The organism is Wolbachia endosymbiont (group A) of Myopa testacea (assembly GCF_964027115.1).
Lineage (GTDB): Bacteria > Pseudomonadota > Alphaproteobacteria > Rickettsiales > Anaplasmataceae > Wolbachia.
Genome location: NZ_OZ034729.1, coordinates 1,210,035 through 1,255,779 on the forward strand (window position 1 = coordinate 1,210,035; position 45,745 = coordinate 1,255,779).

Genomic DNA, 45,745 nt, shown 5'->3' on the forward strand with positions numbered 1-45,745 from the left:
TCCAGCATATGCTACCAATTGCCTGGCATTTCTAAAAGCTTTTATGTCAGGAACTTCAGCTAAGATAGCTATTGCTGATTCCTCTCCTATGCCTGAAATAGTTAATAGAAGTTGAAAATTTTCCAACAACTCTTTGTGTTGCTTTAATAGTTCACGTATGGAGTTTTTTATTGTTTCTATTTTTTGAGCTATATTCATTGCAAGGTCTTCCCAAGCATTTGTAACTTCTTTAGGCAGTCTCTCTTTTTTTTCTAAGTGGTTATTTACTAATGTCAATTCATCTTTTAACGCAGCCGAGCAAGGATAAAGATGTTTTAATTTTTTTAACTCCGGAGAAGGTGGTGTCCAACGAGTTGGTTCCTGTCTTTGGCAGTAATCAGCAATAATTTCCGCATCGGTCTGATCATTCTTTTGTCGTACAAGCTTACTTATTGCATAAGATCTTATGCAATAAGGATTTACAACACTTACAAAATGTCCAGCATTGTGTAGAAATTTAGCCAGAGCTTCACTATAACAACCAGTAGCTTCCATACAAGCTTTCACTTGCTCTACGTTATGTTTTTGTAGAAAGCTCTGCAGACCTTGAAACTCATTATCATCGTTCTTAAAGCTTCTTTTCCTAGTTTCATGTTTTCCTTTTTTACTTATAAATGAGAGAAAAACATCAAAGCGATCTTTTGATACATCTATTCCCAGAAAGTTGTTGATCATATATAACCCCATACGTTACCATTAAAAATGAAAAGTAAGGCTATTCTTGCGGATACAGAATTAGAACCATTTAGGTCTTTCTATGATACCGTACAGCCTATACCTTTGAGAAGGGAGCTCTTATCTACTTGACAGATTTTATATCTAAGCCCTATGACAGAGTGCTTCCCTTCTCCATCTAATGCTTAAGCTTAAAACATTAGATGCTTTTTACAAGATACAAGCCTCTTTCTTGTCATCCCAGTGCCCAGACTACTTGGATCCAGAAAACTTAACTTTAAATAAGTGGCTGCATAATGAAGACTAGATTCCAGCGTCACGCGCTGGAATGACACCATTTTCGGTCTCTTAAGTTGCTTTAGCTACAAACATTAAGAAATTTACTAAATAAAAAAAAAGGTAAAAGAAACCCCGTTGGTGGTTGGCTATTTACTATGTACTAAAATATCGGCGTTTTTTTATTCTAAAACGCTTGATTAAGAGCGATTTAGCTGCTTTTAACTTGCAACTAACCTAAATTATAAACGTTAAGAAATTTACTGAGCGGAAAAAAAGGCAAAGAAACCCCGTAGTAGCTAGCATTCAAATTCTCCTTTGTTAATTTGACGTTTTTTGCTGTCTTAAACGCTTTGTAAGCGCGTTTCGGCTTTTATAGGTAAAAACCCAGAAATTTTTAAAGACATGCGATGCACGTAGTGCGAAAAATTAAACATGAGACGCCAAATACCCTAAGTTTTTTGTCATTAACCTGCACAGATTGCGAAGATAAATAAATAACTTCAGTTTCATGATAAGAGGGCTGGCGGAGTTTGTAAAGTAATTTTTCGTAGCTCTCATGACTTAAAAAGCTGGATTCCAGCTTCACGCGCTGAAATGACAGATTAATGTTACCTTATCTAGATAGAGAAAAAAAAATCTTAATACTTAACACATTTTTCATAGTACTCACCGTATGATTGATAAATAAAATAATGAATAGATTTACATAATGTTTGGAGGCTACCAATGGTCAACGACAAGATTACTTTGAACTTTGAGATAGAAAAAGGCGAACCTATAGATCGATACTACTTTTCTGCACGTATGAGGCTTACAGATGAAAGCAAAAATCTTTTGCGTGAGAAGCTTGGCAGTACAATTCAATTCGATAACCTAGATGATCACTTCAATCTTAACCATGAGAATTTTTATATCTACTACAATAAATATAGTGAGCACAATGGTAGAAGTGAGCTATACGTTAGGGATGATAACGGTAGATATTTAACTTCCAATCTTCCACTTAATCACTATGGATTCTCAATGGAACTATCATCTGATGGGGCGTCAATAGCAGATTATGGCTTTTATCCTCTTTATGCAATCTATAACCCAAATCACTATGATAAGGCAAAAGAAAAAGTATTTGATGATCACGGTGAATTGTCACCAATTGCATCAAATATGTTAGATAATTTTTTAAGCAACACAAATAGCTTAACCACACAAGAGATGTTTTTACAGTTGCAAAATGGAGCTACTGAAAAAGAGGAGAAATTGATAAGAGAGAAAAGACAAGCAGAAGAAGAATTAGATCAAAAGAATGAGAAATTAAAGGAGTTCATAGAAAAAGGTGAAATTACCTTGTTTAAAGTGGTAAAAGGTAATGACGTAGGTAACGGGCGTTCAAAAGTAGTTTTACAGTTTACTGCAGAAGGTAAGGGGACAAATGAAATTACCCTTGATTCCGAAAAATTCTATATAGCAGATTATGAAGATAGTGAATTCTTGCATTATGTTAGCTCTGATTATGACATGCTACTTGATTATGAAAATTTATTTTTCGCGCTCAATCAAAGCTTCTACTCAGACTTTGAAAGTGGGTTTTATTCAGCAGACAGCACTGATCCCTATAATTACGCTAAATATTCAAAGGAACCATATTTGAGTGGTGATCAGCTATCTGAAAAATTATCTCATGGGTTGGAGAAAGATAGTAACCAGATAGATGCAGAAGTTATGTTTAGTGATCAACCTATGAACGAAGAAGTTACAGTGAAAAGTGAAGTCAAATCTAGAAAGAAAAGGGCAGTTGAAGAAGATAATGCAGAAGATACTATAGGAAACATAAATGAAACAAATGAGGTAACCGGTGCGACGCGTTTGCACTCCGCTTCTTTATCAGGGAATTTGAATGAAGTTATCGAACTTGTAGAACATAGCGCAAATATTGACGCGAAAGATAAAGCCGGACAAACACCGCTACATCATGCTATTAAATTAGGAAATACAGAAATAGCAAAATATCTTATCGATCAAGGTGCAAATCTCAATTCTCAAGATATTTATTACGAAGGAACTGATTACTCTTGTTTTAAGACACCTTTGCACTATGCCATAAAATCGGGAAACATGGAAATAGTTGAATACTTAGTGGAACATAGTGCAAATCCTAATATTCCAGATGCTCACAATCTCAGGCCGCTCGACTATGCTATAAAGAACACAGCTTTAGTAAAATATCTTGTGGACAATGGTGCAGATATTAATATACGTAATCCGATATTCCATTTTGTTAAGCTAGGTGAACTGGATATGGTAGAATATTTAGCTCAACATGGTGCAGATCTTAATGTCAAAAACACCTCTGCTCAAACACTACTACATTATGCTATTGAACTAGAACATATAGAGATAGCTAAATACTTAATAGATCACAATGTAGATATTAATACTCGAGATATTAGTTCTGGTAAATCTCCATTACATTTTGCTATGAGTATAAAAAACATGGAAGTGGCTAAATATCTAATAAAGCATGGTGCAGATGTTAATGTTAAAGATAGTTACGGTTTAGCACCTTTACACTTTGCTGTTAATTTAGGAAACCAAGAGATATTAGAATATTTAATAAAGAATAATGCAAATATTGATATTCGAGATAGTGAAGGCTGGACACCACTTATTCATGCAGTAAGGCATGGACAATTGGACAAAGTAAAGTACCTGATAAAGAATGGAGCTGATGTTGATATTCGTGGTAATGAAGGATGGACGCTATTTGAGCATGCTGAACAATGGATAAATGATAGAAGAATATTAAAAAATGTAATATATAATGATAGAAGATATGCTGATGATGATCCTTCTCATCAAAAATGCTTAAAAGATGCTCCAAGTTGGGAAAAGACTGGAAAAGATATGCTTGATTACCTTAAGGGAGTTACAAAAAATACTATACAGGAAGAAGAATCTAACTATATAGATCAAATGCAAGCGGATGATAGCAGCAGTTATGTTGAAGATCAACCAGCTTTGCAAAGCAATCGTGATGATTATGCTGATACGAAAAAAGCTCTGCAGGAGAAATTGCATGGAGATGAAATACGCAAGCAAAGTAATGAGAAAGCTCAAAAAGATATGGAAACAAGAAAAGTCACTGTGGAAACTGACAGTAGCAATAATAAAATTGAAAAACAAGCAAAACCAATAGAAGACGAACAAGAAACTGTTATGGCAAGTGTGATAGAAAATATGGATAAAAATTCTGATAGTGAAGCAGAAGATTCTAACAGTATTGCAAATGCACAACATCCCTTAAAAATAAGGACAGGAAGTCCTCTTGAAGTGGGAAAGTATGAGGTGGAGCTGCAAGTGACATATGATGATATAAAGAATTTTTATGATACCGTACGTGGTAAATATCATGCTGGTGATGGATATAACTACGAGCAAGTAATGGTTTTATATAATGAAATTGTTAGGCCAGCATCGCAGCATTATGATAAACCATTTACCCTGCCTAAGGCATACATAACAGATGGTCATCTATTTGTTCAAAATAAAGATTTTGGAACTTTGGATGATTTTAATGAGATGTTCTATAAAAGTGATGAGTTAATGTGATGTAAAAAGCAAGATTCAATTTGGTGAACGAGAGTTAACTGACAGAGGAGATTGACGCGTATGCCTTTATCTTTAAGATTGTTTATCAAGTATAGACATCAGCTCGTCCCATTCTCTTTTACCAATATTACTTTCTTCTCTAGTAACGTTTTCCCCTTTAATTAATTTGCGAATTATTTCTAGACCAGTTCTTGAAATACAAGCTGATTCTAGGCAATATTCAACAAAGGCATTGTAGGCCAATGGGACCCATTTTTTTATTATATCCAGCATAACTTCTGCATAAACTCTGATTTCATATTGGGCATGCTTATCAGCTCTAAGCTTCAAAAAATGAAGGAGGTTATGCAGATCTATTTTCCAATAAAATTGCGTGTAGTAATTAAGCGTTAGGTTAGTTCGGGCAATTTCTCTTGCAAGCCCCTGCTCAATAATTTTTTCATAATGAGAATATACTAAATTAGAGTCGTTTGTTAGAGAATCTATTATTTCCTTTGAGGTATCCGGATCAAAAGCTTCACCGCTACCTTGTTTATTATTATCAGATTGTTTTGCAATCTGTTCTGGTTTTGGTATATAAAATTCATTGTCAAGTATTGAATATCTTGCCGAATATTCATTCACATTTGCAGTTCTATGCCTTATCCATTGCCTTGCAACAAAAATTGGAAGTTTCACGTGAAACTTAATTTCACACATTTCAAATGGAGTTGTATGATGATGTCTCATTAAATACTTTATAAGTGCTTCATCCTGACTTATCTGTTTTGTTCCCTTGCCATAAGAAACACGAGCAGCTTGAACTATAGCGCTATCAGAGCCCATATAATCCACTACTCGAATAAATCCATGGTCTAATACCTTATGTTCTTCATATAAGATTTCATCTATTTCTTTTACTGTAGTTCGTTTAGTTGCTTCATTCATAAAATATCCTCAAGATGAAATGGAAATATCAGCTCCACATGAATTGAGTTTTTCGTGCATTGCTTCATATCCTCTCCATAAATGATGCGAATTATTTATTGTAGTTTCTCCACCAGCTACCAAAGAAGCAAGTACCAAAGCTGCTGTTGACCTTAAGTCAGTGGCACACAGATTAGCTCCAGATAAGCTTTTTATTCCACTTATAGTAGCTTTGCTTTTCTCGATGCTGATATTAGCGCCTAACTTTCTCAATTCATCTGCATGTGCAAATCTGTTTTCAAAAATGTTCTCTTCAATTACTGATATCCCATCAGCGATGCACATTGCAGACATCAGTTGTGGTTGCATATCACTGGGAAAGTTGGGGTATGGATCTGTTGCAATGTTAGCAGACCTAATAGAGCAATTTTTTCTGGAAATCATAACCCCCTCATTATATAGTTCAACATTAGCCCCTATAGCCTTCAATTCATTCACAATACATCTTATATCAAATAGACTTATTCCTTCTAACTCCAACTTACCACCGGTTATTATAGCAGCTAGTGCATAGGTGCCTGCTTCTATGCGATCTGGTATTATTTTATGAACACATCTATTTAATTCTTCAACTCCTGTTATTGTGATCCTTGTATCACTAATCTCAATATTAGCACCCATTTTCTTTAGGAACTCTATTAAATCAAGAACTTCCGGCTCCGTTGCAGCATTCTTTATTATTGTCACTCCTTCTGCAAGTGTTGCTGCCATTATTACATTTTCTGTTGCACCAACGCTTATTTTCTCAAGTATAACTTCTTTTCCTTGTAGCTTTCCTTTCACTGTTGCAATTATATTACAGCCTTCAACTTCAATTTTAGCTCCCATTTCTTCTAATGCTTTGATATGCATATCAACGGGACGCTTTCCGATATTGCATCCACCAGGAAAGACTGTTGTGATTTTACCAAATCTACTGAGAATTGGACCTAGCATTAAAAGAGATGCTCGCAGCTTACTTGCAGTTTCGTGTGACATTACGTGATTGTTGATATTACTGCAATCAATTTCCAAAGTATGATTTGCTTTATAATCTTTATTGCGTGTAAAATTCACTTTCGCTCCAAGACTCTCAAGCAGCTTAGACATTAGATGCACATCAATTAAATCAGGTACATTATGCAAAATTACCGAGAAGCTACTCAATAGACTTGCTGCCATTATTGGTAAAACAGCATTTTTTGAGCCATTAATCTTGATTTTTCCGACCAGAGGTTTATGGTTACTACTTACTAATATTTTGTGCATTTAATTAAGCTAGATCTTACCAAATAAGTATAGTAAATCGACAGTAAAAGGCAAATTACAGATAATATAGCTATCACAGATCATAATGTTCGTACATTTTAGCTATTTAGCAGCAAAATTGATTACACTTGTCCAAAGATGAGCGATGCATTAGTGCCACCAAAACCAAACGAATTAGAAAGTGCATATTGAATTTTATGCTCCTGAGCTTTAAACGGTACAAAATTTAAATCACATCCTTCTGAAGGTTTATGTAAATTTAAGGTTGGCGGAATAATTCCATTATTCAACGCAAGAATACTGAATATTGCTTCAATGCTCCCTGCAGCACCAAGTAAATGTCCTATAGAAGATTTAGTTGAAGAAACAGGTATTTTATAAACGTAGTCACCAAATAACTGTTTCATTGCTATTACTTCAATTTTATCTCCAAGTGGCGTTGAAGTTCCATGTGCATTGATATATCCTACTTGATTTGGATTAATTTGCGCACTTTTTAAGGCAAGCTGCATTGCCTTAAATGCGCCTCTTCCTTCTGGATGTGGTGCTGTAATGTGGTGCGCATCTCCTGTGAGTCCGTACCCAACCAGTTCAGCATGTATTTTTGCCCCCCTTTTTTCTGCATGTTCGTATTCCTCCAGCACCAATATACCTGCTCCTTCACCCATAACAAAACCATCGCGTTCTGCATCCCATGGCCTTGAAGCTTCTTCCGGTTTATCATTGAATTTAGTTGATAATGCCTTCATAGACGCAAAACCTGCAATTCCAACTCTACACAGTGCACTTTCTGCTCCACCTGCAATCATAATATCCGCTTCACCAAGTTTTATAGTTCTTGCTGAATTTATGATTGCATGCGCACCTGTTGCACATGCGGTTACTGCTGAATCGTTTGGACCTGTAAATTCGTATTTAATAGAAATATGGCCAGATATCAAATTTATTAGACTTGCAGGGACAAAAAATGGACTGACACGTCTGGGCCCTTTTTCCTGCATGGTAATAACATTTTCCTGAATTGACGGAAGACCACCTATACCAGAGCCAATAGTTACGCCAACACGTTCTCTATCTACTTTTGAATCTTCCAAAGATGAATCTTCCACAGCTTGAATCGCTGCTGCAATGCCGTAATGAATAAAACGATCCGTTCTTTTTAGATCTTTTTCAAAAATATAACCTACAGGATTAAAGTAATTCTCAATGTTATCGGATTGCACAGGCACCTGCCCTGCAACCTTGCAAGCAAGATCAGAAGAGTCAAATCTATCTGTATTGATTGCTTTTATGCCAGACTCGCCTTTTATCAGCCTTGACCAAGTGTTGTCAACATCTGCCGCTAGTGGAGTGATTAAACCAACACCAGTGACTACTACTCTTCTGCTCATTTAACACTAACTATTAGCCTTTTTTACTATTAATGTACTCAACTATTTGCTCCATAGTTTCCATTTTTTGTGCGTCTTCATCTGGAATTTCTATTTCGAACTCTTCTTCTGCTGCCATGATGATTTCAACTGCATCTAAACTGTCTGCACCATGCTCCGAAAGCTTTGAAGAGCTGTTGAATTTCTCTACATCCTTACTAATGTGCTCTAGTATAATCTTTTTCACTTTCTCTTCTATGTCTTCTCTAGTGCTCTTTGCTAGTTCGCTATTCACATTTCTTACCAAAAAAATAACCTATTCTTTGATGTTATAAAAAATTTTTATGTTTGCAATATCTTTTATAACTGGTAAACTACAGCAAAGTTTTCTACTGCCCTAGCTGGCTAGCGTTACGTGCTAAACAATTAACAATTCAAAAATGCTAGACGAAACAACAAAGAATTTGCTTATTGTAGAAGTAAATAAACTTTTACCAGAAAATAGCGAGAATAAGCTTATATCAGCTATGCGTTATATACTCCTTGCTCCTGCAAAATATATACGCTCCTTTTTAGTCGTAGCTTCATCGCGAGTGTTTAACGCGGAAGCTAAAAAAGTAATATCAGTTGCTGCAGCAATTGAATTTGTTCATGCTTACTCTCTAATTCACGATGATTTACCGTGCATGGACAACAGTGATACTCGCAGAAGCCAGCTAAGCTGCCATAAAAAATTTGATGAAGCAACAGCAGTGCTTGCCGGAGATGCACTACTTACTCTGGCTTTTGAGGTATTATCTTCGTTAAATGAGAAATGCTGTGAAATCATGAAAGTTCTTTCTCAGGCAATAGGAATTAGGGGAATGGTAGGAGGACAGATTTTAGATATTGGTACAGATTTTAACAAAATAAAAGAAATTCATTTGATGAAAACCGCAAAACTATTTGCAGCTTCATGTGAAATAGGTGCTATAATAGGGAATGCTACAGATAAGCAACGTAAAGCGTTATATAACTACGGGATAAACCTAGGGCTTATCTTTCAAGCTAAGGATGATATTGAAGATTACGAACAAGATAAAACAAATAATCTAATGTCTGTACTTGGTAAAAGTGAAGTAGAGGACTATATAGACGCCCTCTTTAAACAAGGCTTGGATAATTTGAGTGCGCTTTCAGGGGATACTAATTATTTATATGATTTATTGAATCAAGTAAAGAAAGATGGTTAGAAAAATTATATTACAAATGCTTATTTCCATAGTAATGATTCTCACTTTAACCTCTGCTTTTATGTTTACTATTGTCTATATAAACAAAGGTAAACCGGGAAAAAAGGACAAGCTTTATGAGATAAGTGCCACGCATGGTGGTTTGATAGAGACAATAGCACATTATCTAGTGAAGCCAATACTTGAATCAGCACTCGACCGCTATATTGAAAAGCATGGGCTAACAGAATATTTAGAAGAAATGACTCAGCAAAAGGAAGAAGATTCGATAAATTTTTATGAAATTACTGAAGGCAGCGGCAGCAAGGCTTTCTGTGGCATGGAAGTCCTATTGCAAATATATAAAATTTCTAATAATAACTCAGCAACACTCCCTAGCAAAGTTTCTGATGTTACTTTGAAAATAGGTCAAGATGACCTAAAAGAAGTGGGTTTAGGGGTGATAGGTATGAAAGAAGGCGGAGAGCGTGTAGTTACTATTGCCAATGATAACAAAATGAATTTTAATTCTTATTACGTTAAACTGATCGAAGTAAAGGATAAATATCCCGACTCAGTGAATAATCTGATGGTTTTTAATGACTTAATTAATAAGACTGGAAAACAAGTAAGGTGCGGTGATGAGATATCAGTTAAATATAGCGTAAAGGAGCATAATGGGGAATATATAGTCAAAGATCAAACAGTGCAATTTAGGGTTGGCGATAAAAAAATACCACTTGCTATAGAGCTTGGAGTTGTGGGAATGAGAGCTGGTAATAAAAGAACTATTCTTTCTCCGCCTGACCTTTTGACTATTACTGACGATATGTTAATAAAAGAAATAGATTATGATGAAGAAAATATCTCAATAATTGACTTAAGCTTAGATATTAAGCAAGAGGTCGCAGCACACCATTCTACTGTTGAAAAACAGCCTAAAGAATATAGCTGAAATTTTAGGTTTACTGGCTGACCTTCTGAACACTCTCTATACTACTTAAAGTAGGCTTTTTGTTTTTCCTAAAGTATAAACTTAGATAAATCAAGCTGCTTCGAAATTGACTCAAGTTTATCTTTTACATACTTGCTGTCTATAATGAATTTTTCGCTATTTTTCTCAGAAGCAATGAAACTTATTTCATCTAAAAGCTTCTCCATGATAGTGTGAAGCCTTCTTGCGCCTATATTTTCCACTTGCCTATTAACTGTAAACGCTATTTCAGCTATGGTTTTTATACCATCATCAGTGAACTCAAGCGTCACATTTTCTGTTTTCATTAAAGCTATGTACTGCTTTAATAAACTAGATTCTGGTTCCTTTAATATTCTTATTAAATCCTCTTGAGTAAGTGCCTTAAGTTCTACCCTGATCGGTAATCTGCCCTGTAATTCCGGTAAGAGGTCAGATGGTTTAGACTGATGAAAAGCACCAGATGCAATAAATAATATATAGTCTGTTTTTACATGGCCATACTTAGTTGTAACAGTTGTTCCTTCAAGCAGTGGTAACAGATCGCGTTGCACTCCTTCTCTGTTTACTTCACCTTTTACTTCTGTACGCGCTGCAATTTTGTCTATTTCATCCAAAAATACTATACCGTCATTACTAACAAGATCAATGGCTTCTTTGATTATCTTATCTTCATCCATTAGCCTTTCACTTTCTTCATTAATTAATATTTCACGCGCTTCTTTTACCTTCACCGTAATAGTTTTTGTTTTTTTGCTCCCATTAAACATCTTGCCCACTATTTCTGTTACATTCATCACACCAACTTGCCCACCTGGCATGCCTGGTATATCGAAAGTAGGTAACATACTCTTGCTCTCTCTGACGTTAATAGAAACTTCTCCGTCCTCAAACTCTTTATTCCTCAACCTTTCTCTAAAATTTTTTTTACTCTCTTCGGTTGCATTTTCGCCTACCATAGAGTTTACTATTGTTTTCTCAGCTAAAATTAAAGCCTTGTTAGCTAAGGCTTTACGGGCTTTCTCTTTAACTAAAACTATTGCTGCATCAACTAAATCGCGTATTATCGAATCAACGTCACGTCCAACGTATCCTATTTCAGTAAACTTCGTTGCCTCAATTTTTATGAACGGTGCACCGGCAAGTTTTGCTAAGCGGCGAGCTATTTCAGTTTTACCAACCCCTGTATGACCGATCATCAATATATTCTTAGGTATGATTTCATCACGCAATGGAAATGGAACCTGATTGCGACGCCAACGATTTCTGAGCGCAATAGCAACAGCACGCTTTGCATCATCCTGTCCGATTATGAATCTATCTAATTCTTTAACTATCTTCTGTGGTGGCAGGTCATCTAACAAAACTTGAGTACTGTCATTAACTTGAATATCGCTGTCATTTGAATCAAAACCACTCTTAGTATCTTTATAGAGGTCATTTTTTTCATCATAGGTGTCACTACTACAAGGCCGCCCTTCTGAAAGGGTTATAGGCTGATTGGAAAAATTAGTGCACAAAGTTTTTTGCTTGGAAGACATATCACTCCTCTATCTTTTCAATAACTACATTATGATTTGTATAAACACATATATCGCCAGCTATCTTCATAGCCTTTTTTGCAATCTCTTCTATTGATATTCCTTTAATGTCAATTAAAGCTCTTGCTGCAGATAGAGCAAAATTTCCCCCAGAGCCAATAGCTGCGATTCCATCTTCAGGTTCAAGAACATCACCTGTTCCCGTAATTACTAATGAAATAGATTTATCTGCAACAATCATCATAGCCTCTAATTTTCTTAGATATTTATCCATTCTCCAGTCTTTTGCAAGTTCAACACACGCTCTCATTAATTGCCCTGGGTGCTTGTCAAGTTTAGATTCTAGTCTTTCAAAGAGAGTAAATGCATCGGCTGTTGCTCCAGCAAAACCGGCAATTACAGAATCACCAGAAAGACGCCTAACTTTTTTTGCTCCGGATTTTATAACAGTGTGGCCCAGTGAAACCTGTCCATCACCTATTACTACTACGCTTTTATCTTTTCTAATTGACAGTATAGTAGTTCCATACATTTTATTGTTATCGTGTTGAATCATTTTTCTATTACTTTAAATAAGAATCTCATTATACTTTAATCTTTAGTAAAATTTGCTAAATATGTTTAATTATAGCTTATAATATAATACCTTCCTTATAACATTTAAAGTGTAGATGCAAAACATAATTCACCCAGATTTGGAAAAAAGTATAAATAATTGGTTTGAGGCAAAATTTAACGGCCTTACATTGCCATTTTATAGCTCTATAGATCTTAGAAACTCCAGCTACAAAATTGCCCCAGTGGACGCTAATTTATTTCCTGCAGGGTTCAACAATCTAAGTGAGACATCAAGAGCAACAGCAGCAAAACTAATAAAAAGTTATTTTGAAACAAAACAATATAAAAAGACTCTTATAATACCGGAGAATTACACACGAAATAAAATGTATATAGAAAACGTATTTGTTATAGAGAAAGTACTGCAGCTCGCAGGTTTTGAAACTAGAATTGGCCTCTTTCACAACGAAGCATATAATTTAATAGAACCATATGAAACTATCGTGAAAGAAAACTCTCTGCTAAAGACAACTTCAGGATTTGTGCCTGATGTTATTATACTGAATCGTGATATGACGAGCCACATTCCAGACACGCTAAAAGACGTAAAGCAAGATATAGTACCAAGCCCACTATACGGTTGGCATAGCAGACAGAAATTTAAGTATTTTGAAATCTATCAAGAATTAGCGTCCGAATTTTGTAGCGAATTTAAAATGGACCCATAGCTTATTTCTGTGCTTACAGAAAGCTGTAATGGAGTTGACTTTAATGATGATTCATCACTAGGAGCAGTAGCGACTAAAGTTGACCAAATATTATCTCTAGTGCAAAAAAAGTATGAGGAATATGAAATAAAAACATAACCTTACGTTTTTATCAAAGCAAGCAATGGCACATATTGGATGGGCATTATAACAGCAACAAGTGGAGAGGAAATATTAAATCTCAATAAAAAAAAGCGTCATAAAATGAAAAAGATAAAAGAAGGAATAGCAATCAATAGCGTTATTATACAAGAAGGTATACCAACCATTGACATATTTAAAAGCAGTTCTGCAGAACCGCTAATATACTATATAGGAGATACTCCAACATGTTACTTATACCGATGTAATAGCAGGAAAGATGTATATTCTAGCTTGAATGCCACTGACTGTGAGTTTCATGATGTTAGCCAGGTTGTGGAAGGTAAAATTCTGTCACTTTGGAGTATTGTTGGCAAATTAGCAGTACTAGCGTTGGCAGTAGAAATAAAATCTTTTCACCTCTAACCCTTACATTCCCACAGCGTTGCCATCGGGCAGATCATTACCATCATTACCGGGCTGAATATGGTTATGGCCAGCATTATCAAGTTCAGTGGAAGGATCATCATTGACAGGTTGTTGAAACAATTTGTCAAGCTGAACTGCCAGAAATACTGCACTATATATTATGCTAACTGTTACGCTTAAGTTGAAATTATAGATTATACCATTACCTAAGTTTATTGGTATGGTTGCAGTCTCCATTCTTTTTAATATGAAGTTTAACAAACCTAATGACAAAGTTAATGTGCTGATAATAAGGTCCTTCTTACACTTAGCAGACTTTTCAGGATCCTTATTATCTAGGTATTTTCTCCATGAATAATAGTAGCTTATAGGTTCCGAAATAAACAGAAATAGGATCGTTGATGTTAAGTGAATGTGACTTATTACGTCTGCATTACCCCTAGTAAAAAAATGGATGACTTTCAACATCATCAATGCTTCTATGATGCTGCTTGCAAGATTAGCCGATTTACCCGCAACTTTTGCCAGCTCTTTTTTACTCTCAGGGTTTCTGTAATCCTTAATTAGATCCTGTAGAGTAAATGCAGAATGGGCAATATATAGAATAGATGTCGGAAACTTTACTAGTCGAGCAACATTCAATATAAGAAAGATATTGGATCTATTATTGTCAATGAACTCGCAGCAAAATTGCAGTGAAATCTTACACAATAGGGCTGTTAAACCTGTTGTGATGCAGATTACCTTCCTGAAATCATGATCATAAATATCATGCAGCTTTTGTGCGAGTATGTTAGATTTCTTTTTTAGCTGGTTTGGCATGAAATAGTTAACAAAATAATAACCCCCTTTTATTCTATCACATAAAAGCCTTGAAGAAAAGCCCTATAAAGCAGGACTTTAAGGGTGATTTATGCATAAATCGGCTAAGCATTTTATAAACAAGGAATCAATACTGAGAGTTGGTACGCGAAAATAATATCCATCCTTGATAATTGCTTTATATTCTATATCAAGTTCAACTAGAGTTTCTGAATGCTCAGAAACAAAAGATATAGGTGATAAAACTACAGGTACACCATCAGCTTTTGTACGTGATAGCTCACTTTCAGTGCTTGGCTCTAGCCATTTTACAGGACCAATCTTACTCTGATAACATATTGACCAATCTAAGTTATTGATAGCTAACTTTTCTACTATTAACTCTACGCTTCTTTCTACCTGTGAAGCGTAAGGGTCGCCTTTTTTAATAACGCTAAGGGGCAAGCTATGAGCTGAAAATAGGACTCTTGGCTTACCAATCCTGCTGGCTAATTTGTAGTACTTGGCTATCAAGTTAGTATGAGCCTCAATAAAGTTTTCATTGTCATAATAATGATGAATTATTTTTGTATTGCATTTTAGGCCATGCTTTTTAGCATTTTTTTGCCAATTTTCAATGGATGACAAAGTTGTGGTAGTTGAATATTGAGGATATAGTGGCAGCAAAATTACTTCATCAGGATCAAACTGTTTTACACTTTTAACAACTTCGTCAGCAAATGTATGCCAATAGCGCATGCAAATGAATACCTTGTGTACATGGTTTCTATCTTCATTTAATTTTAGTTCTAAAGCATTAGCTTGTGCTTTCGTATTATCCAAAATTGGTGATTTACCTCCAATTTGCTCATATATTTCTTGTGCAGTATTTTCTCGTTTTGCGGATATAAACTTTGCTAAAAGAAACCGAAAAGGGTTTGGTAAACTGATTATTCTTCTGTCATAAAAAAGGTTAAATAAAAAAGAACGGACCGCATTCAGTGAATCAGGTCCACCAAGGTTAAATAAAATGACAGCCTTTTTCACCTACGCACTACTTACAACAAGTTACTTCTGGGGTGCCTATAAAATTAGCTACACACTCATCAAATTTAGTTATAGGCACTAAATTTCTCACACTGGCATACAATAAATGGCCTGATCTCTGCAGGTTACTCTTGGTGGATGTGAAGCTCCAATCGAAAAATGTATCGACAAAAAGACTTGGTACCGTTTCAAGAAGTTCAACAGCAGCTAAGGATAGCATTATACAACTTTGCAGGACCTTCAAAAGAACCTTTAGGGGAAAAAGTGAAACTTCAACGAAAAGAGAGGTGCTACTTGTTTCATCGAGTGATCGCCCTGAGTTAGGCGAATTATACTCGGTGTGTTTTCTATTGTGATCAAAGATAGGAAATTTTATAGTATCTTTCTTAAATTCTGCGTCTATTTCTTTTCTACTATGGTTAGTGATTTTTTCCATTAACTTCTCACGCAGATGAAAGGTTCTGACAATAAAACATGTGGCAATCATTAAAGCAGCACATAAAAGTGCGCATTGCATGAGGCTCATACTGCCTAGCATAGCTGGCAGTGCAAAACAAACAAGCGGTGCTATGATTATCATTTCAAGAAATGGAATAGCGTTTCTTTTCATTGCAAAAGCAGCACCTTTTTTTAGCTCCGTGTATTGATCGTTATTTTTTTCTTGCTTTTGTAGAATATAGCCACACATACCATATTCTAAATAACTTAAAAAAGCCAAATTAAAAGTTAAAAACCCTTTTGTTCCACAAAAAATTGACGATTTCAAGTTATTGACCAATTTTTTAGCAGTAGATTCAGCTTGTTTGGTAGTGTTATTTTTACAACATTTACCCATGCAATACCTCCTTGATGGTTTATCCTTAACTATAAATAAAAAACTGCTTTTATCAAATCAAAATTTACAATAAAATAAATCTATAAATATACTATTTTATATAAGGAAATAATATGGCAATTGAGAGAACACTTTCGATATTAAAACCTGATGCAGTAAAAAATAATATTACAGGCAAGATAAATTCATACATTGAAAGCTCTGGGCTCAAAATTATAGCACAAAAAATGATGTTACTGACAAAAAAACAAGCAGAGCTATTTTATGAAATTCATAAAGATAGGTCTTTTTTTGGGGAATTGGTAGAGTTTATGACTTCTGGTCCTGTGATAGTTCAAGTTTTAGTTGGTGAAAATGCAGTAATTAAATACAGACAAATCATGGGAGCTACCGATCCAAAGCAGGCAGATAAAGGTACAATCAGGGGTGATTTTGCTGATGACATTAGTGAAAATAGAGTTCACGGCTCGGATAGTCTAGAAAATGCTCGTAAGGAGATAGCTTTCTTTTTTGCTGAACGTGAGTTGGTGTAGTCAACTCAGATTTTCCTATATATAACTAAATTTTCTGGATCCTATGTCAAGCATACATCTGTACGAACGTTGTAATTAACAGGTGGCAAGTGGCGTCATGCAAGTAGCTGACAACATAGAAACGAAAAACTTCCTTGACAAACTCCGCCAGCCCCCTTATCATAACACTGAAGCTATTTATTTATCTTCGCAATCTCTGCAGTGGATTAATGACAAAAAAACTTAATGTATTTGGCGTAAATCATGCTTAATTTTTTGCACTATGTGCACCTCATGTCTTTATAAAAACTTTAGGTTTCTACCTATACAAGCCGAAACGCGCTTATAAAGCGTTTAAGACAGTAAAAGACGTCAAATAGACAAGGGAGAATTTGAATACTAGCTACCCTGGGGTTTCTTTGCCTTTTTTTCCACTTAGTAAATTTCTTAACGTTTATAATTTAGGTTAACTGCATTTAAAAGCAGCTGAATCGCAGCGTTTAGAATAAAAAAATGCCATACTTGAAAGTATAATGTAAGTAACTAGCCAACCACGGGGCTTCTTTTGCCTTTTTTTTACTTGGTAAATTTCTTAATATTTAGATTAGTTGCAATTTAAGAGACCAGAAATGTTCAGTGCTTGGCACTGTCCTCCTTTGTCATCCCAGTGCCTAGACACTGGGATCTAGCCTTTATTATTTGGTTGAAATTAAGTTTTCTGGATGCCAGTGGGCTTTGTTGCATCACACTTTATGAGATGGTGATTTATGGTAAATTCATGTAACTATCTCAAATTTAGCCATACCAATATCAGTGAATTTATTAAGCAAATAGCATTTGATTAGCAGTTCTTTTTCTCGATTTATCTCAGATTTATTCCTAAAACTAAATCCGAATATTTGCTTTAATCTTGAGAAAAACCCTTCAATATAAGATCTTTTCCCATAATTTACTTCTTTTTTCCATTCTTTCATGCCATCTTCACCGTATAATTTTATTAACGTAATAGCAGCATTCCTGTCAGACATATAATCTATTTCTGGATGTTCTGCCACATTGTTTATTGGTGGAATTTTTGTCTTTATATCATATTCGTTACACAACTTATAAAACTTGTGCCTATCACATGCTCTATCTGCATATAGTGCTTTTATGGCATGCTGAAAATCAACTTCTTTTAGCAAATCACAAGCTCCATAGTGATCAGAGTAGACACCGTTACTGTATTTTACAGCTATGGCTTTTTTGTTGTTTATATTCAACATTACGTGCAATTTTCTCGTTTTCTCATAGTCACGATATTTTCTGTCAGTGCTATTTTCCTTGCTGTGTGTTGTTGTATATACTAATTCCTGTACTGTCTATAGCAATTTCGATATCTTCCATATTATTTTTATCAATTCTGCAATCATTTATCTTAATATTAAGTTTCTTTTGATGCTTGTGAATAGCTGATAACTGCCAAATCTCTTCCTATTTGTTGCAAATACCCTTTTATAAACCCGACTGTTTGTCTTAAACCAATTCTAAAGAAACTGACGATTATATGCACCAAAATCACAACTTTATCACTATAAATATAGTTGCCGCCCTGCATTTTTGGACAATTCTCGTACCAATTTTCTATGGCATCATTGATATAACAAAAAATGCTTCCTCTTTCTTGGAGAAATTTGTTATATTCATGGCAGTTACTGACTCTCATTTTTTGTGGCATATTTTTTCTTCAACAGCTAAATGGCTATTTATAATGAATTTTGTCAGTAACTGCCAGTTCTTTTTACTTGAGCGATGCAACAAAGCCATCCCAGTGTCAGTTACTTTCATGACATCATCATAAAGTAAAATGAGATCCCAGTGTCACGCACTGGGATGACAAGAAAGGGGGCTGCTTGGATGACACCGCTTGGATAGGTCAGCTACTCAGATGACGCCGCCTGCCATGCAAACTGCAACCCTAAATGTTGGAACACTGTCGTACACTAAGCGCTGTAATGACAATTTTAGTCGCTTCATACAATACTATAAATAATCAAAGTCATTTTCCCATCGGTCAGTTAATGCTCACATATCATCAAAGTTAGCTATTCTCCATAGCGAAGTCTCTAGCTAGGAACAATGAGCCACAGATTAGTATGGTTTTGATGTTTTGGGTAGAGACTTTCAATATGTGATTTGATATGGCATCTCTGATTGATTCACATTCGATAGCATTTATTCCTATATTATGAGCTCCTTCTCTAATTGAACCTGTACTTGTTGCTTTAGGCTCGGATTTAACACAAACCGCGCATAGTAGTTTGATATATGGCTTTAAGTGCTCTAAGAACTCTGCCACATTTCTGTTACGAGTAACACCAAAAATCACATAAACACCTTCAGCAAAATTGTCTCTTACCCACTTAACTAACACTCTGGCACCATCATTGTTGTGTGCACCATCTAAAAATAATTGCCAATCTTTCGGTAATAAAGAAATTAAATTGCCCTCTTTTATACGCTCCAGTCGTGCAGGCCAGTAGGTATGCTGTAAACCTGAAGTAATATCCTCTTCTCCAATATCAAATCCGTATTTTCCACTCAAAATGCTACATGCTGCAATGGCGTTTCCTGCATTGATTATTTGGTGTTCACCCTTCAGAGATGGCAAAGGAAATTCTATTGATTGAATAGCTGATTGGAAAACCATTTTGTTGTTCTTTTTTTTGCAATTCCACTCAAGACCTCCTCTATATAGAGGAGATTTCTTATTTATTGCATGGGATTCTAGTGTACTCATCACAGACTTTTCTTGTGGTGCTATTACGCAAGGAACATTAGGTTTCATTATTCCAGCCTTTTCACCTGCTATAATTTCTATAGTAGGGCCAAGATATTCTGTATGATCAAGGGCAATGGAGGTAATGATTGTTAAAATCGGACTATCTATAACATTTGTTGCATCAAGTTTTCCACCCATACCCACTTCAACTAAAGTTATATCGGCTTTATGACGAGAAAAAGCTAAAAAAGCTGCAATAGTTGCAGCTTCAAACAGAGTGATAGGTTGTTCTGCAATTACGGCACAGCATTCTTCTAATAAGCTATATAATTCATTATCGTCGATATAACTGCCTGCAATAACTATTCTTTCATTAAAATTCACCAAATGTGGAGAAGTGTATGCATGGACCTTATACCCTGCTGCTTGCATTATATATCTTATAAATGCTAGTGTTGAGCCTTTCCCATTAGTTCCAGCTATATGAATTATTGGCAGCATTTTTTTCTCAGGATTGCCCAATTTATTTAGAAAGCTTTTTATGCGATCAAGAGAAAAATCCTTTGGTCTACTACCAAGCGGTTTAGGCCAATGAGGCATATATATCATGGATTGTTATTGCATTTTAATTCAGCTATAACGCTTGCTATGCCATGCGTGTCGATTTTTTCACTAAATTGAGAACGTTGATTAATAGCAATACTTATTCCACTCATTACAACATCACTTATCAAGAAAGAACTGTTATTTTTAGTAACTTTAAAATCAATATTTGTAAATTCTTCATCACCGTAAGAAAATCTTGTACCAATTAAGCAAGTTTCATCGTCAACTGCTTTTGTACTCATTATGATCATTTCACTATCATGCATGTATTTATATAAAATTTTAACCCACAAACGCGTAAGATACACTTCATACTCTCTTAAAAAATCTTCTTTTTCTTTTTGTTTAACTAAAGCCCAATGTTTTCCTATAACGAATTGCGATATTCCTTTGAGGTTAACATTATTCTGAATGACCTGCTGAAGCTTTTCGTGTACATGCCCTAGGTTTTTTCTATTTCCTTTTGTAGATATACCATCCACTTGTTGCTTCATAGTATGCACAAAAATTTTGTGATCTGTACAACTAGTGTAAGCTCTTGAAGAAATTACAATAAAAACAATAATGATTAAAACTTTAGTAATATTCATAAGATATATTTATTAACTATGATACTTAGAATGCAAAGTTTAATAAAGATTAAATAATAATCGCTGACTTTTAATATACCTATAGACATGCCTTGTGTAAATCATCTATAATTCAAGTAAGGGTCTGTGCTATGCGTTATGAGTTAAGTTAAATTTCCCGAGCGATAATTTCTAGTCAAGGGAATTGCCTCTATTGATTTCGTTGAAATTAATAAGCGATGCCCACCTTAACTTTAGTCTCAGGAATCTACTAAGGCTGACGGTAGATACGGATCCTATTTTGATTGGTTTAACATTTATGCTTCATCAATGCAGAGAACAAGGTACCTTCCTATGTTCGCCTAATGAAGTATTCCAAATTGTAATTGATGTTGAAAGGTATCCTGATTTTGTTCCTTGGTGCAAAGCCGTTTATATAAAAGAAAAAATTGACAACCAAATGGTTGTGGATCTTCTCGCAGCTTTTCATGGAATTAAAGGAAAGTACACATCAGAAGTAACCTTTCTTTCTCCAAGTGGAACAAATGAAGGTTGGATAAAAGCTGTATCATCAAATGGAATATTTAAACATCTATACAATGAATGGCAATTCATTCCCATAGATGAAAATAAAACTATAGTAAAGTTTTATATAGAGTTTAAGTTTAAGTCCAACTCATTTTCCACTTTATTAAACTCAGTATATAAATATACACAGAGTAAAATAATTGCTGCATTTAAAGATAGGGCTGAAAGCCTTGCTAAACAAAAGTTATCTTGACATTATTAATATAAATATGTAATTTTTTTAGTAAGTTAAGTGTTTGTATTGTAATGATTTTCAGACTATTGTTTTTACTAATTCTTATGAGTGTTAATTCTTATGCAGTTGTTAAATCCAGTAACCAACATATTCAAAAAGAAACTAATGAAATAACATCAAAGGAGTTACTATCACTATTACCTGATGATAAATTATTAGGAGATCCAAAAGCACCAATTCTAATGATAGAATATGCTTCATTAACTTGCTATCACTGCTCTCTTTTTCATAAGAATGTTTTTCCTAAAATTAAAGAGAAATATATAGACACAGGTAAGATGTTATATATATTTCGTCATTTTCCTTTGGATTACAGAGGGCTAAAGGCTGCAATGCTAAGTCATTGCTACGAAAAACAAGAAGACTACTTTAATTTTAACAAAGCTGTTTTTAACTCAATAGATTCGTGGAATTACTACAATTTAAGTGATTTGACTTTACTACAAAGAATTGCTGCACTAAGCAACTTAAAGCAAGATGCATTTAACCAATGCATTAATGATAAGAAAATTATGGATAAAATCGTAAATGATAAATCACTGGCAATCAATAAACTTGGTATCACAGCCACTCCAATATTTTTCATCAAGCTTAACGATGATGGTAAGTCATATATAGAGCATAATAAAGTTAAACATGAAGGGTATAAAGAGCTGAAATATCTCACTGATGTGATAGATAAATTATATGGAAAAGCTATAGTGAAGTAATACCACTGTAGCTTACCATATAAAAGACTCTATGCTGAGTCATTGTTTTTCACTACTGTTTGTTGTTTTTTACGCTCAAACTCTCTTTTTTTACTGTGCCAAGTGTAGTAATACATAGCGATTTTATTCTCTATTAATACTATTGTCCCATCATAAAACTGAACCATATCCATAACTTTTCTCTGAGCTTCATTAAAACGTTCTTTATACTTTTCACGATAAGCTGGATTATGTAGTAACATAACCCCTTCATTCTTGTTAGATTTTTTGTTTAACGTTTCAACTTCACTAGCAATAGTATAAGACATATAACCCCCTCTAATTGATTATAAAAATTATATTTTAAAAAGAGAAATGCGCATAAACAATCCCTTTAATTCTAGTATAATAATCGATTGTTTATTATACTAGTTAACCATAGTACGATATATAATAATTTTTGTCACTTAAAATTTTATACTATGAAATAATAACTTAAAATAAATGTTTTTATTATTTTAAACTATATTATTATATTTATAAACTGTGTATGAATTAAGCTTCCCTAATTTATAATATAAAACATAATGCGTAATAATTTTAGTATAAAATTATCATATATAAGAAATCTATTTGCAAAAGAATATAAAAAAATAGAAGAATATTGTATTCTTGAAAAAAAGCAACATATTCAGATTGGCCCTGAAGAAGGAAAGCTATTAAGTTTATTTATAAAAATCCATAAAATCAAAAGTATTGTTGAGATTGGCACGTTATACGGTTATTCGTCGATTTGCATGGCAAAAGCTCTACTGAAAGACGGTCATATATATACAATAGAAAGTAATCCTCAACACTCAAGAATAGCAAAAAAAAATTTTAGTGCTTTTAATCTAAGTGATAAAATTACTCTAATAGAAGGTGATGCACTGGAAAAAATTAATGAATTATCAGCAAAGGCACCATTTGACATGATATTCATCGATGCTGACAAAAGTAGTTATCCTAAGTATTTAGATTGGGCAGAGTCATACATTAAACAAGATGGGTTAATCGTTGCAGATAACACTCTATTATTTAATACAGTATTTTTAGAATCGCCTCCAAAAGAAGTATCAGAAAAATCATGGCATGCTATGAGGGAGTTTAATAATAGATTATCAGATGAAAAGAAATATTTCTCTATATTGATTCCAACTGATGAAGGAATGACTGTAGCTTTAAAGCTAACATAAGTTAAAAATCAAGGTCAGCGTAATGTTTAGGAGGGGTTAAACCGGAAACTCTCTCTAATAATATCTCACGAAAACAAGGCTTTGATTTAACAATGGAGTACCATTCTTTTAAAATTTTACTTTTTTCCCATGGAAAACTACTTACATAATCCATTACGGAAATATGCGATGCTAAAGCAATATCAGCCAAAGTGAACTTATCAGTTGCAAGCCAAACGTTCTTGTTAATTAAGTGTTCGATGTATTCCATATGGCAAGGCAGGTTATGCTGAGCTGCATGAAGAAATCTAGAGTCAGGGCTGCGGTTAGTAATTACTTTTTCATTCATAATATACTTAGTAACTTCATTGTAAAATTTGTTGTCGAACCAATTGATTAGAGCGCGTATTTTAGACTTAATAATAGTGGATGAACCAAGTAATTTGACGTCGCTATTGTAAGTCTCTTCTATATATTCACAAATGGCATTACTATCCGCTATTACAAAGTTATTATCTATTAATACTGGTACTTGCCCAGTTGGATTGATCTCCATAAATTCATTCCGTTTTTCCCACGGATTTTCATACACTAGATCGCAGCCTAATTTTTTTTCTTTTAGAAAAGTTCTAACTTTTCGTGAAAATGGACAAAGAGGAAAATGATATAAAATCATAATATTCCTCTTTTGTTATCCCAGTACCTATAGGTTGTTATTCCAGTGTGTGACACTGAAATCCACACCTTTTTTCTCTGGATCCAAGTTGGGATGACAAGAGAAGAGTATTTTAGGTAACAGTTGTTTACTCCAAAGTAATGTTGCAAGAGATCTAACATATAAATTATTAAGGTTAATATAGGATATACCTTGCTAAATAAAAAAAAAAGTATAATATTTTATAAGGTATGCAGGCAAAAACTCTGTAATTTGGTCAGATCAGAAATGAAGCAGCCATATCAGAACCTTTTTGGGTTGCATACCTATTTCATTATTTGTTTTATCCGAGGCTATGAATATAGCATTAAAACATCGTCCTAGTAGCTTTAAAGATCTAGTAGGTCAAGATATATTAGTGCGTGTATTAGAAAATGCTTTTATTTTAAACAAAATCCCACAGTCTATACTGCTCTCTGGTAGTAGTGGAGTTGGTAAAACCACCACTGCAAGGATAATAGCTTTATGTTTGAATTGTTCCCTGGGGCCAATTTTTGAACCTTGCGGATCATGTGAAAATTGTCTAGCAATAAAAAATTCAAGCCATCCAGATGTAATTGAAATCGATGCAGCAAGTCACACTAGCATTGACGATGTTAAAGTAATCCTGGGAGATATTTGCTATTTACCTATAAGCTCTAAATTTAAAGTCTACATTATAGATGAAGTACACATGTTATCCAGCAGTGCATTTAACGCATTACTTAAAACCCTAGAAGAGCCACCATCTAGTGTAAAATTCATTTTAGCAACTACAGAAATAAAAAAGATACCAATAACTATTATTGCACGTTGTCAAAGATTTGATTTACACAACATTCCTGTAGCTAAAATAGTAGAACGTTTAAATGATGTTGCACAAAAAGAGAGTTATTCCATTGAAAAGGGAGCATTAGAGTTAATTGCACGACATTCTGGAAATTCAATGCGTAACGCCTTGTTTTTGATGAATCAAGCAGTGCTATATAGCAAAGATGGTGCAATATCCACTAAAAATGTAATAGACATACTTGGCCTAGTGGATAAAGATATTATATTCGATCTATTAGGAGCAATATTAGAAGGTGATTTACAGAAAGCTCTATCAGTGTTTGACAAGGCGATAAAAACAGCAAACCCACTTAGTATTTTTGAAGGTCTATTGCAAACAATTCAGTTAGTATGCCGTTTTTTGATTACAAAAGAAATTGATAATGCAGTTACAGAGTATGAAAAGAATAGGATAAAAGATTTAAGTATAAAGAAGTCTTTAATATTTTTTTCGAGATTGTGGAAGGTGTTGCTTAAAGGTATTCAAGATATAAAAACTTCAACATGCAATGATGTTGCTGCTGAAATGATGTTAATTAGCCTCTGTTATCTTTCTGATCTGCCTTCTCCGGAACAAGTGGTCAAAAAAATTCTTTCGCAGAATGCACAGCAGGGAAATACGCATAGTATAGGAAATGAACAGCAACAAAATTATGATTTTGACAAAGTTTTGCAACTATTAAGGCGGAGTAACCAAATTTATCTTTACAAGCAACTGTGTAATAATCTAAAATTAATAGATTGTAAACCTGGATATTTAAAATTAAAAGCTGTATCTAAGTTGGATAGTAATTTTTGCAATGATTTAAAAAATTACTTAAACCAGGTGACTCAGCAGGAGTGGGTTATTACAGTTGATACGGGTTATATAAATAGGGAAGTGAGTAATTTAAATTATGCACCTGCAGTTAAGGATATACTTGATACATTTAAAGGTGCAAAAGTAGTTAATATAGAAAATAAGGAGTAAGTTGTGGATTTTAGTCAAATACTGAAACAAGCGCAAGAGATGCAAAAAAAGCTTGCAGAAGCTCAAGAAAAATATGTTGGGAAAGAGTTTCAAGGTATTTCTGGTGGTGGCAAAGTTTCTGTATTAGTGGAAGTCATAAAAATAGGTAGCTATAAAGCTAAAAAGGTGAACATAGACTTAGAACTTATGAGAAATGAGGAAAAAGATATAGTAGAGGATTTAGTAACAGCAGCGTTTAATGATGCCGTTAAAAAAGCAGAAGAAGATATGGCAAATGCAACTTCTGATCTTGCAGGTATGATGGGTTTACCACCTGGGTTCAAACTTCCTTTTTGAATTTATTTCTATACTACTGAAGTTTCTTTTAGTGTAAGTATTTCTTTTTTAATATTTTCAACGCTAGTACTTCTTTATATAATACGCCTATAGCTAGCACAGCCCTACGTCATACCGTCGCGGATAGATTCCGCTAACACGTAGCGGAATGACGAATTTTTGTTTTTCAAATTGTAGGTAAACCTAAGCCACTTTAGCTATAGATCCCGCTAACAAGCAGCGGGATGACGAGGTCTTTCGATAGTAAATCTTACCTGTGTTAGCTATACCAAAAAATCAAGAGTAAAAAAGTCGTGTAACTCTATTTATTCATTAATAAAATCTTTGTCTTTTCCCAAAAATTAGTTAAAATGTAGAATATTTTGTGTTATTAAGTTAGCACTTGACTTAACTTTAGTTGTTACTTAGACTGCTAAAGTGGAATTTTAATTTTTTTACGAGGATAATTATGCATTATAAAAAGTTTTTTTCAGCATCTGCTTTAGCAACGTTGCTAAGTTTATCAAACTCTGCTTTTTCAGATCCTGTTGGTCCAATAAGTGATGAAGAAACTAGCTACTACGTTCGTTTGCAATACAACGGTGAAATTTTACCTCTTTTTACAAAAGTTGATGGTATTACCTATAAGAAAGACAATAATGATTACAGTCCATTAAAAGCGTCTTTTATAGCTGGTGGTGGTGCATTTGGTTACAAAATGGACGACATCAGGGTTGATATTGAAGGGGTTTATTCGCAACTAAGCAAAAATAATGTTACAGGTGCAGCATTTAACCCAGATACTGTTGCAGAAAGTTTAACAGCAATTTCAGGACTAGTTAACGTTTGTTACGATATAGTAATTGAAGATATGCCTATCACTCCATATATTGGTATTGGTGTTGGTGCAGCGTATATTAGCACTCCTTTGAAAGAAGCTGTGAATGATCAAAAAAGTAAATTTGGTTTTGCTGGTCAAGTAAAAGCTGGTGTTAGTTATGATGTAACTCCGGAAGTCAAACTTTATGCTGGAGCTCGTTATTTTGGTTCTTATGGTGCTAATTTCGATACAAGCACTGGTGGGAAAGACAAAGGAGGACATACAGTTCTTTACAGCACTGTTGGTGCAGAAGCTGGAGTAGCGTTTAATTTTTAGTCTATCTCAGTCTTGTTATCCCAGTGGGTTTTTTCTTGTCATTCAAGTAGCATGACACTGGGGTGGCTTTGTTGCATAGCAGCAGAAAAACTAGTGATTACTGACTAAATTCATTATAAAATGACGATTTAAGGATAAATATGCCACAAAAAATGAGAGTCAGTAACCATAGAGAATATAACAAATTTCTAGAAAAAAGAAGAAATATTTTTCATTATATCAACGAAGCCATAGAAAATTGGTATGAAATTGGGCCAAAAATGTAGGGTGGCAACAATATTTACAGCAACAAAGTGGTAATTTTGATACATATAATAACCCATCTATTCAGAATAGGTTTGAGACAAACAGTGGGATTTTTAGAGGGATACATTGAACAAATAGGAAAAAATTTGCAGCTATTCACAAGCATCAAAAGAAACTTGATATTAAGATCAATGATTGCAGAGTTGATAAAAATAACATGGAAGATATCGAAATTGCTATAGACAGTACAGGAATTAGTATATACAACAACACACAGCAAAGAGAATAGCAAAGATAGAGAGTACCGCGGCTATAAACAAGTAAGAAAATTGCACATAATGTTGAGCAAACAAGTCATAGCTACAAAATACAGTAATGGCGTTTACTCTGATCACTATGGAGCATTGGGGAAATTTGATGTTAAATATGCTATAAAAGCACTATATGCAGATAGGGCATATGATAAAAAAGCTCTATAAGCTGTATAATTAATATGGCATAAAAACGAAAATTCCTCCGAAAAACAACGCAGCAGAGCATCCAAAATTGGATTATATGCTTGATAGAAATGCCGCTATTCAGTTAATGAAATTACATGGTGAGAATGGTATAAAAAGATGGAAAGAAGAAGTAAATTACGGAAAAAGATCGTATATTGAAGGATTTTTCTCAAGGTTGAAGCGAATATTTGGGTTTAGTTTTAAGAATAAATCTGAGACAAATAGAGAGAAGGAACTACTTATTAAATGCTACTTAATGAACAAATTTACTGCAATTGGTATGCCTAAATTTGAAATAGTCGCATAAAATTATTTACTCTGGAAAAAACTTACGTTGCTATGCAACAAAGCCATCCCAGTGTCTGCTGCTTGCATAGCATTTATCTACCAAAACAATGGTCATGCAAGAGGCTTAATGACTTTGCTTGGATGTGTGATATAATTTAAATTGTAAGGTCTAAAAAATACTAGCATGAATGAAGTGATAACATTTGGTTGTCGTCTAAATTTTTACGAGAGTGAGTTAATCAAAGAAGCATTAAAAAAAGCAGAAAGAAAAAATGTTGTTGTGGTACATAGCTGTGCAGTGACAAACGAAGCAGAACGTCAGGTAAAGCAAAAAATACGTAAGATCTATAAAAACGACCCAAGTAAAGAAATTATCGTAGTTGGTTGTGCTGTTCAGTTGGATCCAGAAGTTTACAGTAGCATTCCTGGTGTAAGTAAAGTGCTCGGTAATCAAGATAAGCTAAAAGCTGAAAATTACTTACTAAATGACGATAAAATCTTAGTCAGTGATAACCAAGTAAACAAATCAGAACCTGTTCTAATTAATGGATTTGAAGATAAATCAAGGGCATTTATTGAAATTCAAAATGGTTGTAATCATAGCTGCACATTTTGCTCAATTACTGAGGCAAGAGGAAATAATCAATCTGTGCCAATAAACAGTATTATAAAGCAAATTAGGATCTTTGTAGAAAATGGATATCAAGAAGTAGTGTTTACAGGTGTTGATATTACTGACTTTGGTACAGATTTGTTTGCCAAGCCATCACTTGGTTCAATGATTAGGAGAGTTTTAAAAGATATACCAGAGTTGAAGAGGCTAAGACTTTCCTCTATCGATGTTGCTGAAGTTGACGACGAATTAATGGATTTAATAGCTAATGAGTCAAGACTTATGCCTCATTTACATTTGAGTCTACAATCTGGTAATAATTTAATACTAAAGAGAATGAAGCGTCGTCACAACAGAGAACAAGTAATAGAATTTTGTCATAAAATGAAGAGCTTGAGGCCTAATATAGCATTTGGCGCTGATATTATTGCTGGATTTCCAACAGAAACTGATGAAATGTTTCAGGATACAGTTGATTTACTGAAAAAAACAAATATAGTTTACCTACATGCTTTTCCATATTCAGAGCGGAAGAATACACCTGCTGCACGAATGCCACAAGTACCAGAGAATGTGCGTAAAGAACGAGTAAAAAATTTAAGAGAAATGAATAGAGAAATGATGAGTAGCTTTTATCAATCTTTGATAGGCACTGAACAAAGTGTTCTGGTTGAGCAAAATAATGTCGGTAGAACAGAAAATTTTGCATTAGTAAAGCTTGAATCAAAATCTCAAGCCAAGAGTATTGTGAAAGTTAATGTTAAAGGAGTGGAAAATAATTATCTAATTGGAAATATTCTTTCTTAATTTTTGTACATTAAAGAAATATATGATATAGTAGTTATACTATAAATGATAATTATGGGTTCATTTGTGATAACTAAAATATCTATTACTTTATTTTTGATTTTCATTCCATATGTCTATTTTTTTATTACTTATATTAGTAATACACACATTGAGCAAGTACAACTCTTAAAACTAGAAACGGACAATAATGAAGATGTAATGCATTCTGAAGAGGTTACTGAGAAAAAAATACTAATAAATGATTTAAAATATCAAGAACTTGAAAGTAGTCCTACTGAACAACCTTCTATTCTCCAAGTAGCTGATCAGAAAAATATGTGGTCACGTATTGCAGATCAAGCTGATAATGAGCAGCCTACAAAAGAAAAATCAAAAAAACTTGATTTTTATGTTAGTGCTAACGGTGGTAAAACATACTATGACAATTCAGAAACATTTGTTAAGGGTATACAAGAAATAGGAAGAAGAATTCTTACTTTAGCTAAAAGCCGTTATGGTTTTCTTGTAGACATAGTAGGAGATGAAATTAAAAGCATAAAAGAATTTAATGGTAAAATTGATTTCCAATGGGTTAACAGCATATCTTTAGGTTACTATGCTGGAGAAAATGGCCGAGTTGATTTTGAAGCCATGTATTCTAGAGCCAATATTGAAAATAGTAATTCTCCTCTGGTATTTGATAAATCAGCAAGTATATTTGCGTTTTTGTTAAACTTATATTATAATCCCAGCTTTCAGGATACGCAATTTGCTCCATACATCAGCCTTGGTATAGGACCAACAGTTTTTAGATTAAAAAGAATTAATGGATCACCCCAAAGTTCAATGCCACTTAATGTTCCTTGGTTTGCTTATCAAATAAAGCTTGGTATTAACTATTCAATAATCCTAGAAGTCAAAACCTTTCTCGGCTATCGTTACTTTAGCGTTCCGATACCTGTTGCAGATGACATATCCACTCATAATATTGAAGTTGGTTTGATATTTAATTTTTAGTAGTGATTTAATATATATATAAATTCTTATCTTTTCTATCTAACAAACCAAATGTTGGTACGATTGTTGCTTTTAAAAAAATGACAGTTTCTACTGTTCTAATATTATTTGCTAGCCTTTTTGACTTCTGATGTAATGTAGCTTTAAAGCTTTGCTTATCTTCTCTATGTTCTATAAGCCCGCCGATTACCATAATTTCACCGCTCTTAATTTTTAACATAGAGTTCATTTCTCTGATTTCAACAATTGGAATGTCGCTATTTAATTTCATTTTACTTTGCTGTGCGATGTACTCTATATCTGGATCTTTAATGTAGCCGTTAATTCTTGATAAAGTTGGATGTATATCCATGAATATTTCACTAGTATCAATGTTAATGCTTGGGTGGATTATTAGCACAACACCTATTGGAACACTATTCATCTTGGTAATTAAGGTCTGATTAGAGTTTCTAGTATCTTTTTGTATATCGGAAGTAAAATAAATATGGTTTTTGGTAAATGAAATCATCGCTTGCTGATTATTTATAGCATGTACTCTAGGGCTTGAAATTACAGTTGAAGCGCCAAATTTGTCTAAATTTTTTACTAAATCTCCTAGATCACTCGCACCAAAGTTCATTGCTAGGTTAATAATGGAGTTATCTTGATTTATTATAGACTTAGTTCCATCGCGTAAGTCATTTAAGTTTATACCAGAAAGATATTTGTCATCTAACACAACTTCAACTATTTTTGCCTCTATCATTACTTGAGAAGACGCTAATTTCTTAACCTTATTAATATATTCTTCAACAGCTTTATGGATATCTTTTCTAGCATTCAAAATAATAACACCAGCTTCTCTGTTGGATGAAAGGAATTCGCCATCATCCACCCCGTTAACATCCATTATTGCATTCAAGCCTTTTTCTAATGAATTCCATAAGTCACTACTGTATTGAGACTTCATAACATTGTTATAGTCCCTATCAGTGTGACTTCCATCACTGTTAGTAATATTGTTACTAATGACGAAACTGCTTTGAGCAGAATGTTGAATATTAATGAAGTCTGCGTAATAATTTTGCGTGTATGGCAAGTCCTGCTCAATTCTAATTACACCATTGCTTGTTGAGTAACGCAATTTGGCGCTATTTGCTATACTCTGAATTACTTCATTTATATTCTTATCTTTTAGCTTTAAAATAATATTACCTGATATTTTTGGGTCTATATCCAAGTTAACGTCAGAAAGTTTTCCTATCTCAATCAGCAAATCTTTTACTGATACTTCTTCACTAACATTAATAGAAATAAGCTGATTACTGATTGTGAGATCGGGAAACTCTATTGGTAAAGGCATAATTTCTGGTATTGCCGGTTCATTAATCTCCAAAGAGGTGTTGTATTGCTGCAACGAATAATCGTGCTCACCTATATCATGATGATCTTCGTTGCCTATATTAGTGAGATGTTGCTTAGTAGGCAGGTGTGTGCAAGAAATAATGAAGAGGAGTATTAAGCATTTAAAAATAGCCATTAGAACAGCATATAGATCTATACTAATAGATTTCTATAAAAATATTAAAAATGTATTTAATCTCATTTTCATTCAACAGATAATTGTCATATATTAGCTTGACCTGCACTGGCTATATGTTTTTTTGTACGCCCCTCTTGTACTTAAATGTAGAGTAAGTTTTCCAGCATAGCCTTAGTTTTTTTATATATTTTACTTCTTTCTCTATATTTAATAATAGGCTTAAAAATAAATGGTAAGCCTATAATTGTTAAGCTTAGAGCTAGGGTTGAAAGTATACAACAGGCTTTGTGTTTACTATGTAGCTCTTTCAGGTAAAGCATCAAAAATCTACAAAATTTTTTGTAATTTTCTTCGATGTTTTTTTTGCTATGAGCCTTGCTAATGAATATATCTATTGCGGTATGACCGTTATTACACTTAATGTTAAGGTCTGCACCTTTTTCTGTTAACAGCTGAGCTATATCAAAATAATCCTTTTGAACAGCAAGATGTAGAGGTGCAAAACCTTGTTGCTCACAAATGTTCATATTGGCTCTAACTTCCAATAACATTTTCACAATTTTTGTATGGCCTTTTTTAACTGCCAGTAGCAAGGGAGTTCTGTTACATTTAGTAACAGCATTAATGTTTACCTTAAGCTTCAATAAGAGCTTAACTGTTTTAGTGTTACCATTATGGCTAGCTTTATGCAGCCTGGCGTTGCCATTAAAATCTTGATCATTTGCATCTATTCCTTTTGATACAAGAAATGTTGCCATTTTTCTATTATTATGCTCAATAGCGCAATCTAATGCATCAAAACCATGGTTGTTTTTTGTGCAAAAAAACTCTTTAAGTTTAATTTTATCGTTACTTGCTTGCTGTTTTTTTGCAATAAGCTTTACTATTTGCATTTTGTTGTTATACGCTGCTAGGAAAAGCGTAGTGTTATTTTCTGCATCTTTGGCTTCTATATTTGCACCTTTCTTTATTAGATATTCTATAATTTCTGCTCTGCTGTCATAATGTGCAGTGCATTGATAGATAGTTAAAAACAAAGGAGTGCGAAAATTGTTATCTTCACATTCGAGATTTGCTCCGCTATCAATTAAAATTTGGACGCTTTTTTTAGAACCGTATAGTGAAGCTATATGAAGAGGAGTATAGCCCTCTTTAGCGTCTTTTTCATTAATTTTTGCGCCTTTTATTATCAAAAAATCTATTAATTCCGTGTCATCTTGTAGTGCAGCAAGGTGCAGTGGAGTGAATCCATTTTTATCCTTGGAATTGATTGTCAGTTGATTAACAAAAAGTTTAGCAATTTTCTTGTGTCCATGCATAATGGCGTAATGGAGTGGGTTTCTATTTTCGTTGTCTACGACATTAAAATCAGCTTCGTGCTCTAGCAATGATTTTACTCCAACTAAATCACCTTCTTTTGTGAACTTATGCAAGAGAGTGATTCCACTTGCATCTTTTGAGTTAATATCAAATCCATTTTCTACTAATTGGTTTATATCTTCCTCACGCGCCATATCACTTAAGTCTCTAATTGAACCCTTTTCGCGTTAATAATACTCCTACTTGATTAAGTTTAAATGAATCTGTGAGAAATGGCTAGGATACTATGCATTCTTGCATAACAAACTTTTGGCAGCACGTTGGATGAAACAAAAAAACCACTTGACAAACTCCTCCAGCCCCCTTATTATGATAATAAGGGTATTTATGACTCAAAACTTGTTTTTGACCTGCAGGCTCAATGACAAAATTCAGTAAAAAACTTAGGGTGTTTTTTGGCGGATTACATAAAATTATAGCGGCTGCATGTCTTTTAAATTTTTTCTACATTCAGCCAAACCGCGCTTAAACTAAGCATCAGCACATTATTACAGCGCCAATTTAAAGTATTAGAGGGTCAAAACTCGCACTACGGGATTTTTTTGCCTTTTTTTTATTTGGTAAATTTCTTAAATATTTGTAGCTAAAAGAGCCCAAGAGAGGTGTCATTCCAGTGCTCCTTTTTTTGTCATCCCAGTGCCCAGACATTGGGATCTAGCTAAGTTGGTGAGTATAAAAGTAGCCGTTTTATGTTAAAATACAACGTTTTGATGATTATGAAAAGGCTGGATTCCAGTGGGCTTTGTTGCATCGCTCAAGTAAAAAGAACTGGCAGTTACTGACAAAATTCATTATAAATAGCCATTTAACTGTTGAAGAAAAAATATGCCACAAAAAATGAGAGTCAGTAACTGCCATGAATATAACAAATTTCTCCAAAAAAGAGGAAGCATTTTTTGTTATATCAATGATGCCATAGAAAATTGGTACGAGAATTGTCCAAAAATGCAGGGCGGCAACTATATTTATAGTGATAAAGTTGTGATTTTGGTGCATATAATCGTCAGTTTCTTTAGAATTGGTTTAAGACAAACAGTCGGGTTTATAAAAGGGTATTTGCAACAAATAGGAAGAGATTTGGCAGTTATCAGCTATTCACAAGCATCAAAAGAAACTTAATATTAAGATAAATGATTGCAGAATTGATAAAAATAATATGGAAGATATCGAAATTGCTATAGACAGTACAGGAATTAGTATATACAACAACACACAGCAAGGAAAATAGCACTGACAGAAAATATCGTGACTATGAGAAAACGAGAAAATTGCACGTAATGTTGAATATAAACAACAAAAAAGCCATAGCTGTAAAATACAGTAACGGTGTCTACTCTGATCACTATGGAGCTTGTGATTTGCTAAAAGAAGTTGATTTTCAGCATGCCATAAAAGCACTATATGCAGATAGAGCATGTGATAGGCACAAGTTTTATAAGTTGTGTAACGAATATGATATAAAGACAAAAATTCCACCAATAAACAATGCGGCAGAACATCCAGAAATAGATTATATGTCTGACAGGAATGCTGCTATTACGTTAATAAAATTATACGGTGAAGATGGCATGAAAGAATGGAAAAAAGAAGTAAATTATGGGAAAAGATCTTATATTGAAGGGTTTTTCTCAAGATTAAAGCAAATATTCGGATTTAGTTTTAGGAATAAATCTGAGATAAATCGAGAAAAAGAACTGCTAATCAAATGCTATTTGCTTAATAAATTCACTGATATTGGTATGGCTAAATTTGAGATAGTTACATGAATTTACCATAAATCACCATCTCATAAAGTGTGATGCAACAAAGCCCACTGGCATCCAGTTTTTGATCGAAAGTGTTTCATTTTAACTAAAGCCTACACTCACCAAATCCAATGCATTTACTTGCAGTTAAGTTTTCTGGATTCCAGCGTCACGCGCTGGAATGACAAGGCTATAGGTTGCAAGCGAGACGTCATACCGCCGCAGTATCTCTAGATCCCGCTAACAAGTAGCGGGATGACTACCCCTACAACAACATTGCAAGTATTGATTTTTCTCCCCATGAGAAGAGTCTGGAAGCTCTTTCACTCTAAACACGATGTTCACATCCTCAAAATTAATCTCAATTCGCTTAACTAACGTTCTAATAATATCACGTTTAGTTAGCCAGTCTGCATTATCAAGACTTGAGTTAATACTAGAGGAAAATCCCTCTAAATTTGTTACTACTAGAGTGAACTCTTGTGTGAGTTTTTTCTGATCAAATGTTTTTTTCTTTTGTTCTTCAACCATTTTTAAGTTTTGTTTCATTGCTTTAATTCTTGGCTCAAATTCTTCTTGATCAATATATTCTTGAGCATAACTATCAATTAACCTTGCAATACCACGTTTTAATTTATCTTCTTCTGCTTCAAGCAAAGCGCTTTTTTGATCTAGTGGTAAGTTCTGAAAGTCTTCGTTTATACTCCTCTAATATTCTATTCGGATTTTTTAATAGATGCTTTACTTCTTCCCACACAGCTATGTCTAATGTATCTGTACGAATTAATTTGTTGTTACACATTTTATTACCACCAAAACGGCGTGCCAATACAACGATAATACACCTGATTATTAGTTTTTTTTCCCTCCTTATTCCTTGCAGTGCTAGTACCATAATATGCATAATTACAAAGCTTACATACTACTAAACCTTGCAATAAATATCTTGCTCCTCTTTGTCTTGTTCTTGCTATTTTTCTATTCTCTGCTAATTGTTCTTGAACTATATCAAATAAATCTTCGTTTACTATACTAGGTACTTTAATATAAATCCAATCCTCTTTTGGAACAGGATAAGTAGAATAATTATCTTTTGGTTGCTCGCAGGAGTTTTTTTTGGTCTTATATGTTTTAATTTTACGCCTAACCTTGTTTTACCAAAAGCTGCTTGTCCTCTATAAGCAGAGTTTTTTAACATACTCAAAACTACAGCCCTATCCCAATATTCTTTTCCTGTTCGCGTCATAACGGACATAGCACTTAGCCCACGACATACTTCTCCTATACTCGCTCTTTCTCTTCCTACCCAAAAAAATACTTTACGCACAACTTCAGCTTCTTCTTCATAAATTTCAAATAAGGCTTGTCCTGTCTCTGTATTTTTATTTATATAATGATAGCCATAAGGAGCAGCTCTCATTACACTTATATAACCCTTATTGGCTGCATAAATCTTTCCTCGGCAGCTTCCTTCCATGATTTTTGCACGTTCATATTCTGCTATCATACCTTGCATTTGTAATAGTAATTGAGATTCTGGATTATCGCTAATTTAAAAAAATGACTTCTACTCCTAGTTTCTTGAACTCTTCAAGTAATACCATCTGATATGCATACTTGCGAGATAAACGATCAGGAGAATGAATATAAACCTTATCAATGCTACCTTCTACTATTTTATCACGTAATTTTTCTAAACCAGGACGGATTATATTAGAACCATTATCAATAAATTTATATTCATTTAATAATTTATGTCCGTCCATACTAATTTGATTCTCTATAGCAGCAATTTGACTTGCTATTGTACCTTCTTGTGCTTGTCTCCCTGAAGAAACTCTTGCATATAATCTAACTGTTACCATTTAACCCTCCTCAAATCTACTTTCTTACATTCAGAGTTTTCTTCCTTTTTGCTCACTTTTATTGGTTTACTTAACACTAATTTTTCATATGCATCTAATAGATACAACTCTGCTAATCTATTCACTTCATAACTACAACGAATACAAACTATTAATTTCTTGTTGTCCATTAGCTCTCCCATATGTTATTCATTGAGACATATGGTTATTTGATCACTAGCTCTATAAATAAATTCAACTCTCTGTTCTTTTTGTAGAAGCTTTCGGGAAATAGTTTTCTCAAGTTTCAGATTTCTTCCAATATTGTTGGCGGAGTCCCTACGTCATACCGCCGCGGTATCTCAGCATAGATTCCGCTAACGAGTAGCGGAATGACGAATTCGTCGTTTTTCAAATTGTAGGTAAACCTAAGCCACTTTAGCTATATTTTTCTGGTCTGTTCTGATGAATTTGGTTGAGATTTTTCATCATGTAAACCATGTTCCACTTGTAACCTTGGGGTTTTAAATTGAATAATGGTTCAAATCCACAAGACTCATAAAATTTGTAAGTTTTTAGGTAATTTTCATCTGATGCATTTGGGCTCAGGGTTTCAACAGTCATTGTTCTGGCAGTATTTACCAAACTACATGCTGCTTCGACTAACTTATACCCTACTCCTTGGCGTTGGTAATTACGAAAGACAGCCACCCAATAGATATTGCTGTTATTAGGATAGGGAAAATCTAAACTGAGAAGTCCGATATAGTTTCCATCAATTTTTGCAGCTAAATTTTTGCAAGAACGAACACCCACAGCATAATGCTCATTACACTCTGGCAAACCAAAATACTCTGATAAATCAGCTGTAATCTTGCAGCATAAATCTTCTGCAATATCAGGAGATATTTGTTCAATTTCGACCATAAACCCCTACCAATAAATTTTAACAAAAATACTTTAGTGCATTTTCAAATATAAGCATTCCATCACCATATTTTGGCACAGCAATACCTAAACGCTTGCTTTTTTCTTTTTCAAGAGGCCAATTATCTTGCTGAGTAAAACATATTCCCCTCTCTGGATGGGGCATTAAAGCTAGCACTCTTCCACTTTTATCTGATAAAGCTGCTAGGTCGTATGTAGATCCGTTCGGATTGTAAGGAAATTGTAGGTTAGCATAGTTGCCATTTTCATCAATGTAACGTAATGCGGTGGAATTGCTCTCAATCAATTGGTTCAAAATATCTTGATCCATAAAAAATTTGCCTTCCCCATGAGCAATAGGGAGATATAGTTCACTCAGGCCCCGTAGCCAAACAGAATTACTCTGCGGATTAACTCCCACTCTAATCCAACGGCATTGATAATTGCCTATATCATTATGGATTAAAGCTAGACTAGAGAACTCTGGAATTAATTTTACTAATATCTGACAACCATTACATATTCCTATAATCAGCTTGTCCTGAGATAAAAACTCTTGAAACTCATCCAACAAGTTGTTTTTAATACGTAAAGCAAACGCATTACCAGCACCAGTGTCATCACCATAGGAAAAACCTCCTGGAATTGCAAGTATATTGCTTAATTTCAGTTCACTTGGATTATCTATGATATCATTAATGTGAACGATTTTTACTTCAATATTACTAATACCAAGTTTTCTGCTGCATTCCATAAATGCAAATGCGGTTTCTTTTTCGCAATTTAAGCCATAACCAGATAGGACTGTGATTTTCATGAATTGCTAAAAATTAAAAAATTCGAATTTCTTTTTTACAAAATTTGCTACTAAATTTAACGCAAATAACACCAATAATAAAGCTATAATTGCAATAGCAGCAAGTTCAATAAATGCAATTTCAGGACTACTTGACCATATGTATATTTGTACAGGCAGAACAGTCGCCGGATCGAAAAAGGACGTAGGTGTATCAGCAATAAATGCTACCATACCTATCATAAGTAAAGGGGAAGATTCACCTAAAATCCTTGCAATTGCAAGCACAGTACCATGTATTATTCTTGGTAACGCAATCGGTAAAGAGTGATCTAATATCACCTTGATGTGAGGCGCACCGAGCGCAAACGCTGCATCTTTTATCGTAATAGGAACATTCGCAAAGGCATTTTTTGTTGCAATTATAATATTAGGTAACATCATAAATGAAAGAGTCATTCCACCAACAAGTGGTGAAGAGCGTGGTAGCCCAAATATGCCAAGATAGAGAGTTAAGCCCACTACACCAAATATTATTGAAGGCACTGCAGCAAGATTATTCATGCTAATTTCTACAATATTAGTCATTAGCCTATTTTTAGGCATAAATTCGTAAAGACAGATGCCCGACATAATTCCTATTGGTAATGCTAATGCTAGGCACACTATAATTGTCATTAATGAACCGATAAATGACCCTAAAATCCCTGCATTCTCAGGTTCACGAGAGTCAGATTTAAGGAATAAAGACTTATTAAAAAATTTTTTCACTCTCCTCTTTTCTTTTAGCCAATCAAGTAATTTAGCATAACGATCATTCAAATGTTTATCTTTATTTATTGAATTAATTATACTTGACGCGGTAAACCAGATCTCATATTCACCACTATCTTTTACTTTCTTACGAAAAAATTTCTCTAGTTCTTTGTAAGAATTACGACTTAAAATTTCGTCACTGTCTTTAAAATCAGTTCCTTTAAACACCTTACGTAAAGAATCGTTGAGTAAGCCAATGGACTTATACCGCAAATCACTAGGATTATTTGTTAAAGTAAGATCAGCACTTATTTCAATTGGCAATAAAATTTTCGTTACTGTTAAGGCACTGTAAGAGTTAACTAATATACTCAACAATATACACACAGGACAGCCAAGTGAGATAACTAGTGCCGTGAAAGAGCAAAAGCGTAACGCTCTGTTCTTTTTATTTTTCCTTTTTATACGAGCATGTACACGCCTTGACTGAAGTAATTTAAGGAATTTTTTCTTTATACTCATTTATTTTTCCTGGATCCTATCGTCAAGCCCACAGCTGTACAAACGTCCAGTTTAATAAACGTTGATGTCATTCCAGTGCTTGACACTGGAATCCAGTTATAAAAATATTTACAAATCAGGCAATTGGTAACAGACTCCATGCTAAAAATAACATCCATGATATAGAATAAGTTAGATCCCAGTATCAGCTACTTGGATGACACTGGGGAAGTGCTGGGATGACACAATTGACATCACTCCCTATTGTATCTACTTAGATTTCTTTTTAACATAAGTAGTACGCTCTTTGATCCTTGCAGCTTTTCCAAATAGTTTGCATAGATAATACAGTTTTGCTCTACGAACCTTTCCTTTTCTTGTCACTTGCACTGAAACCAGTGCAGGAGAATAAACAAAAAATTGAGACACTATACTTTCTCCATGGCTCACTTTTCTGACTGCAAAAGAAGAATGTAACCCGCGGTTCCTTTTTGATATACATACACCTCCAAATATCTGTATACGTTCACTTGCACCTTCAACTACTTTAAAAGTGACCTTCAAATCATCACCAGGACGAAATTCTGGCATTTCTTTAGCTAACACTTGCATTTGCTGTTCGTTAAATTTTTTAAGTAAATTTGTCATTTATCTCTCCATTCAATAATTCAGGCCTACGCTTTTTTGTTATAACATGAGACTGCTTCTGCCTCCAATCACTTATTTTTTTGTGATTGCCAGATAACAAAACCTCAGGTACTTTATATCCCTTCCACTGCTCAGGTCTAGTATATTGAGGATATTCAAGCATACCACCATCATAACTAAAACTTTCTTCAATAATACTATCGGAATTATTTACTACACCTGGAAGAAGTCTAATGCATGCATCGAGAACCACCATCGTAGCTGGCTCACCTCCTGAAAGTATATAATCTCCGATACTTAATTCATAAGGAGTATACGCATCAATTATCCTTTGGTCAATACCTTCAAATCGACCACACAATATTGTTATATGAGGAAACTCTAATAATTCTCTGGCAATATTCTGATTAAACTTAGTTCCAGATGGAGTCATGTAAATAAACTTAGTGTTTTTATGAACAGAGAGCATACTATCTACTGCATCACCAACTACATCAGAACGCATAACCATTCCTGCTCCACCTCCATATGGAACATCATCCACAGTTGAATGTTTATCTTTCGCAAAAGAACGAATATTTATTACTTCAAGGTTCCATATTTTTTTTTCTAACGCTTTTCCTGCAAGAGAATAGTTCAAAAACCCGGGGAACATTTCTGGAAATATGGTTAATATTGTAACATTGAATGCCATTAAGGTTTATTTTAAGTTATTTGGAGCTATACTCTAAGAACAGTAAATTGATATAATATATAGTTAAATTAAGCATGTCACTGAATAAAACAATATACGAAGGTAAAGCGAAAGCCATTATTGAAACTGAAGACTCATCAACTGTTATACAGCACTTTAAAGATGATGTTACAGCATTCAATAAGAAAAAATATGAAATTATTGAGGGCAAAGGAATAATTAATAATCATGTTAGTGCTTTTATCATGGAAAAGCTTGAAGAAGCAGGAACTAGCACGCACTTTATAAAAACTCTAAACGAAAGAGAACAGCTAGTCAAAAAGCTCAAGATAATACCTCTTGAGGTGGTAGTTAGAAATGTTGCAGCTGGCAGCTTTTGCAAACGTTTTAATATCAAAGAAGGTGAGGCACTTACATCTCCTATAATCGAGTTTTTTTACAAAAATGATGACCTAGCCGACCCAATGGTGAATGAAAATCACATACTGTATTTTGATTGGCTATCTAGCAAAGAAATGGATGAAGTTAAAACTACAACTTTAAAAATCAACGAAATCTTAGTCCACCTATTTTCAAATGCAAGTATATATTTAGTTGATCTCAAGTTAGAATTTGGCAGATTAATAAATGACAGTACTAAAATCATTTTAGCCGATGAAATCAGCCCTGATAACTGCAGGTTATGGGATAAAAATACTTATAAAAAGCTAGATAAAGAAGTCTTTCGTTTGAATTTAGGAGATTTAAAGGAAGCGTACCTAGAAGTTGCAAAAAGACTGTCAGTAAAGTTAGACTAACTAAATACTACTCTATCAAGTGGAGGGTTACATGCCTCATCAAGTTTTCCAATGATTTCAATTTTTTCTCCACGTTTTTGGAAATGATTTTTCACGTTTTGCATATTCTCAGGACTTACGATCAATACCATACCAATACCACAATTAAATGTTTTTAGCATTTCTTTCTTCTCTATTTTACCCTCCTTTGTTAGCCATAAAAATATATCTGGCCATTTCCAGGAATTAATGTCTATGTTTGCAAATAAGTTTTTTGCAAGAATCCGCGGAACATTATCTATCAAGCCACCACCTGTTATATGTGCAATGCCTTTTACCTTTGGCATAATAGGCAACAAAGAATCAACATATATTTTTGTTGGTTCGAGCAACACTTCTTTCCAAAGCTGATTATTCCATGGAGATGAGTCGTTATAATTTATACCTAAGCCTTTGAAAATATGGCGCACCAAAGAAAACCCATTTGAGTGAATTCCACTTGACTCTAAGCCAACTATATAATCACCTACTTTCATCATGCTACAATTTGGAAGAATTTGCTTTCGATCAACTACACCAACCACAAACCCTGCAAGGTCATAGTGATTATTATCATACATTCCAGGCATTTCTGCAGTTTCCCCACCAACCAATGCTATTTTAGCTTGCTTGCACCCCTTTGCAATGCCTTGGACCACAGATAATAAAACGTCCTTGCTCAAAACGCCTGTTGCAAAGTAATCAAGGAAAAATAAAGGCGTTGCTCCTTGTGCAAGTAAGTCATTTACACACATTGCAACTAAATCTATACCTATAGTATCATGCCTATTCACTTCTTGAGCTATCAATAGTTTCGTACCTACTCCATCAGTTGAGGAAACAAGTACTGGATGGTCATATTTCTTACTTAGTGCAGCAAAATCAAACAACGCAGAAAATGAACCTATTTCGCTGATTACTTCTTCTCTAGTAGTTTCTTGAGCAATAGGCTTGACTTCTTTTATTAACTTATTATATAGTTCAAGATCTATTCCTGATCTGATATAAGTATTCATAATCCTTCTATAAATTTTAAAATTGTTAATACTATATTAATGCCTTGATATAAAAAGTGCAACGAAACTTTCTCTTAATTGACTATTATATGCTTACCAATATAGGGTAACTTAAATCATTTATAATTATCCAATGAATAAAAATACCAAAAACATACTGTTAATAACGGAACTGCTATCAGGACGGCTGCTTCATGACTTTGCTAACTCTATGAATGGAATAATGTTTGGCTTAGAAGAGCTTGAAGTAATAGATAAGAACGATGCTGATGCGCAGAAGGAAGCGTTGTCGTTTCTTAAAGAAAGCTCCGATGATTTAATATATAAACATAAAGTTATGAAGCAGGCATATTCTTCTTCAGCAGATAATTACAGCTTTGATCAGACAAAATCTAATATCGAAAATTATTTATTAAAAAAAAAGTAAAGCTTACGTGGAAAATAGACGCATACTCTGCAAAAAATAAGGAAGATTTAATTGAAAAGATAAATAAGATAATTTCTAATATGGTGCTAACTATAGCCAGCGCAGTGGCGGAAGTTGAACTAGTGTCTGTTTTACTGAGTCAAACAGAAGATAAAATGCTATTAACTATAAAAATTCTAAATGAACACAAACCAATAAGCAAATCATTAGTAGACAAATTAATCAAACAAAATGACACTAATTTAAATACGAAAGATATTAATATCTATATGACCTCTTTATTATTAGAGTACTATAACACTGAAATGCATTGTACTTGCGAAAATAATTTGCTGGAGATAGGTTTAACTATAACTTGAGTTGCATATTTGGTTATTACAACTTTTTCTTCGTTTCAAGGCAAGACATTCCCCGACAAGGGGTACCAAATCTAATTTTTGTAATCACTTAAGTCTAGTACTATTTTATTAATGTAGCGCTCATTTGCATCTTTGATGATAAACTTCATACCATTTTTATATTTAATGACTTCATCTACAGAAGGCACTTTACCAGCAATCGAAAGAATCAAACCACCAAGTGTAACATAGTCTTCTTCAGGGTCACGTAATTCTATTTTTAGATCCTCTTCTATATCCTTTATAAGAACCCTTGCTGACACTTCAAACTTATTTTGAGACAATTCAGTAATGGTATATTCTGAATTTATTTCGTTCTCACTATCAATGTTTGGTATTAGCTCCTCTATAAGATCGGTCATTGAAATTAAACCATCAGTTCCACCATATTCATCCAATACAATAGCTAAGTATGATTTAGAAGATTTCATCCTAACAAAAAGATTAGTTGTCTTCATCGAGGGCGGAACAAATATTACGCTTTGTATAATATTTCTCAGATTAAAATTTTTATCCCTATTAAAAATAACATCTTTTACATAAAAAAAGCCTATTACGTTATCAAAGTTATTTCTATAAATTGGTATTTTAGTGTGGCAAGTGTTTTTTATCTTCTTTATTATTTCATGCTCGCTTGACTCAATGTCTACTGCGCATATCTCTGTACGTGGAGTCATTATATCCATTATACCACAATCGCGGAATTTTGATAGACCATTAAATATATTAAGGTCTGGCAGATCTTTCATTAATGCTTCAGTCGCACACTTTTTCAACACAGAAGCTTTTTTGAAAAGGAAGAGAAAAATTCTATATGCTATTTTTTCTACTAAGGTTCCTTTTTTACTCAATTTATTCCCTGTAATGGCAAAAACGTTTTCAGATCAGATTTATCAAGAAAACTGTTATTAAATGTTTAATGAGCATGTGAATAATGTCAAATTAATTTGTGAATTATTTGTTGATATAAAATACCAACAATTGATCAACAATTTTTTCAACGACATATATATAGTTATGTAACAATGCATGATGGTAAAATGTTTTCCATAAAAGAAAATTACTAACACTCTGAACATCTTACTTATACACATAAATCATAACAGAAAATCAATAGCATATAGAAGTTGTTAACATATTTATCCACAAATTAAATAACGCCAATTTTTACTGAATTTTAAGTTAGTAACAAGTTGTTGATAGAACTATTATTATTACTATACTTTAGTATACAGAAGAATAGATAAAATAGAT

General features: G+C 33.8%; 49 protein-coding genes, 2 other RNA genes and 2 pseudogenes (1 of these 53 running past the window's edge). 23 read left to right on the top strand and 30 right to left on the bottom strand.

Features of this window, described 5'->3' with window-relative positions; all coding sequences use genetic code 11:
- A pseudogene (locus AAGD91_RS06020) lies at positions 1–714 on the bottom strand (IS110 family transposase) (it extends 309 nt beyond the left edge of the window).
- Positions 715–1,719: 1,005 nt separating this feature from the next.
- Here AAGD91_RS06020 and AAGD91_RS06025 point away from each other — a divergent pair.
- On the top strand, positions 1,720–4,599 hold the full coding sequence (locus AAGD91_RS06025) for an ankyrin repeat domain-containing protein (RefSeq protein ID WP_341820974.1): 2,880 nt from the start codon (positions 1,720–1,722) through the stop codon (positions 4,597–4,599).
- A 72-nt stretch (positions 4,600–4,671) separates the two neighbouring features.
- Here AAGD91_RS06025 and thyX read toward each other — a convergent pair whose 3' ends face one another.
- The 4 genes from thyX to acpP all read right to left on the bottom strand — a co-directional run bounded on the left by thyX (position 4,672) and on the right by acpP (position 8,442).
- The gene (thyX, locus tag AAGD91_RS06030) at positions 4,672–5,526 is read right to left on the bottom strand and encodes an FAD-dependent thymidylate synthase (RefSeq protein ID WP_341820975.1); all 855 of its coding nucleotides are present in this window, start codon (positions 5,524–5,526) and stop codon (positions 4,672–4,674) included.
- 9 nt (positions 5,527–5,535) lie between these two features.
- Positions 5,536–6,813, bottom strand: a complete 1,278-nt coding sequence (murA, locus tag AAGD91_RS06035; RefSeq protein ID WP_341820976.1) for a UDP-N-acetylglucosamine 1-carboxyvinyltransferase — start codon at positions 6,811–6,813, stop codon at positions 5,536–5,538.
- 122 nt (positions 6,814–6,935) lie between these two features.
- Positions 6,936–8,204, bottom strand: coding sequence for a beta-ketoacyl-ACP synthase II (gene fabF, locus AAGD91_RS06040; protein ID WP_341820977.1), 1,269 nt, complete (start codon positions 8,202–8,204; stop codon positions 6,936–6,938).
- A 13-nt stretch (positions 8,205–8,217) separates the two neighbouring features.
- Complete coding sequence (gene acpP / locus AAGD91_RS06045; RefSeq protein ID WP_410541933.1) at positions 8,218–8,442, bottom strand: acyl carrier protein; 225 nt, start codon at positions 8,440–8,442, stop codon at positions 8,218–8,220.
- 181 nt (positions 8,443–8,623) lie between these two features.
- Between acpP and AAGD91_RS06050 the strand changes: the two genes are divergently transcribed.
- Together AAGD91_RS06050 and AAGD91_RS06055 are read left to right on the top strand one after the other, a co-directional pair.
- On the top strand, positions 8,624–9,415 hold the full coding sequence (locus AAGD91_RS06050; protein WP_341820979.1) for a polyprenyl synthetase family protein: 792 nt from the start codon (positions 8,624–8,626) through the stop codon (positions 9,413–9,415).
- Complete coding sequence (locus AAGD91_RS06055) at positions 9,408–10,349, top strand: FKBP-type peptidyl-prolyl cis-trans isomerase (protein WP_341820980.1); 942 nt, start codon at positions 9,408–9,410, stop codon at positions 10,347–10,349. Before AAGD91_RS06050 ends, AAGD91_RS06055 begins: the two co-directional genes overlap by 8 nt.
- A gap of 68 nt (positions 10,350–10,417) precedes the next feature.
- Here the strand turns inward: AAGD91_RS06055 and hslU are convergent, their stop codons facing one another.
- Positions 10,418–11,908 carry an ATP-dependent protease ATPase subunit HslU gene (hslU, locus tag AAGD91_RS06060; RefSeq protein WP_341820981.1) on the bottom strand — a complete coding sequence of 497 codons (1,491 nt, stop codon included), beginning with the start codon at positions 11,906–11,908 and terminating at the stop codon, positions 10,418–10,420.
- A 1-nt stretch (position 11,909) separates the two neighbouring features.
- Positions 11,910–12,464 carry an ATP-dependent protease subunit HslV gene (gene hslV / locus AAGD91_RS06065; RefSeq protein WP_096617344.1) on the bottom strand — a complete coding sequence of 185 codons (555 nt, stop codon included), beginning with the start codon at positions 12,462–12,464 and terminating at the stop codon, positions 11,910–11,912.
- 115 nt (positions 12,465–12,579) lie between these two features.
- Here hslV and gshA point away from each other — a divergent pair.
- A pseudogene (gene gshA / locus AAGD91_RS06070) lies at positions 12,580–13,740 on the top strand (glutamate--cysteine ligase).
- A 3-nt stretch (positions 13,741–13,743) separates the two neighbouring features.
- Here gshA and AAGD91_RS06075 read toward each other — a convergent pair.
- The 3 genes from AAGD91_RS06075 to AAGD91_RS06085 form a co-directional block, all read right to left on the bottom strand.
- Positions 13,744–14,565 carry a hypothetical protein gene (locus tag AAGD91_RS06075; RefSeq protein WP_341820982.1) on the bottom strand — a complete coding sequence of 274 codons (822 nt, stop codon included), beginning with the start codon at positions 14,563–14,565 and terminating at the stop codon, positions 13,744–13,746.
- A gap of 78 nt (positions 14,566–14,643) precedes the next feature.
- Positions 14,644–15,591, bottom strand: a complete 948-nt coding sequence (gene hemH, locus AAGD91_RS06080; RefSeq protein WP_341820983.1) for a ferrochelatase — start codon at positions 15,589–15,591, stop codon at positions 14,644–14,646.
- A gap of 7 nt (positions 15,592–15,598) precedes the next feature.
- On the bottom strand, positions 15,599–16,426 hold the full coding sequence (locus AAGD91_RS06085; protein WP_341820984.1) for a hypothetical protein: 828 nt from the start codon (positions 16,424–16,426) through the stop codon (positions 15,599–15,601).
- A gap of 113 nt (positions 16,427–16,539) precedes the next feature.
- Here AAGD91_RS06085 and ndk point away from each other — a divergent pair, with 113 nt between their 5' ends.
- The gene (gene ndk, locus AAGD91_RS06090) at positions 16,540–16,959 is read left to right on the top strand and encodes a nucleoside-diphosphate kinase (protein WP_341820985.1); all 420 of its coding nucleotides are present in this window, start codon (positions 16,540–16,542) and stop codon (positions 16,957–16,959) included.
- 755 nt (positions 16,960–17,714) lie between these two features.
- Here the strand turns inward: ndk and AAGD91_RS06095 are convergent.
- From AAGD91_RS06095 to AAGD91_RS06110, 4 genes are all read right to left on the bottom strand, one after another.
- Positions 17,715–18,203, bottom strand: a complete 489-nt coding sequence (locus AAGD91_RS06095) for a transposase (RefSeq protein WP_341820986.1) — start codon at positions 18,201–18,203, stop codon at positions 17,715–17,717.
- Positions 18,204–18,361: 158 nt separating this feature from the next.
- A complete protein-coding gene (locus AAGD91_RS06100) occupies positions 18,362–18,655 on the bottom strand; it encodes a transposase (RefSeq protein WP_253309376.1) in 294 nt (97 codons plus the stop codon).
- Between the two features lie 363 nt (positions 18,656–19,018).
- The gene (locus tag AAGD91_RS06105) at positions 19,019–20,308 is read right to left on the bottom strand and encodes a folylpolyglutamate synthase/dihydrofolate synthase family protein (RefSeq protein ID WP_341820987.1); all 1,290 of its coding nucleotides are present in this window, start codon (positions 20,306–20,308) and stop codon (positions 19,019–19,021) included.
- Positions 20,305–20,895 carry an ABC transporter substrate-binding protein gene (locus AAGD91_RS06110; RefSeq protein ID WP_341820988.1) on the bottom strand — a complete coding sequence of 197 codons (591 nt, stop codon included), beginning with the start codon at positions 20,893–20,895 and terminating at the stop codon, positions 20,305–20,307. The genes AAGD91_RS06105 and AAGD91_RS06110 overlap by 4 nt, the downstream gene beginning before the upstream one ends.
- 118 nt (positions 20,896–21,013) lie before the next feature.
- Between AAGD91_RS06110 and ssrS the strand changes: the two genes are divergently transcribed.
- From ssrS to AAGD91_RS06125, 3 genes are all read left to right on the top strand, one after another.
- Positions 21,014–21,174, top strand: a non-coding RNA gene (gene ssrS / locus AAGD91_RS06115) — 6S RNA.
- A gap of 19 nt (positions 21,175–21,193) precedes the next feature.
- Positions 21,194–21,655, top strand: a complete 462-nt coding sequence (locus AAGD91_RS06120) for a type II toxin-antitoxin system RatA family toxin (RefSeq protein WP_341820989.1) — start codon at positions 21,194–21,196, stop codon at positions 21,653–21,655.
- Positions 21,656–21,708: 53 nt separating this feature from the next.
- Positions 21,709–22,407, top strand: coding sequence for a DsbA family protein (locus AAGD91_RS06125; protein ID WP_253309234.1), 699 nt, complete (start codon positions 21,709–21,711; stop codon positions 22,405–22,407).
- Positions 22,408–22,436: 29 nt separating this feature from the next.
- On the opposite strand, the gene AAGD91_RS06130 is transcribed toward AAGD91_RS06125, so the two are convergent.
- Entirely contained in the window at positions 22,437–22,715 is a 279-nt protein-coding gene (locus AAGD91_RS06130) for a DUF2671 domain-containing protein (protein ID WP_253309235.1), read from the bottom strand.
- A 258-nt stretch (positions 22,716–22,973) separates the two neighbouring features.
- Between AAGD91_RS06130 and AAGD91_RS06135 the strand changes: the two genes are divergently transcribed.
- Positions 22,974–23,621 (top strand): O-methyltransferase, encoded by a 648-nt coding sequence (locus tag AAGD91_RS06135; RefSeq protein WP_341820990.1) that lies wholly within the window; start codon positions 22,974–22,976, stop codon positions 23,619–23,621.
- A gap of 1 nt (position 23,622) precedes the next feature.
- Here AAGD91_RS06135 and AAGD91_RS06140 read toward each other — a convergent pair whose 3' ends face one another.
- Positions 23,623–24,276: a glutathione S-transferase family protein gene (locus AAGD91_RS06140; RefSeq protein ID WP_064125276.1), complete on the bottom strand. Its 654-nt coding sequence runs from the start codon at positions 24,274–24,276 to the stop codon at positions 23,623–23,625.
- 223 nt (positions 24,277–24,499) lie between these two features.
- Here AAGD91_RS06140 and ffs point away from each other — a divergent pair.
- The 9 genes from ffs (at position 24,500) to AAGD91_RS06185 (ending at position 31,019) form a co-directional block, all read left to right on the top strand.
- Positions 24,500–24,589, top strand: an RNA gene (gene ffs, locus AAGD91_RS06145) — signal recognition particle sRNA small type.
- Between the two features lie 21 nt (positions 24,590–24,610).
- Positions 24,611–26,095 carry a DNA polymerase III subunit gamma/tau gene (dnaX, locus tag AAGD91_RS06150; RefSeq protein ID WP_341820991.1) on the top strand — a complete coding sequence of 495 codons (1,485 nt, stop codon included), beginning with the start codon at positions 24,611–24,613 and terminating at the stop codon, positions 26,093–26,095.
- Positions 26,096–26,098: 3 nt separating this feature from the next.
- Positions 26,099–26,431 carry a YbaB/EbfC family nucleoid-associated protein gene (locus AAGD91_RS06155; protein WP_341820992.1) on the top strand — a complete coding sequence of 111 codons (333 nt, stop codon included), beginning with the start codon at positions 26,099–26,101 and terminating at the stop codon, positions 26,429–26,431.
- Between the two features lie 448 nt (positions 26,432–26,879).
- Complete coding sequence (locus tag AAGD91_RS06160) at positions 26,880–27,566, top strand: acyloxyacyl hydrolase (protein WP_341820993.1); 687 nt, start codon at positions 26,880–26,882, stop codon at positions 27,564–27,566.
- Positions 27,567–27,706: 140 nt separating this feature from the next.
- Entirely contained in the window at positions 27,707–27,832 is a 126-nt protein-coding gene (locus AAGD91_RS06165) for a hypothetical protein (RefSeq protein WP_341820754.1), read from the top strand.
- Positions 27,833–28,150: 318 nt separating this feature from the next.
- Positions 28,151–28,291 (top strand): hypothetical protein, encoded by a 141-nt coding sequence (locus AAGD91_RS06170; protein ID WP_341820755.1) that lies wholly within the window; start codon positions 28,151–28,153, stop codon positions 28,289–28,291.
- A 76-nt stretch (positions 28,292–28,367) separates the two neighbouring features.
- Positions 28,368–28,619 carry a hypothetical protein gene (locus AAGD91_RS06175; protein ID WP_182184127.1) on the top strand — a complete coding sequence of 84 codons (252 nt, stop codon included), beginning with the start codon at positions 28,368–28,370 and terminating at the stop codon, positions 28,617–28,619.
- A 165-nt stretch (positions 28,620–28,784) separates the two neighbouring features.
- The gene (gene mtaB / locus AAGD91_RS06180; protein ID WP_341820994.1) at positions 28,785–30,020 is read left to right on the top strand and encodes a tRNA (N(6)-L-threonylcarbamoyladenosine(37)-C(2))-methylthiotransferase MtaB; all 1,236 of its coding nucleotides are present in this window, start codon (positions 28,785–28,787) and stop codon (positions 30,018–30,020) included.
- 66 nt (positions 30,021–30,086) lie between these two features.
- Positions 30,087–31,019: a P44/Msp2 family outer membrane protein gene (locus tag AAGD91_RS06185; protein WP_341820995.1), complete on the top strand. Its 933-nt coding sequence runs from the start codon at positions 30,087–30,089 to the stop codon at positions 31,017–31,019.
- A gap of 7 nt (positions 31,020–31,026) precedes the next feature.
- On the opposite strand, the gene AAGD91_RS06190 is transcribed toward AAGD91_RS06185, so the two are convergent.
- Positions 31,027–32,541, bottom strand: a complete 1,515-nt coding sequence (locus tag AAGD91_RS06190) for a secretion system protein (protein ID WP_341820996.1) — start codon at positions 32,539–32,541, stop codon at positions 31,027–31,029.
- A 143-nt stretch (positions 32,542–32,684) separates the two neighbouring features.
- The gene (locus AAGD91_RS06195) at positions 32,685–34,058 is read right to left on the bottom strand and encodes an ankyrin repeat domain-containing protein (RefSeq protein WP_341820997.1); all 1,374 of its coding nucleotides are present in this window, start codon (positions 34,056–34,058) and stop codon (positions 32,685–32,687) included.
- A 691-nt stretch (positions 34,059–34,749) separates the two neighbouring features.
- Between AAGD91_RS06195 and AAGD91_RS06200 the strand changes: the two genes are divergently transcribed.
- Both AAGD91_RS06200 and AAGD91_RS06205 read left to right on the top strand, forming a co-directional pair.
- Positions 34,750–35,043, top strand: coding sequence for a transposase (locus tag AAGD91_RS06200; protein WP_341820998.1), 294 nt, complete (start codon positions 34,750–34,752; stop codon positions 35,041–35,043).
- Between the two features lie 158 nt (positions 35,044–35,201).
- On the top strand, positions 35,202–35,690 hold the full coding sequence (locus tag AAGD91_RS06205) for a transposase (protein ID WP_341820774.1): 489 nt from the start codon (positions 35,202–35,204) through the stop codon (positions 35,688–35,690).
- Between the two features lie 219 nt (positions 35,691–35,909).
- On the opposite strand, the gene AAGD91_RS06210 is transcribed toward AAGD91_RS06205, so the two are convergent.
- The 10 genes from AAGD91_RS06210 to trmD all read right to left on the bottom strand — a co-directional run bounded on the left by AAGD91_RS06210 (position 35,910) and on the right by trmD (position 41,835).
- Positions 35,910–36,326, bottom strand: coding sequence for a hypothetical protein (locus AAGD91_RS06210; RefSeq protein ID WP_341820999.1), 417 nt, complete (start codon positions 36,324–36,326; stop codon positions 35,910–35,912).
- Positions 36,327–36,475: 149 nt separating this feature from the next.
- Positions 36,476–36,607, bottom strand: coding sequence for a recombinase zinc beta ribbon domain-containing protein (locus AAGD91_RS06415; RefSeq protein ID WP_410541915.1), 132 nt, complete (start codon positions 36,605–36,607; stop codon positions 36,476–36,478).
- Between the two features lie 89 nt (positions 36,608–36,696).
- Positions 36,697–37,185: a recombinase family protein gene (locus tag AAGD91_RS06220; protein ID WP_264328685.1), complete on the bottom strand. Its 489-nt coding sequence runs from the start codon at positions 37,183–37,185 to the stop codon at positions 36,697–36,699.
- A gap of 31 nt (positions 37,186–37,216) precedes the next feature.
- Positions 37,217–37,534, bottom strand: coding sequence for a recombinase family protein (locus tag AAGD91_RS06225; protein ID WP_341821001.1), 318 nt, complete (start codon positions 37,532–37,534; stop codon positions 37,217–37,219).
- A complete protein-coding gene (locus tag AAGD91_RS06230) occupies positions 37,528–37,716 on the bottom strand; it encodes a hypothetical protein (protein ID WP_341821002.1) in 189 nt (62 codons plus the stop codon). Before AAGD91_RS06230 ends, AAGD91_RS06225 begins: the two co-directional genes overlap by 7 nt.
- A gap of 235 nt (positions 37,717–37,951) precedes the next feature.
- Complete coding sequence (locus AAGD91_RS06235) at positions 37,952–38,440, bottom strand: GNAT family N-acetyltransferase (protein ID WP_341821003.1); 489 nt, start codon at positions 38,438–38,440, stop codon at positions 37,952–37,954.
- Positions 38,441–38,459: 19 nt separating this feature from the next.
- A complete protein-coding gene (locus tag AAGD91_RS06240) occupies positions 38,460–39,257 on the bottom strand; it encodes a phosphoribosylformylglycinamidine synthase subunit PurQ (RefSeq protein WP_341821004.1) in 798 nt (265 codons plus the stop codon).
- Between the two features lie 6 nt (positions 39,258–39,263).
- Positions 39,264–40,514, bottom strand: a complete 1,251-nt coding sequence (locus AAGD91_RS06245; protein WP_341821005.1) for a PstA family ABC transporter permease — start codon at positions 40,512–40,514, stop codon at positions 39,264–39,266.
- A 249-nt stretch (positions 40,515–40,763) separates the two neighbouring features.
- The gene (gene rplS, locus AAGD91_RS06250; RefSeq protein WP_341821006.1) at positions 40,764–41,141 is read right to left on the bottom strand and encodes a 50S ribosomal protein L19; all 378 of its coding nucleotides are present in this window, start codon (positions 41,139–41,141) and stop codon (positions 40,764–40,766) included.
- Positions 41,125–41,835: a tRNA (guanosine(37)-N1)-methyltransferase TrmD gene (gene trmD, locus AAGD91_RS06255; RefSeq protein WP_341821007.1), complete on the bottom strand. Its 711-nt coding sequence runs from the start codon at positions 41,833–41,835 to the stop codon at positions 41,125–41,127. Before trmD ends, rplS begins: the two co-directional genes overlap by 17 nt.
- A 74-nt stretch (positions 41,836–41,909) precedes the next feature.
- Here trmD and purC point away from each other — a divergent pair, with 74 nt between their 5' ends.
- The gene (gene purC, locus AAGD91_RS06260; protein ID WP_341821009.1) at positions 41,910–42,632 is read left to right on the top strand and encodes a phosphoribosylaminoimidazolesuccinocarboxamide synthase; all 723 of its coding nucleotides are present in this window, start codon (positions 41,910–41,912) and stop codon (positions 42,630–42,632) included.
- On the opposite strand, the gene purM is transcribed toward purC, so the two are convergent.
- Entirely contained in the window at positions 42,629–43,666 is a 1,038-nt protein-coding gene (purM, locus tag AAGD91_RS06265) for a phosphoribosylformylglycinamidine cyclo-ligase (RefSeq protein WP_341821010.1), read from the bottom strand. The two genes, purC and purM, sit on opposite strands and share 4 nt — an antisense overlap.
- A gap of 133 nt (positions 43,667–43,799) precedes the next feature.
- On the opposite strand from purM, the gene AAGD91_RS06270 reads away from it, so the two are divergent.
- Together AAGD91_RS06270 and AAGD91_RS06275 are read left to right on the top strand one after the other, a co-directional pair.
- Positions 43,800–44,093 carry a hypothetical protein gene (locus tag AAGD91_RS06270; RefSeq protein WP_320157121.1) on the top strand — a complete coding sequence of 98 codons (294 nt, stop codon included), beginning with the start codon at positions 43,800–43,802 and terminating at the stop codon, positions 44,091–44,093.
- Positions 44,094–44,197: 104 nt separating this feature from the next.
- Positions 44,198–44,452, top strand: coding sequence for a hypothetical protein (locus AAGD91_RS06275; protein ID WP_410541916.1), 255 nt, complete (start codon positions 44,198–44,200; stop codon positions 44,450–44,452).
- Between the two features lie 71 nt (positions 44,453–44,523).
- On the opposite strand, the gene AAGD91_RS06280 is transcribed toward AAGD91_RS06275, so the two are convergent.
- On the bottom strand, positions 44,524–45,342 hold the full coding sequence (locus AAGD91_RS06280; protein WP_341821012.1) for a transporter associated domain-containing protein: 819 nt from the start codon (positions 45,340–45,342) through the stop codon (positions 44,524–44,526).
- Between the last annotated feature and the right edge of the window lie 403 nt (positions 45,343–45,745).

Excerpts from the sequence above, each read along its gene's own strand:
- trmD (WP_341821007.1), bottom strand. The coding sequence starts at position 41,835 with ATGGCATTCAATGTTACAATATTAACCATATTTCCAGAAATGTTCCCC.
- hslV (WP_096617344.1), bottom strand. The coding sequence starts at position 12,464 with ATGATTCAACACGATAACAATAAAATGTATGGAACTACTATACTGTCA.
- AAGD91_RS06175 (WP_182184127.1), top strand. The coding sequence starts at position 28,368 with ATGCTTGATAGAAATGCCGCTATTCAGTTAATGAAATTACATGGTGAG.
- AAGD91_RS06120 (WP_341820989.1), top strand. The coding sequence starts at position 21,194 with ATGCTTCATCAATGCAGAGAACAAGGTACCTTCCTATGTTCGCCTAAT.
- AAGD91_RS06100 (WP_253309376.1), bottom strand. The coding sequence starts at position 18,655 with ATGCCACAAAAAATGAGAGTCAGTAACTGCCATGAATATAACAAATTT.
- AAGD91_RS06230 (WP_341821002.1), bottom strand. The coding sequence starts at position 37,716 with ATGGGAGAGCTAATGGACAACAAGAAATTAATAGTTTGTATTCGTTGT.
- AAGD91_RS06170 (WP_341820755.1), top strand. The coding sequence starts at position 28,151 with ATGTTGAGCAAACAAGTCATAGCTACAAAATACAGTAATGGCGTTTAC.
- AAGD91_RS06125 (WP_253309234.1), top strand. The coding sequence starts at position 21,709 with ATGATTTTCAGACTATTGTTTTTACTAATTCTTATGAGTGTTAATTCT.
- AAGD91_RS06130 (WP_253309235.1), bottom strand. The coding sequence starts at position 22,715 with ATGTCTTATACTATTGCTAGTGAAGTTGAAACGTTAAACAAAAAATCT.
- hslU (WP_341820981.1), bottom strand. The coding sequence starts at position 11,908 with ATGTCTTCCAAGCAAAAAACTTTGTGCACTAATTTTTCCAATCAGCCT.
- AAGD91_RS06205 (WP_341820774.1), top strand. The coding sequence starts at position 35,202 with ATGTTGAATATAAACAACAAAAAAGCCATAGCTGTAAAATACAGTAAC.
- rplS (WP_341821006.1), bottom strand. The coding sequence starts at position 41,141 with ATGACAAATTTACTTAAAAAATTTAACGAACAGCAAATGCAAGTGTTA.
- AAGD91_RS06190 (WP_341820996.1), bottom strand. The coding sequence starts at position 32,541 with ATGGCTATTTTTAAATGCTTAATACTCCTCTTCATTATTTCTTGCACA.
- fabF (WP_341820977.1), bottom strand. The coding sequence starts at position 8,204 with ATGAGCAGAAGAGTAGTAGTCACTGGTGTTGGTTTAATCACTCCACTA.
- AAGD91_RS06225 (WP_341821001.1), bottom strand. The coding sequence starts at position 37,534 with ATGGTAACAGTTAGATTATATGCAAGAGTTTCTTCAGGGAGACAAGCA.
- AAGD91_RS06235 (WP_341821003.1), bottom strand. The coding sequence starts at position 38,440 with ATGGTCGAAATTGAACAAATATCTCCTGATATTGCAGAAGATTTATGC.
- purM (WP_341821010.1), bottom strand. The coding sequence starts at position 43,666 with ATGAATACTTATATCAGATCAGGAATAGATCTTGAACTATATAATAAG.
- AAGD91_RS06140 (WP_064125276.1), bottom strand. The coding sequence starts at position 24,276 with ATGATTTTATATCATTTTCCTCTTTGTCCATTTTCACGAAAAGTTAGA.
- AAGD91_RS06095 (WP_341820986.1), bottom strand. The coding sequence starts at position 18,203 with ATGTTGAATATAAACAACAAAAAAGCCATAGCTGTAAAATACAGTAAC.
- AAGD91_RS06085 (WP_341820984.1), bottom strand. The coding sequence starts at position 16,426 with ATGGGTAAATGTTGTAAAAATAACACTACCAAACAAGCTGAATCTACT.
- AAGD91_RS06050 (WP_341820979.1), top strand. The coding sequence starts at position 8,624 with ATGCTAGACGAAACAACAAAGAATTTGCTTATTGTAGAAGTAAATAAA.
- AAGD91_RS06220 (WP_264328685.1), bottom strand. The coding sequence starts at position 37,185 with ATGCAAGGTATGATAGCAGAATATGAACGTGCAAAAATCATGGAAGGA.
- purC (WP_341821009.1), top strand. The coding sequence starts at position 41,910 with ATGTCACTGAATAAAACAATATACGAAGGTAAAGCGAAAGCCATTATT.
- AAGD91_RS06160 (WP_341820993.1), top strand. The coding sequence starts at position 26,880 with ATGCATTATAAAAAGTTTTTTTCAGCATCTGCTTTAGCAACGTTGCTA.
- ndk (WP_341820985.1), top strand. The coding sequence starts at position 16,540 with ATGGCAATTGAGAGAACACTTTCGATATTAAAACCTGATGCAGTAAAA.
- thyX (WP_341820975.1), bottom strand. The coding sequence starts at position 5,526 with ATGAATGAAGCAACTAAACGAACTACAGTAAAAGAAATAGATGAAATC.
- AAGD91_RS06165 (WP_341820754.1), top strand. The coding sequence starts at position 27,707 with ATGCCACAAAAAATGAGAGTCAGTAACCATAGAGAATATAACAAATTT.
- mtaB (WP_341820994.1), top strand. The coding sequence starts at position 28,785 with ATGAATGAAGTGATAACATTTGGTTGTCGTCTAAATTTTTACGAGAGT.
- AAGD91_RS06270 (WP_320157121.1), top strand. The coding sequence starts at position 43,800 with ATGAATAAAAATACCAAAAACATACTGTTAATAACGGAACTGCTATCA.
- AAGD91_RS06200 (WP_341820998.1), top strand. The coding sequence starts at position 34,750 with ATGCCACAAAAAATGAGAGTCAGTAACTGCCATGAATATAACAAATTT.
- AAGD91_RS06240 (WP_341821004.1), bottom strand. The coding sequence starts at position 39,257 with ATGAAAATCACAGTCCTATCTGGTTATGGCTTAAATTGCGAAAAAGAA.
- AAGD91_RS06135 (WP_341820990.1), top strand. The coding sequence starts at position 22,974 with ATGCGTAATAATTTTAGTATAAAATTATCATATATAAGAAATCTATTT.
- murA (WP_341820976.1), bottom strand. The coding sequence starts at position 6,813 with ATGCACAAAATATTAGTAAGTAGTAACCATAAACCTCTGGTCGGAAAA.
- AAGD91_RS06245 (WP_341821005.1), bottom strand. The coding sequence starts at position 40,514 with ATGAGTATAAAGAAAAAATTCCTTAAATTACTTCAGTCAAGGCGTGTA.
- AAGD91_RS06055 (WP_341820980.1), top strand. The coding sequence starts at position 9,408 with ATGGTTAGAAAAATTATATTACAAATGCTTATTTCCATAGTAATGATT.
- AAGD91_RS06110 (WP_341820988.1), bottom strand. The coding sequence starts at position 20,895 with ATGAATATTACTAAAGTTTTAATCATTATTGTTTTTATTGTAATTTCT.
- AAGD91_RS06195 (WP_341820997.1), bottom strand. The coding sequence starts at position 34,058 with ATGGCGCGTGAGGAAGATATAAACCAATTAGTAGAAAATGGATTTGAT.
- AAGD91_RS06105 (WP_341820987.1), bottom strand. The coding sequence starts at position 20,308 with ATGATATATATGCCTCATTGGCCTAAACCGCTTGGTAGTAGACCAAAG.
- dnaX (WP_341820991.1), top strand. The coding sequence starts at position 24,611 with ATGAATATAGCATTAAAACATCGTCCTAGTAGCTTTAAAGATCTAGTA.
- AAGD91_RS06025 (WP_341820974.1), top strand. The coding sequence starts at position 1,720 with ATGGTCAACGACAAGATTACTTTGAACTTTGAGATAGAAAAAGGCGAA.
- AAGD91_RS06075 (WP_341820982.1), bottom strand. The coding sequence starts at position 14,565 with ATGCCAAACCAGCTAAAAAAGAAATCTAACATACTCGCACAAAAGCTG.